We start from the raw sequence: 57,671 nt of genomic DNA on the forward strand, positions 1-57,671 counted from the left end.
TGAACCGCCCTGGAACTGTGCCGGAAGTGTGGAGTCCGCTCCCATATAGATATACCAGTAGACAAACAGGCCGTATAAAAAATAAATCAGGACTGATACAGTAAGCCATTTGCGCATGATGTTGTCCTCCCCCGAACAAGCTCTTTGTACTAGTGTAGTGTGAAAGCGGCAGAGTTAGAACTTATTCGTACGGATTAAAACAATAGCCCGTACACGATAAGGGTAAAAATGGAACTCATGACGACAATGATGACATTCACACCAAAATAGGCCACTGCAAATGCTGCCGCGGCGCCAACTGCCCCAAACCAAATATCCTCCTGGATAAAAAAGACACCGGGCACAATCAGGGCTCCGAGCGTTGCAAACGGAACATTCCGCAATACATTCTGAACAAAAGGCGGCAGATCTATACCGCTTAGCGCAACAAGCGGAATCATTCTTGGGAGATAGGTTACTATAGCCATTCCGAGGATCATCATCATCATATTACTCATCATGCCGCTTGGCCCCCTTTGAATAAGCAAGTTCAACTAAGACAGCGGATAACAGGGTGGACAGGACAATTGACCAGCCTGTTGAAAGAGAGCCTGTCAGATAGAAAACGGAATTAAAAACCGCTGCCGCGCCCGCTAAAAAGACGACCTTCCGCTGCTTTTTCATTGACGGGACGAGCAGGCCGATAAACATCGCATACAGCGCAACAGACATACTTTCCTGCAGGGTTTCCGGAAGATTTGCGCCAATCAGATGACCGACACCGGAAAAAACAACCCAGCTTGAATATGAAATAAAAATAAGTCCGAACATATATCCAGCAGATACTGTTCCCTCTTTAACCGAAGCTACGGAAAAGGTTTCATCTGTAATACCGAAAGAATAGAGCGCCTTTTTCCAAAGACTGTCCCCCTCCACCTTTTCATTCAGGGAGGCTGACATTAAAAAATGCCGGATGTTCACAATGAACGTCGTAAACACAATTTCAAAAGTGCCCGTGCCTGCCGCAAGCAGGCTGAGCGATATGTATTGGGCAGCACCTGCAAACACAAAAATGCTCATCATCACCGTTTCAGAAAGGGTCAGTCCTGTTTCCCCCGCAAGCAGCCCGAATGTCAGCGCCACCGGCATATACCCGACCGCAATGCTGAGCCCCGCTGTCATCCCCTCTGAAAAGTGCGTCTGTTTTCTGATAAACGCTGTTTCTGCCATTGTGTTTCCTCCTCTCTCCCTATGAATAATAGATAAGCAGAAAGCATCTTGAAACTGCTTCTGTCTTATTTTCGTAAACGTGCTCCCGGTTAGCAGTAAATTTGATTGAATCTCCTTTTCCCAGTTCATAGTGATCGTCACCGATTGAGACAAAAAGTTCACCTTCACTGACAAACAAGTACTCTTCCACTCCGCTCAAATGCTGCTGCGAAACATGTCTGCAGCCCGGAAGAAGCTCAAGCAAAAATACTTCAAACTTCTTCTGCTGATCATAAGGAAAATAAGGATACACACGATATTTCTCGTTTACATCCTGCAAAGCGGTCTTTTCCTCTTTGCGGACAATAGAGATTCCGGCGTTTTCTTCTTCAACGAGAGATGAAAAAGAGACTCCAAGACCATTTGCAATTTTCCACAGGGTGTTGACGGTCGGACTTGACTGCCCTTTTTCAATTTGGGCAAGCATCCCCTTGCTCACACCTGTGACGGCTGAAAGCTGATCAAGACTGTACTGGCGCATTTTCCGGATGCTTTTTAAGTTGTAGCCAATCTGCTCCTGCAAGGATTTCATATCTGTCTCCTTTCATTAATGTTTTTTATAGTATACATTTGTATAATATTTTGAACAATAGGAAATATTCAGACACAAGAACAAAAGCGCAAGCGCCTTGGTCAGATCCGATAGGCAGATAAGAATCCGTCGGAAAAGTCCGGGTTTGACTTTTTTGACGGATTTGTTCTGACTGAGGATTTAGGCGCTTACGCTTGCCGATGATAACTTTGTTATGTTATCCACAGCCCTATTCTTCTTTATTATTTGCTGAACAAGAAAAAGCAGCCGGCCGGCTGCTTTTTCTTACTTTCCTTTGAAAACGGGTTTTCTTTTTTCACTGAAGGCTGCTAATGCCTCCAGACGGTCCTCCGTTGGAATAGTCACTTCATATGCTTTGCGTTCAATATGAAGGCCTGTCTGAAGATCTGCATTCATTCCCTGTTTGACGGCAAACTTTGCCTGCTGCAGGGCAATTGGCGCATTTTTAAGAATTTCCTCTGCGAGCTCCTTAGCCGCTTCGAGCGCATTCGGAGCTGTTTTTAAGGCAAGTCCATAGGCTGCTGCCTGCTCGGAAGTGATTTTCCTCGCAGTCAAAATCAGCTCCAGCGCCTTCGCCTCCCCAATAATTCTCGGAAGACGCTGCGTTCCTCCTGCACCCGGAATAATTCCGAGTCCAGTCTCTGTGAGGCCCACTGACGTTCGCTCAGCAATGATTCTGAAATCGCATGAAAGAGCAAGCTCCATGCCGCCCCCGAATGCATAGCCGTTAATGGCGGCAATGGTTGGCTGAGGAAGTGAATCAATTTTCGTGAAAACTTCACCTATTTTAAAGAGGTTCCGTTTCACCTGCTGGTCAGTCAGCGTTTTTCGTTCCTTTAAATCAGCTCCGGCACAAAAGGCTTTATCTCCTGATCCTGTAAAAATAACGGCCCTTACTTCTTCGTTTGTCCGGATATCCTCTACTGCCTCCTCAAGCTGAAGAAGCGTTTCGTAGTTGAAACAGTTGAACACTTCCGGTCTGTTCAGCGTGACGACCGCAAGATTCTTTTCTACCGTATATAGAATAGTTGTCAAAACAGACTTCCCCCCGGCTATTTTTGAAGAACTTGATCCTTAAGCGCTCTGCGCAGGATTTTTCCCGTCGTATTCTTTGGAAGCTCCTCCAGGAATTCAATGGAGCCAGGGACTTTATACTTCGCCAGATGCTCACGGCAGTGCGCTTTCAGGCCTTCTTCTGTCAGCGATTTGTCTTTTACAACAACAAAGCATTTCACCGCTTCTCCCTGATTCGGGTCAGGTACGCCGACAACCGCAGCTTCCACTACACCCGGGTGGCTGTAGAGAACTTCCTCAACTTCACGGGGATAAACATTATAGCCGCCGACGATGACCATATCTTTTTTACGGTCAACAATTGTAAAATAGCCTTCTTCATCCATTGTGGCAAGGTCGCCTGTATAAAGCCAGCCATTGCGGATTGTATGGGCTGTTTCCTCAGACATGTTATAGTAGCCCTTCATGACATTCGGGCCCTTGACGATCAGTTCTCCAACCTGTCCTGGAGGCACTTCCTCTCCAAGCTCATTCACCACTTTATTTTCAACGTTTAAAATGTTTGTCCCGATGGATCCTGCCTTTCTCGGACGGTCCAGCGGATTAAAGCAGGTGACAGGAGAAGCTTCCGATAAACCATAGCCTTCCGACACAACCACATTAAATTTCTGTTCAAAGCCTTTTAAAAGAGCAACCGGCATCGAAGCTCCGCCGGAAATGCACAATCTGAGCGTCCGAAGATCCTCTTTGTCCCCGCCTTCATGCTGAAGAAGGAAATTATACATCGTCGGGACTCCTGCAAAAACAGTTGCTTCATACGTTTTTACAAGCTTAAAGATTTCAGCAGGGCTAAAGCGCGGAACAATCAGCAGTGTTGCACCGCTGATCAGCGGCGCGTTCAGCGAAACCGTCAGACAGAACACGTGGAACATCGGAAGTGTCGCCACGACTTTGTCCCCGTCGTTCATTTTCAAGTAAGAACCTACATCGCGTGCATTGCTGTACAGGTTTTTATGCGTCAGCATAGCACCTTTCGGCTTTCCTGTCGTACCTGATGTATAGAGAATGACAGCCGTGTCATCGTCTTCAAGCGCAACTTCAGCTGGGTTTGCGCCAGCTTGGGCTACAATGCTTGTAAACGATTTCAATTTTGGGCTGATTGACAGCGAAGACGCATCAAATCCGCTCTTTGCTTCTGACGGCGGTGTTTCACATGAGATAATATGCTCGACCTGAGGCAGAACCCCATTCATTTTTTCAAAAAGAGGCAGCAGCACATCCAGTGTGACAACTGTCTTTACATCACCGTTGTTCAATATGTACCCGATTTCATCCGGTGTGTAGATTGGATTGATTGGTATAACCGTAGCCCCCGCACGCATTGCCCCGTAAAGAGAAATCACAAAATACGGAGAATTGCCAAGCACAAGCGCAAGATGATCCCCCTTTTTGACCCCAAGCTGCTGCAGACTGTCAGCAAATTTGCTGATCAGCACATCAAGTTCCCCGTACGACGTTTCTTTCCCTTCAAAAATAAACGCCGGCTTGCCTCCGTACTTCTGTGCAGACAGAGACAGCTGTGATAGTAAATTCATTCTCCCACCCCTTGCGAAAATGAATGAACAGCCATTCATTTTCTAAAAATTTAAAACTATAAATCTATTATATTTTATGACGGAAAAATTCTCAACAAACTGCTTGGCGGATGTGGGAGAAATTTGCTGAATTGTGAACGTATATCACCTGCCCAACAATAAAAAAGCGCCCTAAAAAAGGACGCGCTCCGTAATCAATAGATAAGCTCAATAAATTGTTCTTTTTCAATATTGCCGAAATAATGCTTGATATCTGTGTCCCTCAAAGCTGTTTCAATGGAAGAACGGTCATATTGCAGGCCGGTAAGAAGGTTTTCGATCTCTTCAACTTCACCTACCCCGAAGAAGTCTCCGAAGATTTTGCAGTTTTCGATTTTACCTTTCTTCACTTCCAGGCGGATGTCAATCTGTCCGATCGGAAAGCGGTGTGAATGCTGGAGGTTAAAGGATGGCGATTTGCCGTAGTTCCAGTTCCAGTTCTGATAGCGTTCCTCAGACAAAGCATGGATTTTTTCCCAATCCGCTTCTGTTAAAACGTATTGGGGAATTTCGCCGTCTGTATCGAAGATGTAGCGCAGAATCAGTTCTCTGAATTCCTCAATCGTGATTTTCTCTTCAAGAAATTCGCTGATGTTTGCCACACGGCTGCGAATGGATTTGATTCCTTTTGATTCGATTTTGTCCTTTTTCACTTTCAGTGCGGACACGACATTTTCCATTTCCGAATCAAACAGCAGCGTTCCGTGGCTGAACATTCTGCCCTTTGTAGAAAACTGGGCATTTCCTGAAATCTTTCTGCCTTCAGCAAGAATATCATTGCGGCCGCTAAGCTCCGCATCTACACCAAGACGCTTTAATGCGCGCGTCACGGGTTCAGTGAATTTTTTGAAATTGTGAAAGCTGTTTCCGTCATCTTTTGTAATAAAGCTGAAGTTCAGGTTACCAAGGTCATGATAAACCGCACCCCCGCCTGAAAGCCTCCGCACAACATGAAGACCCTGCTCTTCCACATACTTTGTGTTGATTTCTTCTATTGTATTTTGATTCTTCCCGATGATAATGGAAGGTTCGTTAATATAAAAAAGCAAATACGATTGCTCAGGATCGAGATTTTTCAGGCAATATTCTTCGATTGCCAGATTGATTCTCGGATCTGTGATTCCTTTATTATCAATAAACAGCATGTACTTTTCCTCCTAATTGCCCTTCGTCCATTGCAGGCCAGATGCTGCAAGACGTACGGGACCTTTGTAGATCGTATTAGCCTCACTTACGAGATTTGCCACGGTTCCGAAATGAGGAAGGTGCGTCAGGATCAATTCTTTTACCGAGGCACGCTCAGCAAGTCTACCGGCATCAAGACTGTTCATATGCCCGGCAGACGAGCCGTCCATATCCCCGTAAAAATTGCATTCGCACAGCAGAAGGTCTGCATCTTTTGAAAATGGGACAAATTCTTCCCGGTAACTGGAATCAGCCGTGTAAACAACCTCTGCTTCGCCGTCTGAAATCCTCATCGCATAGCAGTCTACCGGATGCTTTGTTTTCATAAAACGGATGTGAAACGGTCCAATCTGGATTGGTTCTTCCGGATTGTAGGCTTTTCCTGCACTTACTTCTTTGTATGTAAGCCCTGCAAATGCTTCTGCATCAGCTGAATGGCCGTATATAGGCAGCGTCCTGGTGCTTTTATTCATAAAGGATCCAACAAGTCTTGCAAATTGCAGCGGCCCTACATCAGCAATATGATCATGATGATAATGAGACAGAATCACCGCATCAAGTTCTTCCGGTTTTGCGTAATTCTGCAGCTGGGATAAAACCGCGCTTCCGCAGTCAACTAAGAGCCGGAAACCATCTGATTCAAACAGATAGCCTGAAGAAGCTTCATTAACAGCAGGAAATCCTCCCCAAAAACCAACAACCGTTATTTTCATGTGAATCCTCCCTCGCTCATTCCTATCTTACAATATACCCATTTTTCGCTGACAAGCGCAAGCTGAGGCGCCTCTAAACCTGCAGACAGCAGCCCATTTTTTGAAAAGAAGCATATTGTTACAAAACAGATGTTGACATACCTCCATCTGTTATAATACAATGAGTATAATAACAACTTGGAGGGGATACCAATGTTAGTTAAAATGACTGAATTTTTCAAAAACCTGCCGGCAAAAAAATGTCTTGAGTGCGGGGAAAAGATTGAAGAGCAGCACGAGTGCTACGGCAATACATGCGATAAGTGCATGAACGTCGGCAGCCTGTAACCATACCAATCCTATACCTATATTTTTGAGAAAGGACTCATTGTCCTTTCTTTTTTTTTGCGAACATTTACAGCACTTTCCCGATTTTCTATACCCGCGTTTGTGTTCTTAACTGCCTGCAGCTGCACTTTCTTCTTTTCCCATAACCACGTTTGTGTTCTTAATCCCCGCTAACAGCACTTTCTCTTATTCCCATAACCACGTTTGTGTTCTTAACTGCCTTTAGCAGCACTTTCTCCATTTTCTATAACCACGTTTGTGCGCTTAACCGCCTCTAACAGCACTTTCTCTATTTTCCATAACCCCGTTTGTGCGCTTAACCGCCGCTAACAGCACTTTCTTCTTTTCCCATAATCACGTTTGTGTTCTTAACCCCCGCTAACATCACTTTCTCCTTTTCCCATAACCACATTTGTGCGCTTAATCGCCGTTAACAGCACTTTCTCTTATTCCCATAACCACGTTTATGCGCTTAACCGCCTCTAACAGCACTTTCTCTATTTTCCATAACCACGTTTGTGCGCTTAACCGCCTCTAACAGCACTTTCTCTATTTTCCATAACCACGTTTGTGCGCTTAACCGCCGCTAACATCACTTTCTTCTTTTCCCATAATCACGTTTGTGTTCTTAACCCCCTCTAACAGCACTTTCTCCTTTTCCCATAACCGCGTTTGTGCGCTTAAACCACGCTAACAGCACTTTCTAATCTCCCCATGATTAATAAGTGCTGCAATAAAGCTTTACTATAAATAAAAAAAGACACTGAAAATCTCAGTGTCTCTCCTGTCATACTTCCCGGTCCCAATGACGGTGCTCGGCTGCGGCACTGATAAATGCATCAGAGAATACCGCAGGATCTTGTGTTTGTTCTGCTACAATCACGCCGGGACCATTAGCGATTCCCGCTGCTTCAAGTACTTCTGCAGCTTCATAGGCAGCTCCAATTGGCTTAAAGTGACTGAATCCTTCTTTTAGAAATGCTGCGGCGTCTTTTTTGCCGAGCAGAAGCTCTTTGTTCTTCTGCCCGCCCGCTACATAAAAAGCGTCGAACAGAATGGAATCACTTGTGAGGAAGGTATGATCAACCTCAAGCTCTTCGCCGCCCTCACTTTTCAGCGGGCTCAGCGTATGGCTGATGACTTCAGGCATCATGCCTGTTTCTTTCATTTTTCCAATAAAAGCGTTCAGGGAAGCCGAATCGTAGCCGTCTTCGGCAAGCACTGCCACTTTACGCGTATCGGGAACTTTGACCGTTTTCTCCTGGCTCAGTGCAGGTGACTCAAGTGTGACGCCAGACTCCGTTTGCTCATTCGGAACCGAAGCGCCGATCCCCTCTGCCACTTTACCCGCAAGTCTGCTGTCAATGCAGCTGATCATATTAACGACCTGCTGCTGTACGCTCTTGCTTTTTAATTTGCCGAGCTCAAAACGGAAGGCCGTGATCATATGCTGCTTTTCAACTTCTGACATGCTGTTCCAGAACAGCTTTGCCTGTGAGAAATGATCTTTAAAGCTCTCGCTGCGCTGGCGGATCTTCCGTCCATCCACTTTTTCCTGATAGTGGACATATCCGCCTTGCTCGCGCGCGGCAGGACGCGGAGCGTTTTGGGCAAGCGAATTCTGATGATAGGCTGTCTGCCCGCGGTTTATGGTCATGCGGTGCATGCCGTCCCGCTGATTGTTATGAAACGGACAGACAGGACGATTGATTGGAATCTCATGGAAGTTCGGACCGCCAAGTCTTGTAATCTGTGTATCTGTATAGGAAAAGAGTCGTCCCTGCAGCAGCGGATCATTTGTAAAATCGATGCCCGGCACTACGTGTCCCGGATGGAACGCGACCTGCTCAGATTCGGCAAATACATTATCCTGATTGCGGTCGAGCGTCATTTTGCCGATGATTTTGACTGGGACGATTTCCTCCGGCCACAGTTTTGTTGCGTCAAGAAGATCAAAATCAAAGTTAAATTCGTCCTCTTCCTCAATCATCTGAACCCCAAGCTCGTACTCAGGATAGTCGCCGTTCTCAATAGATTCGTAGAGATCTCTTCTGTGAAAATCAGGATCTTTTCCTGCAAGCTTCTGGGCTTCGTCCCATACGAGCGAATGCACGCCGAGCTTCGGTTTCCAGTGGAATTTTACGAAGCGCGCTTTTCCTTCTTCATTAACAAACCTGAAAGTATGTACGCCAAACCCTTCCATCATCCGGTAGCTGCGGGGAATCGCCCGGTCAGACATCGCCCACATCATCATGTGTGCAGATTCCTGATTGTTGGCAATGAAGTCCCAGAACGTGTCATGAGCAGATGAGGCCTGGGGCATTTCGTTATGAGGCTCCGGCTTTACGGCATGGACGAGATCCGGAAATTTAATCGCATCCTGGATGAAAAAGACAGGGATGTTGTTCCCGACGAGATCATAGTTTCCTTCTTCCGTATAAAATTTAACGGCAAATCCCCTGACATCCCTGACCGTATCTGCAGACCCCTTAGAGCCCGCCACCGTTGAAAACCGCACGAATACAGGTGTTTTGACAGAAGGGTCCTGCAAAAATCCCGCCATTGTAAATTCTTTCATCGGCTCGTAAACCTGAAAATACCCGTGTGCTCCGTAGCCCATTGCATGGACAGCCCTCTCCGGAATCCGCTCGTGGTCGAAATGGGTCATCTTTTCCCGGAAATGAAAGTCCTCCATCAGGGTCGGTCCGCGGTCGCCTGCCTTAAGAGAGTGCTCGTCATCTGAAACCTTAAGTCCCTGATTTGTCGTCATGTTCCCGTCTTTATCATCAACCCGGTATGCTTCCAGCTGCTCATCCTTGCTGTTTTTACTCTGCTTGTCCAAATCTCTCATCCCTTCCGTACAGTAATAGTCACCCTTTTGAATTACCACACTTTTCCTTCCAGTAAACATTGAAGGCGTATGCACATAAAAAGGCACCAGCCACAGGCTGGTGCCTTACTCTGTTAAACGTTTGCGAGCTTTTTGCCGGCCGTTGAATCTCTTATAATCAGTTTTAGCGGAAACTGATAGATTTCACGGGCAGCATAAGATTTTCTGTTTATTTTTTCAATCATGATGTCCATGGCTTTTTGGGCCATTTCGCAGACAGGCTGCTGTACGGTTGTAATCATGGGGTCGAGCAGTTCTGTGATGGCCTGATTATCAAAGCCCACAACTGCAAGGTCAGAAGGAATGCTCCAGCCGTTTTTTTTCGCTTCAGAGATGACTCCTGCAGCCACTTCATCTGCTCCGGTAAAAAGAGCGGACGGCCGATTCTCCAAAGCAGCCAGCTCATGAAAAACACGTTTTCCGTCTTCAATATTAAATGCATTCCGGAATGCGGCGTTTTCATCAAACGTTAATCCAGCTTCCTTCAGTGCCTGCCTGAAGCCTCTTTCCCGCTCTTTGGCAACGTTGCTTCTGTGCCCGCCGCAGCAATAGCCGATATGGGTATGCCCCTGTTCAATCAGATGCTTGGTTGCTATGTATCCTCCAAACGTCTGATCAAGCCTGATCATCGGCACAGACGCATCCTCTTCAAACTCATTGCAAAGAACAATCGGACCGTAATCTGTGAATGGCTCGATTTTGCTCCAGTCGTTCTCCAGGGATGCAAGTATCACACCATCCACCTGCTTTGTTTTAAGAAGGTTTAAATAGGTGAGCTCTTTTGTTTTGGAATATTGAGTCTGGCACACAATCAGCTGATAATTCCTGGCTGACGACGCCATTTCAAGTGATTCGATAAACTGGCTGAAAAAAGGATTCAGAACCCGCGGTATAAAAACAGCAATAATTTCAGTTTTTTGATTTCGAAGACTTCTTGCAGATGAATTTGGAACATATCCAAGCTCATCCATTGCTTCTAAGACAACTTTTTTCTTCGAATCGGAAACGTACGGATGATTGTTGATGACCCGGGAAACAGTGGTCCTTGACAGTCCTGCAAGTCTGGCAACATCCTCGATTGTTGACACGTTCACTCCTCCTCATCTTGCGAACGAACAGCGTACCCACGGTGAAATCGTTCTCATTTTTCTATTATATGTTAAAATGTAAGGGCTTTCAATAATAGTTTTATAGATTTTTCCATTGCAAAAAAACACCCGAAGCTTTTTGCTTCGGGTGTTTAAGGTTATGCTGTAGCTTCCTCAGTGAGGCTGTTCTTGTTTTTTCTGATGGCCATGAAGAAGTAGGCAATGGTTCCTGCAATCATCGCTGCGATGAAGATGCCGAGGATACCTGCCTGCTGCCACATGAAGCTGTAATCACCTGATGAGATGACCGCTTTAAAACCTGAGACTGTATAGGTCATCGGCAGCCATGCATTAAAGATCTGCAATGGCTCTGGAATCAATTCCAGAGGGAATGTTCCGGCGCTTGTAGTAAGCTGGAGAATCAGGATAATAATAGCCACAAATCTTCCCGGATCTCCTAGTGATGTCACAAAGAATTGTACCAGTGTTAGGAATGCTATGCTTGTGATGATGCTGAATAAAATAAACAATGGAACACTTTGTACTTCGATATCAAGTCCATAGAGTAAAACGGCATCAGATAGCAAAGCCTGGATGACTCCGACTGCAGCCAGTACACCAAACTTGCTCATGAACCAGCCAATTGCGCTCTTAGGCGTTCCGGCTGCCTGTCTTAACGGGAATACGATGGAAAGCAGCAGGGCTCCAACGAATAATCCGAGTGACAGGAAGTATGGTGCAAAACCGGTTCCGTAGTTTGGAACGGCGTTGATTTTTTCATCTTTTACTTTTACCGGCTCTGAAATCATGTCATAGGTTTCGTCAGAGCCTCCGGCATCTTTTGTTTCCTCTGCTGCGTCACCTAGTTTTGATGACAGCTCGCCTGTCCCTTCAGACAGTTTACCGACGCCCTCGTCTACCTTTCCGGCACCGTCAGCAAGCTTGTTTGTTCCGTCCTGAAGCGCACCTGATCCTTCAGCAAGCTTTGAAATACCGGAGCCAAGTTCACTATTGCCGGCAGCAAGTTCAGCTGATCCGGCTTTTGCTTTTGCAAATTCCTGATTAAAGGTCTTTTGTCCTTCTGTTAATTGTTTTTGCCCATTCAATAGATCGCCTGAGCCCGCATACAGTTTTTCCTGTCCGGCAACAAGCTGATTAATTCCTTCTTCTGCTTTCTTTTGGCCTGCTGCAAGTTCAGAAGACCCTTTTGAAAGCTTTGATGCACCTTCCTGAAGCTTACCGGCTCCCGCTGAAAGTTCTGCACTTTTCTCTGCCAGTGTGGATGCTCCTTGTTGAGCATCGGCAGCGCCCGCAGAAAGCTTGCCCAGACTTGCTTCCAGCTGTTTGCTTCCTTCAGAAAGCTGGCTGACGCCTTTTGCCGCTTCAATCAGTTTTTGTTTCTCAGCTTCCGGAAGAGGAAGCTTCTCGATTTGCGGCAGCATGACTGCCAGCTGGTCATTTAACTGAGTCAGGCCTGCAGAGAGTTCTCCGGCTCCTTTATAGGCAGCCTGATTACCGGCAGAAAGCTTATCGAGACCTGTAGATAATTCACCTGCTCCGGCAGCTAATGCCGTGCTTCCGTCAGAAAGGCGGTTAACTCCTCCGGATAATTCACCTGCTCCGGCACTGATTCCCTCAGCTCCGGCAGTAAGTTTTGGAACATTGCTTTGCAGCTCTTTCATTCCAGCCAGGGAAGTTCCAAGACCTTCGTTCAGCTGGGCAGCTCCTTTTTCAGCGCTCACTGAGCCGCTGTAAAGCTTTCCGCTGCCATCCTGAAGCTGTCCCAGACCGCTGTCAAGCTTTTGAGCTCCGTCAGCCAGTTTAGTTGCTCCGGCAGAAGCGTCATTCAATCCGTCCTTAAACGTGATCGATTTTCCTGCAAGCAACTCTAGCTTTTCTTTCAGTTCAGCTGAACCGCCTTTCAGGTCGATGACACCCTCATCGATCTTGCCCGCTCCCTCACTCGCATCGCCAAGTCCGTCTGCGACCTTGTCAATGTTTTCAAAAATGCTTTCCGCATAGGTTTTCGTAATCGTATTGGAGACTTCTTCTTTAATTTGAGCAACGGCTGTTCCGCCAATTTGCCCTGATAAAAAGTTAAAGCCTTCATTCGGAACATATTTCAGTTCAAGTGACTGAGGATCTTCATCCATCAGTGTTGTCGCGTTTTCCGAAAAATTCTCGGGTATTTCAATCATCATATAGTACTGCTCGTTCTCAAGACCTCTCACAGCCTCATCCTTTGAAACAAACTCCCACTTAAACTCTGGATTTGCTTTCAGATTATCAACAAGCTCAGATCCAATCTGAAGCTCTGTTCCCTCATAATCAGCTCCAGTATCTTCGTTGACTACGGCAACTGGAAGCTGATCAAGCTGTTCATACGGATCCCAAAATGCCCAAAGGAACATCCCTGCATACATGAGCGGGATAAATAAAACAGCAAGGACCGGAATCAGCACTTTTTTGTTGGAAACTAACGCTTTCCACTCTTTAGCCATTAAACTCATTGCATTTCCTCCTAATTTAATACATATTGACCAATATGTTCAATTGGTCACTTTCCCCCCAAAAAGATAGGACCATCTATGTTGATAATCCTTTGAGTAAGTATAATTCAAATAAATGCGCAATTTCTTCTTTCTCAAGCGGTTCATGGTGCTTTTCCCAGTCAAAAATGAGAGAGATATACAATTTCAGCATCACGAATGCTGTTACTTCAGGGTTGCACTCTCGAAGTTCTCCTTTATTTACAGCTGCTTCTATTTTGGCAGCGATAAACTGCAGGATCATCTTTTCAAGCCTCTGAACAACTTCCTGAACGGCAGGTGTGCCGACATCTGTGCTTTCCTGAAAAATCTTTATCGTGAATTGGTGCTTTTTGCGAAATTCAAGCAGATTGTACAGGGCACGGTGAACATTTTCAAAGAATGGAAGATCCTCATCCATCGCCTCTTCAGCAGCAATCCGCATTTCCGTCAGCAAAGATGAGACAATCTCATCAAACAGCTCTTCCTTGTTTTTAAAGAAGGTATAGATCGTTCCTTTTCCCACATTTGCAAGCTTGGCAACAGAATCCATTGTCGTTGCCTTATAGCCATAATGGGTAAATGATCTTGTTGCTGCTTCTAAAATAAGCTGTTTACGGTCCACGCTCAAACCTCTCACCTCCTAAAAATGACCGAATGACACTTTTGGTCATTTAGTACAAATAGAAATATATCATATGAAAAAGAAAGAAGCAACTGCTGTTATAAAGAAATTTGCTGTCATATGTTTGAGAAGTTTACCCGTTCCCTTCCGCTCCGGGCACTTGCTTTCCGCGGGGAGCGCCGGAAGCTTCCTCGCTGCGCTTGCGGGATCTTCAGTGCCCTCTTCATCCCGCAGGAGTCAAGTGCCCTCCGCTGCAGTCCACTGGAATTTTGTGCTTTGCTAAATCTCTGAGAGCCTTGCTTTTCGCAAAACATTTTGAATAAAAGAAGCTTTATTCTCCGTATAAGCCACTCTGTCAAATCGATATTTATTTGCAAGGTACACTTTCAGGTCATGATATTTTCTTGCATCATCAGGATTTTCCCTTAAGTAATCTCTAAACAAAAGCTGATTCTTCCAGTGTTCTCCTTCAAATTCATAAAAATGCAAGTGGTGTGTACCTGCTCTCCACTGGCCTTTTCTAAAAAAACGTCTTTCGGGAAACTCTTTATGATAAACAAATTCATATTCTATTTGTTTTAAAGGTTCTATAAATTTGCTGACTGTCTCCAGATTATTTACTCCGGCAGCAATATCTATGACAGGTTTGGCCCCAAGGCCCTCAACGGCTGTACTTCCAATATGTTCAATGGATTCAACCCTGTCTCTCAGTATTTCCTTTAGCTTTATCTTTTCTTGTTCGAATTGTCTTGCCCAATCTATGTTGTATTCTTCTATGATCATTTCTTTATCCACTTTTTTCTCCTTGATTACGTTACTCCATTGAACAGTACAAACAAAAAAAACAACCCCTTTTAAAGAGTTGCCTTTTTCAAATAATCCAATGCGTACGAGACGGCTGATTTTCCCTGGTCGATGCAGTCGGGGATGCCGACTCCTGCGTAGGAGGCACCGGCCAGGAACATGCCAGGATAGTTGTTCATGATTTTTTCTTTTACTTTATGGACTTCTTCCTGGTGGCCCACGTTGTATTGGGGCATGGCCTGGTTCCATCTTGAAACGACTGTGAATTCAGGTTTTTGATCCAGTTTCATGATTTTATTCAAATCTTCCAGGACGGCTGAAATGATTTCGTGATCCGGCTGTTCTACAATGGCCTGGTCGCCTGCTTTTCCTACATAAGCACGGATAAGCGCTTTTCCTTTTGGGACGGTATGCGGCCACTTGCGGTGGGTCCAGGTGCAGGCAGTGATTGTATAATCGCCGTTTCTGGAAATCACAAATCCCGTTCCGTTTCCTTCAATCGCGACAGCATCCTCAGGGAAAGCCATGGCTACCGTTGCAACAGAAGTAGAAGGCATTTCCTGCATGTACTGAAAGTTTTCCTTGTCCGGAAGCATGCCTGCAGTGTGCTGATGTGGAGTGGTCACAATTAATGTGTCAGCTTCCATCCTCTCCCCGCTGCTAAGCTTTAGGGTATATTGAGCACCTGATTTTTCGATGGCCTCAACTTTGATCCCTTTTAGGATCCGGGTATCTGTCAGCTTGCTTTCAGCAGCGTCGACCAAGCTTTGAAGCCCGCCTTTAACAGTCTGGAAAATGCCTTTTTTTCTGGAAGGCTCATGTTTTTGGTTTGATGCAGGAAGTCCTTTTTTCATTCCCAGTATCAGGCTTCTGTGATCCTGCTCGACTTTATGGAATTGCGGGAAGGTGGACAGGAGGCTCAGCTTGTCGATATCTCCGGCATAGATTCCAGAAAGCAGCGGTTCGATCAGATTCTCAACCACTTCATTTCCAAGGCGCCTTCTGAAAAAATGCCCCAATGACTGGTCGCCCTGCTCTCTGCCTGCAGGCATGATAAAGTCGCCTGCTGCCCGTGCTTTTCCAAGAACGGAAAAAAGGCCTGTTGTGACAAACGGCATAATTTGAGTTGGTATACCCATAACAGCACCGGCCGGGATTGGATGAAGCCGTTCTCCTACAAGTACGTATGATCTTCCGGTTGCGTTGTTGACAAGCTCAGAACCCAGTCCGACGTCTCTTACAAACTGCGGGCCGCTCGTTTTTCGCTCCAGAAAAGAATCAGGTCCGCGCTCGATAATAAAGCCGTCCTTATGAACCGTCTGAATCTTCCCGCCAAGCCGGGGACTTGATTCAATGAGAACCGTTTCAGCCTGCAGGTTTTGTTCGCGTATTTCTTTTTGCATGTAAAATGCCGCGGATAATCCTGTGATTCCCCCGCCAATGATGACAACTTTTTTCTTTTTGCCAGTCATTGTTTATCGCCTTCTTTTTTGTTTACTTTTGTGCATCACATATTTGAGCGGAGCTTCACTTGCTGAAACTCCGCTTCATTTCTACTTTTTCATGCCAAGTTCTTTAAGAACGACAGTTGAAAGACAGTCAATAAACTCTTTCTTCGCATTTGGCATTTCAGGACGGTAATAGTTCGCGCCCAGTTCATCTGTTATGATTTTGCATTCATAATCATTGTCATACAGAACCTCAAGGTGATCTGCTACAAACCCAACCGGAATGTATACAAATGTCCGGTACCCTTTCTGTTCAAAAAGGTCTCTTGTCAGATCCTGAACGTCAGGTCCAAGCCACGGCTCAGGCGTATTGCCCGCACTTTGCCACCCAGTCTCATAGTGCGTGATGCCGGCTGCTTTTGCAATAAGATCTGCCGTTTCCTGCAGCTGTTCAGGGTAAGGATCGCCGGCAGCGATAATCTTTTCAGGAAGGCTGTGGGCAGAGACAATCAGAACAGCCTTTTCGCGTTCATCTTCTGTCATCTTAGCATAGGTTTCTTCTACTTTTTTCGCCCAGTAATCAATAAACTTAGGCTCTTTGTACCAGCTTTCAACAGACGTAATAGCCGGTCCGCCGAGATTTTCGGCTTCCTGCTTAGCACGTCCATTGTAGGACTTGACGCTGAATGTTGAGAAGTGGGGAGCAAGAACGATGCTGACAGCTTCTTCAATTCCGTCTTCTTTCATTTGTTTCACGGCGTCTTCAACGAATGGCTCGATGTGCTTCAGCCCAAGATACATTTTGAATACGACTTCATCCTGAACGGCATTCAAATGCTCTTCCAGTGATTTGGCCTGATCAAGCGTGATTTTGGCGAGCGGCGAAATTCCGCCGATTGCCTCGTAGCGGTCTTTTAAATCCTGCAGCATCTCAGGAGCAGGCGCGCGGCCATGTCTGATATGTGTGTAATAGCGTTCAATGTCTTCTTCTTTATATGGTGTTCCGTATGCCATTACAAGAAGACCCATTGTTTTCTTTGTCATTTTCATACACCTCTTTTGGATTCGTTCTGATTCTTATTTTGCCATTCCTGAGGTCAGGATTCCAAATTAGATGCTCCGCGCACTCTTGGCATTTTTTGTATAGTCATGAATGAAAGCTGTCAGTCTTTTTAAAACGTCAGGATTAACAGACGGGAAAACGCCGTGTCCGAGGTTGAAAATATATCCGTCCTGCTTCATTCCCTGGTCAAGAATATGCTTGGCGCGCTCTTCAATGACGTCCCATGGAGCAAGAAGAATAGCCGGATCAAGGTTCCCCATCAGTGTTTTCGTCAGACCCATTTCTCTTGCCTGATCAACCTGTAGTCTCCAGTCGAGTCCGACAACATCAAGCGGAAGGTCATGCCAGTCGCGTGCAAGATGGCTTGCTCCGACTCCGAACATGATCATTGGCACATTTTCTTCCTTCATTGCGGAAAAAATGCGCTCCATCACAGGTTTTATATAATAACGGTAGTCGGTTTCATTTAAAGCCCCTACCCATGAATCGAAAATTTGAAACGCTTTTGCCCCGGCCTTAATTTGAGCCTTTAAGTAGACAATCGTCATTTCTGCGAGCTTGTCCATCAAAGCAAACCATGCCTTTGGTTCTGCATACATGAATGCTTTTGTCTTATTGTAGCTTTTTGACGGTCCGCCCTCGATCATGTAGCTTGCCATCGTGAAAGGAGCTCCCGCAAATCCGATCAGCGGCACGTTCAGCTGCTCCTGCGTTAAAAGCTTAATGGTATCAAGCACATACGGAATGTCGCTTTCAGGATCAATTTCTCCAAGCTTTTCAACATCTGCGAAAGAGCGGATCGGATTGTCAATGACCGGTCCGATGCCGGACTTGATTTCTACATCTACCCCTATTGATGGAAGCGGTGTCATGATATCCTTATATAAAATTGCTGCATCTACGCCGTACTGCTCTACCGGCAATCTCGTCACATAGGCACACAGCTCAGGCTGATGCGTGATTTCAAACAGACTGTATTTCTCTTTAATCGCACGGTATTCAGGCTGCGAACGGCCTGCCTGTCTCATATACCATACCGGAACGTGATCTGTTTTTTCCCCTCTGCACGCCTTAAGGAATGTATCATTAAACTGCAAATCCGTCATAAATCCTCAAATCCACCTTTCTATGTATGCTGTTCCTCAAATAGAAACAGCGCTGCGCAGACAAACCGCGCCTTCCCTATGTTTTTGCTTCTTACACTATAACTGTTTCACAACTGGTTGTATAGATTTCACATTTAAATGTCAAAAAATTGACGTAATCAAGCAGCATGCGGAATCTGCATGCTGCTCATAGACCGGATGAAAAAAGCTCTGGTTTGACAGGATCTGATCCTTTGCCTTCCTGGTCTGTCTGCTCATTATACGGAACGACTTTGTATTCTGCGTTTGAAAAGAGATTGGAATAAGGAATCTCAAACGAATTCTCACCCTTAACAAACCCTACTAGCTTGTCTTTGCTTCCGCTTGTCTCATAAATTCTGTAGATGACGCGGTCATCGTTCTGCGCATCCCATTTTAAAGTGACGGTGAAAAGGCCAAGTGCTTTAAACGTATACCCTGCCTTTACTTCTCCCAGATTCTTCAGTCTGATCGGCTCTTCAAGATCTTCTACGCCGTCAGGCATCCGGAATGCCGCTTTCCGGCCTTTACCGGACTCATTCAGGATCTCTTTGAAAAGGCGTGTAGGATAGGAGCTTCCCTGCTTAAGATACTGCTTGCTGTCCGTGCGGTCATATCCCATCCAGAGAGCTCCGGAAACAGAAGGGGTATACCCGACAAACCATGCATCCTTCACGGCGCCATCTACACCGGTAAATGAAGTCGTGCCTGTTTTGCCGGCAAGCTCGCCCTCATAAGTTCCAGTCCTTGCTGTCCCTTCATTCACAACCTCTTCAAGCATTCTTGTCATGTTCCAGGCAGTCTGTGCGGAAAAAATCCGTTTCTTTACGCGCTCTGGTGCCGATACTTCTTTAGCATCGCGGTCTGTAATCTTTTGGATAAAATACGGCTCACTGTATACACCGTATTGCGCAAAAGCTCTGTACGCGTTTGCCATCTGAAGAGGTGTTACTCCGTTTTTAAGTCCGCCAAGCGCAATGGAGAGGCCGTTGTCTTCAATGCTCAGGCCGGATTTTTCCAAGTACTTTTTGCTGGTTGAGACACCCATTTCATTTAATGTCCACACAGCCGGAGCATTTTTGGAGGCCGTTATCGCATCGTACATCGTAACCTCTTCATCGTATTGGCGGTCGTTGTTTTTAGGCTGATAGCCATCATATGAGACAGGCTTGTCTTCAAGCAGGGAGTATGGCCCGAATTCTTCTTCCTCCATGGCTGGAGCATAAACGGCAATCGGCTTGAAAGTAGAGCCCGGCTGACGCCTTGTCGTCACGCGGTTGTACCCTTTTTGCACGTAATTCCGGCCGCCGATGGCAGCCTTGATACCGCCGGTCTTGTTGTCAATCAGGACAAATGCTCCTTCTGCGCCTTTTGTCGTTCCTGGGAAATACGCATCTTTCTGGAACAGTTCGTAGGCGGTCTTTTGCATATCTGCATCAAGTGGCACTGTGACTGTATATCCGCCCCGCATCAGTTCTTCATTTGAGAGGCTGTATCTTTCTTCCGCTTCATCCATCACCATGTCGATATAGGAGGTAAGCCATGGAGTCTCAGACTCCTCAGAAATCGAAAGTCCGAGCGTCCTTCCCTGGGATCTGACAACTTCCTCAGCCGTCAGATAGCCCTGATCACCCATTAAAGAAAGGATTGTGTCCCTCCGTTCTTTGCTTTTTTCCGGATGAAGGACAGGAGAATAATTGGAAGGTGCTTTAGGAATTCCTGCAAGCATCGCTCCTTCTTCAACCGTCAGATCCTTTACCTCTTTATTAAAATAATAAAGCGATGCGCTCTGGATCCCGTATGCACCGTGGCCGAAATAAACCTGATTTAAATAAAGCTCAAGCAGTTTGCTTTTGCTGTATTTGTTCTCAAGGCTCATGGCAATGGCGGCTTCCTTGGCTTTCCTGAGCACAGATTTTTCAGTAGTCAAAAATGTGTTTTTTGCAAGCTGCTGGGTGATGGTGCTTCCGCCCTCCACCTTCCCGCCGGCAAGCAAATCCCTGTACAAAGCCCTTGAAATGGCTTTTAAATCGATGCCGTTATGTTCGTAAAACCGTTTATCCTCAACCGCTATAAACGCTTCGCGGACATGACCGGGAATTTCTTTGATCGATACCGGCTCCCGGTTCTGCAAATACAGTTCCGCCACCTTGCTGCCTGAAGGATCTACAAGCGTTGTCGTAGAATCCATCACAAGCTTTTTTTCATCAATGGAATAATCCCCAATGACAAGGATGAGGAGGTAAACTGCCAGGGCAATAATAGCTGTCAGCAGAGCTGCCAGAGCCGAAAGAATGACTTTTTTTCGCATGCTGTCACCTGCGTTCCGTAGATTTATACATGTTTAGTATTGTTAAAAAAAGGGTTGAATATGTAAGCAGAGGCTCATAATAGCCTTCTTTGTCCAGTCATTGTTATAATGAAACAAAAAGAGGTGTATGTAAAATGAACTTTTATGTCACATTTGGAACTCCGGAATACCTGGCAAAAACCGCCGCAGAACACGCAGATGAAAACATGCTGCTGATGCAGAATGAAGATAAGGGCATCCTTCTTCATGAAAGCGAATCCGCTTCCCTTTTTAAAGAGCCTAAAAAATATGAAGTGCTTGATGGAGTGGGGGATTTCAAGACTGGCAGCTACGCCGTTTTGAACAATATACCTGTCACAGACGAAGGCAGACCGCTATTTGAACAGCGCTTCAAAGAGCGTGCCCGCATGATCGAAAACGAACCGGGATTTGCGGCAATCCGCGTCCTGAGACCTGTTCATGATGACACATACGTCATCTTAACACTTTGGGATAAAGAAGAATCATTTAAAAACTGGCAGCAGTCACAGTCCTACGCAAAAGCCCATAAAAAACGCGGAACAAGCGAGGGCATGGATCAAAAGCCGATTTTCCCGAGACCTTCTTACGTAACGACCTATCAGGCTGTGAAAGAATACTAAAAGAACCGCTCCTCCGCCCATAGTGCGGAGGAGTTTTTCACATCTAAATTGCGACACTATTTCCTTGGAAATGACACAAATCCCTCCAGTTTCTTTACCCGTCTTTCATTTTCCGCTAACACTCACACCCGCTGATTCAATACATAACCTGTATAAAAAACACCAGGCATTTATACAGGAGTGATTTCCATGGGAGTTGAGTTAACACTCATTCACTGGGTTTATGTTTTATTTATTATCAGCATCGTTGGATTTATGCTCTTCAGACGCGATACAACGATGATCAGCATTATTGGCATCATTGTCATTTCTTTTGCTGCGAGTCAATCTGTGAGCCATTCCATAACAAGCGTGTTTAATAGCTTCATATTTGCCATAACCGAGCTGCTTCCTACCATATTGGTCATCTCAATTATTGTGTCGATGAGCAGAATTTTAGAGATTACAGGAATTAATGAATCGATGGTTTCCCCGTTCACAAAGTTCATCCGAAATCCAACTCTTGCCTACTGGACCATCGGGCTGCTGATGATGGCGATATCTTGGTTTTTCTGGCCGTCTCCCGCAGTTGCGCTGATTGGAGCCGTTCTTCTTCCGGTGGCGGTTAAAGCCGGTCTTCCGGCGCTCGGTGTTGCGATGGCCATGAATTTGTTCGGTCATGGCATAGCCCTGTCCGGAGATTTTGTCATTCAGGCAGCCCCAAAACTCACCTCTGATGCGGCCGGTCTTCCGATAGGAGACGTGATTCAGGCATCCATTCCTCTCGTGATTGTCATGGGAGCTGTAACAACTATTACGGCTTACGTGTTCCTTATGAGAGACCTGAAACGCGGCAAGCCATTTCCTGCATTAACGATGCCTGTGCTGGAAGAGAAAAAAACACAGCTTCTGTCAGGCAAAATGAAACTTTTTATGGCCCTGCTGATACCTGTGCTGTTTGTCATTGACATCGTGTTAATGGCAAAGTTGAATCTTCAGGGGGGCAGCGCAACGGCCTTAATAGGAGGCACAGCTCTAGTTATATTAATGGCTGTCTGCGTGCTCGCCCATAAAAATGCCAGTCTGGAAAAAACTACGGGATATATGATTGAAGGTTTTCAATTCGGTTTCAAGGTTTTCGGGCCTGTCATTCCAATTGCCGCTTTCTTCTACCTTGGAGACGCAGGCTTTATCAAAATAGTAGGAGATTATCTTCCAAAGGCCTCACAGGGAATTGTCAACGACCTGGGGGTTGCACTCGCCTCTGTCGTCCCGCTCACAAAAGAGATCGGCGCCATCACCCTGACAGGCGTGGGCGTCCTGACAGGACTTGACGGCTCAGGCTTCTCAGGCATTTCCCTTGCAGGTTCCATTGCCAATCTTTTCTCTGCTGCCATTGGAACAGGTGCTGCAACGCTGACCGCTCTTGGACAGATCACCGCCATTTGGGTAGGAGGCGGAACCCTTATCCCCTGGGCTTTAATCCCTGCAGCAGCCATATGCGGAGTTGATCCGTTTGAACTTGCCAGAAGAAACTTGCTCCCCGTGACAATCGGGCTTGCAGTGACTACTATTGTGGCGATGTTCTTAATTTAAATGAGTAAAAGAATAATAAAAGGACAAAAACAGGCACTCTCATCAAGAGAATGCCTGTTTTTTAAGCAGAAACGCCGCCTTTTTTCCTTTTTGCAGCAGCAAGCAGATTCTTTGCCCATTCATAAATAAGAATGGTCCCAAGAAGAAAAACGAGGCCGATGAAGTACCCGCCAATCACATCTGTGGCATAATGCGAATTGGTGATGACGCGGCTGATCCCAATCAAGGCCATTAACAGAACAACCGCTGCCCAGATCCCTTTTTTAAGAACAGGAGACTTGATTTTTTCAATAATCATATAGGCAAAAAGACCATAAAAGATGACGCCTACCATGGCATGACCGCTCGGAAAGCTGAACCCCTCTTCAAAATGAAGCGGCTCCGGCGGACGTTCTCTTGCCGTCACGCTTTTAAGAAATTTGTTTAAAACATCTCCAAGATACACCGCCAAACCAATCATCAGCGGCTGAAGATAATGCCTGAATAACAGAATGAGCACAACAATGGCTAATGCAAGCAGACTGATGATGCCAGGTTTTGAAGCAAGATAGCCTATTCCCTCAAAAAACGCAAGCATGCCCTCTGACTGCTGGATGATTTGGACAAGTTGCGACACTCCATCATCTGCAGGCTTTACTAAAGCCGTGCGGATGAGAACGTACAGAATGAGAACTGCCAGAAGACATCCTCCCATAATAGAAATCTTTTTCACCTTTTCACACCTTCCAGATTTTATTCTTGTAATTTTCAAACAACTTCCCTAAAATTGACATAATATCAGAATTTAGTTTATCTTATGAATCATTTGGCGAATATATATTTTTTAAAAAGGAAGGATGAAGTGATTTGTTTCAGGAGATTTGTTCAGAACTCGATGCAGCCTATGAGGAAATGGTAGAAATCAGACGCTACCTTCATATGCATCCAGAGGTTTCATTTATGGAATTCAAGACAGCAGCCTACATAGCAGAATATTATCAAAAGCTCGGCATTGAGCCCAGGACCGGAGTGGGAGGAAATGGCGTTGTAGCGGTGGTAAAAGGCGGACTGCCCGGGAAATCAATTGCCCTTCGCGCAGACTTTGATGCCCTGCCGATTCAAGACGAAAAGGATGTACCTTACAAGTCAACCGTTCCCGGTGTCACCCACGCTTGCGGACATGACGGCCATACAGCTACACTGCTCGTTTTGGCAAAAGTGCTGCATAAGCACAAAGAGAATCTTGAAGGAAATGTTGTGTTTATTCACCAGCATGCAGAGGAGTATGCTCCAGGCGGTGCAAAAGCGATGATTGAGGACGGATGCCTTGATGGCGTCGATGTCATTTTCGGCACCCATCTATGGGCAAGCGAGCCGGCAGGCAAAATTCAGTACCGGACCGGACCGATTATGGCAGCTGCCGACCGGTTCCAGATTAAGGTACAGGGAAAAGGCGGACACGGAGCACAGCCGCAAAAAACGAAGGATGCTGTTGTCATTGGCTCCCAGCTTGTGCTGAACCTCCAGCAGATCGTCAGCCGGAAAGTCGATCCTGTTGAATCAGCCGTTGTATCTGTCGGATCATTCATCGCAGAAAACCCGTTTAACGTTATTGCCGATTCGGCCGAATTAATCGGAACCGTAAGAACTTTCAATGAAGAAATCCGCACTCAAATTGAGCAGGAAATCGAGCGTACGGTGAAAGCTTCCTGCGACCTTTACGATGCATCCTATGAGTATACGTTTGACAGAGGCTATCCGGCCGTTGTTAACCACCGCGAGGAGACAGAATTCCTGGCAAACCTTGCAGGAAACGTCCCTGGCGTGGGGGTTGTAGAAGAAAGCCCGATGCAAATGGGCGGCGAAGACTTTGCCTACTTCCTTCAGCACGTAAAAGGAACCTTCTTCTTCACAGGTGCAAAGCCGACCTATTCAGACACAACCTATCCGCATCACCATCCTAAATTTGATATCGACGAAAAAGCGATGCTGATCGCAGCCAAAACCTTCAGCCTCGCCATTCTTCAATATCAGGCAGAACATGCTGCTGTGGCGGCTGGGAAATAAGTAATTGAAACGGTGCTTCGGCGCCGTTTTTTTTTGAGCAAGGTCAGAAAAACACTATTTTTCCAGGAGGAAATCACAATGGATTTGGTAAACAATTTTTTAAAGGACTTGAAAGCAGCTTTACCAAAAGATGAACTAGAGGCTCTAAATACAGCCTTCGGTGCTGCAAAAAAGGATATTGCGGCAATTCGGTCAGAATACCCAAATTGTCCTGAATCACTAATCTCTTTACTGGAATCAATTGATGGGACCTATTGGAGGAATTACGGAGATAAAGAAATTGCGGTATGTATACTTGGCTCAGATGTAGAAGAAGGCAAATATCCGTATTATTTATTGTCAGCGCAACAGATGCTCGAAAGTTCAAGAGAAGAAGAAGACATCTCGTATCTTCTAGAATACGAAGAAGATGAGGGTGCTGTTGATGCTAAGATACATTCTGAGGGACTTCTTCCAGGTAAGTACATTCATTTTTCTGACTGTATGAACAATGGAGGAACATCAAGACTTTATATTGATTTCAATCCTTCTGATAAAGGTACATGCGGTCAAATCGTTCGCTTTTTACACGACCCTGATCAATATGCAGTTATTGCAGGGAGCTTTGATGAATATTTACAGAAGCTTATTGACGGTGGTTTTGCATTTTTGGAGGAAGAAGATTAAAGACAGGAGCATTGAACACCCATAATCGTTGTCCCGGGTAGAAGGTATTCGCTGATTAGGAGCAGGCTGAACATTTTCAAGTAAACTGATATCAAGGCAAGTAAACAGATCTTTTTTCTAAAAAAAAGAAGGATTTCGGCAAGTGAATCAGAAATGCAGGCAAATAAGTGAACGCTCCCCGCAAAAAAAGCACAATCCATTAGATTGTGCCGAGCCTTCTCAGTCTGTAGCAATTCATGGCAGTCTCCCCGAGGTGCCTGACAAGATGATAATTGGCAACGCCTCCGACTACCGCTCCGATTCCGGGCATGACCTGCAGCAGTTTGACAAGATCGATGTGATCTCTGTATTCCTGCTGGAAGGTTTGCCAGTCGATGTCCTTAACCGTTTCCTTCCGCTCTTCCCAGTTCTCAATCAGATCGAATGTTTTTCTGCGGTGATCATCGCTTGAATAGGCAAGCTGGAAAACATAAAGCAGAAAGATCCTCTCTTCAACCTGCTTTGGGTCATATCCATAAAGTGTGGCAATTTCAAACAGACACTTCATTTTAATCCCCAGCAGCAAAGGAAAATCAGCTGCAGAAGCAAGCAGTCCGCCGGCACCTGTCCCGGCACCCTCAACAGCCGCCGCCTTCTGAAAGGCAGAGATGGTTTGCCGCACCTTATTTTCCCGCTCTTCAAGCGAGATGCCTTCAAGCTTTTTTTCTGTCGTTGTCAAATTCGATCCGGCAAGCGTTGCTCCGACCATTTTTTTAATGCTTTCTGTAATGATCGTGTGTATTTTTGCAGGAATATGCGCGTTGATTTTGGTTTGTGTTTTTTTCGAAAGTCGTTCAAACCGGGAGGACTTTCTCAGCAATTTCTTTTTCCATTGAAAAAGATCCTCTTCAAGCTGCTGCTCATAAAGCATGTGTATCAGCTGCCTTTACTCTAATATACGCTGGCATCCATTTTAGCCAGCCTTTGTTTTACATACAGGTAAACAAATAAATAAGCAAACACGATGCCGGTTCCTAAAAGGATAATGGAAGGCATCCATTTTCCGGAAACAAGTGATACCACCGTCAGAATGAGATGCTGGAACAGAACGATACTGAAGAGCAAGTTCAGGAACTTCCCTTTTTTATGCTGTCTGTGAACGGGATACAGATCGGGCAGTGACAGCATATCAAAATGCTTATACAAACCGAGAATCTGGATGCCTGTCAAATACAGGACTAAAATAGCAATCGCAAGGACGCTGAACTGATTCGTCGGAATGATAAACAGAACGATGCTTCCGATGACGGTCAGCCTCAAAAAGATGCCGAGAAAGTCTCCGGACCGGAAAAAGGCGCGTGTGTAAAGGTAGGCGTACATATTTTCCTGTTTGTATTTAATCAGCGTAAGCAAACCGTCAAGCATCTTTCTCCGCTTGGCCTTTTTCTTCAGCTTCGGTACATCTGTAAAGAGATTGGCAATCCGGTAAAAGGACTGCTTTTTCTCAAGTTCGCGATCAATGAGCGCTTCCCATTTGATGCCCTTTGCTGCTGTTGCTTTTTTAAAATACAGATATAGAACTGCCATGACCGCAAAGACAACGATCGCATATAAATAAGCTTTGGATAGTACGAAAAAGACGGCCGCTGCATTTAAAGCAAAACGAACGGCAAGATCCGCTGCTTTGGCAGACTGTTCAGTATAAAAAGATATTCTGAAACTCATCAGCAAATTCCATGCTTTTGCAAGAAGAATAAGCAGACACATGAACAGGTAGTCTGTTCCTGTAAAATTTTCAGCCCGGAAAATCATCGGAGCGAATACAATCGCTGCAATAAAAAAGATGTACAGCTGGCTGAAAAAGCTGTAGACCATTGCTTTTCGGAAGTAGTCCGCCATTTTGACTTCAAGCGGCAGCAAAAAGACAAGATCGGCTTCTTTCAAAAGTGTCCGCACACTCGAAGCTGTGATAATCAGCGCAAACACAACGGTCAAAATCAGCAGAGCCGGAAAATCTTCAGGCATGGTTTTTAGCCATTCCTGGTAGGACAGCGCCCCTCCTGCACCTAAAAAAACAAGTACAAAAATGAGATGGTCATTGAACATATATTTTGTATAGGACTGCACTTCTTTTACATGAGCTTCAAGCCGTGTTTTCCATATCTGGTCGAGATTTTTCATTGCTGATCTTCCTTTGTCAGCTGAATATATAAGTCATCAAGCGATGCACCCTTCATCCCGAATTCATCCTGAAGCTCTGAAAGGGTGCCTTTTGCACGGATTTTGCCGTTATGTAAAATGATGAAGGAATCACAGTATCTTTCTGCTGTGGCCAGGATGTGCGTTGACATCAGAATGCCGGCCCCTTCCTGTTTCGCCTTGTTCATCATTTCAAGAAGCGCATTGATGGCAAGAGGATCAAGGCCGACAAACGGTTCGTCAATGATGTACAGTTCAGGCTCAACTAAAAAAGCGCACATAATCATGACTTTTTGCTTCATGCCTTTTGAAAAGTGGCTTGGAAACCATTTCAGCCTTTTTTCCATTCTGAATTCCTTAAGCAGCGGATCCAAACGGTTTTTGAATGTCTCGCGGCTTAAACCATATGCCATGGCCGTCAGTTCCAGATGCTCGTAAAGAGTTAATTCTTCGTACAGAATCGGTGTTTCAGGAATAAAAGAGAACTGGCTGCGGTAAGCCTCAGGCTCATCCTGAAACGAAATGCCATTGATTGAGATCTCCCCTTTATGCGGTTCCATCAGCCCGATCACATGACGGATTGTCGTGCTCTTTCCGGCACCATTTAACCCAATCAGCCCCACAATGGAATGCTTGTCAATTTCAAACGAAATATCTTTTAAAACGGGGTTTCGCGTGTAGCCTCCCGTAAGCTGGTTTACTTGTAATAAGCTCATCGTTTCGTCCCTTCGCCGTTTTCTTTTATCTTACCAAATCCGCCTGTCATTTTGCTAATTTCGCATGCATAATTGTCATTTACCTGGACATCATAATGGATGTAGAGGTGAGGAGCTGTCACAGACATTCATTCAAATGAGGTGTTTGTTAAAGACAGTTTAGTGAAGGAATCCATGAGCTAGTTAACATCATGAATATTTCCATTTCGAGATGAGGTGTTTGCGGGCCGTTACTTTCAGTAATAGATGCTCTGTATAAATTCATTTTCTGAATGAGGTGTTCGTCAAAGACAGTTATTGATTAGTTAAGACTCATTAGAGATACTCTTAACTGGGAGATGGTTGCTTTGAACCATGTTTAACAAATTCACTCTTTTTTTCCTTCATTTCCAAGCAAATGAGGGAGATGACAAAGAGATTTGCGAGCCTAGCCATTAAGCTGCGCCGGCTCTTCCTCCTCTGCAGAGCAGGGTGATCATTATGATCATCCTGTTTCTTTTTTTTGCGGGTTTCTTTTTGCGTTTGTGGTGCAGTAATGTTTTTTAGAACACTTTCCCCTATTCTCCAATCGGAGTTTGTGTTGTTAAACATTTATAGCAACACTTTCATTTCTTCTCGAGCTGGCGTTTGTGTTGCTAAATCCTTTTTAGAACACTTTCCTCCCTTCTCCAACTAGGGTTTGTGCGGCTAAACCCTTTTTAGAACACTTTCCACTCCTCTTCAACCAGAGTTTGTGCTGCTAAACCCTTTTTAGAACACTTTCCACTCTTCCCCATTTTGAGTTTGTGCTGCAGCAAATAAGAAACCCCTCCCAACTTTTGAATCCACTCAGCCAGCTATGGTACTATATGGATAAGCAAACCGTACCCACGAAAGGATGAATTGAATGAGCGGATGTATTTTCTGCAAGATCGTAAACGGGGAGATCCCAAGTGCAAAAGTTTTTGAAAATGAACATGTTGTTGCGTTTCTTGACATCAGCCAGGTCACAAAAGGCCATACTCTGGTCATTCCAAAAGTACATAAGGAAAATATTTATGAATTAACACCAGATATTGCCCGCAATGTTTTTGAAACGGTACCTAAAATTGCAAATGCCATTAAAGAACAGTTTCAGCCTGTTGGCATGAACATCCTGAACAACAACGTAGAAAAAGCCGGCCAGTCCGTTTTTCACTACCATATTCACCTGATTCCCCGCTACGGAAAAGGCGACGGATTTGGTGCGGTCTGGAAAACCCATACGGAGGAATATACTCTCGATGATTTGAAGCAAATCGCTTCATCCATTCAGGAAGGCCTTCTATAACACCCGCTTACACAGCGGGTTTTTTCATTCGCTGAAATATTTTTTAAAAATTCCGACTCGTCTTTCTCATTTCATGTTAGGATATAAAAATAGAAATTTTAATCAATCACAGCGACAGAGTGAGGAGTGTTATTTTTCATGAAACGTACGCACAATTTTAATGCCGGACCTGCTGCCATCCCGCTTGCAGTTCTGGAAAAAGCACAAAGCGAACTTATTGATTTTAAAGGTACAGGCATGTCGGTCATGGAACTCAGCCACAGGAGCAAACCATATGAAGATGTACATAACAAAGCTTCCGAACTGATGCGGGAGCTGATGGGCATTCCTGAAGAATATGAAGTTCTGTTCCTGCAGGGCGGAGCGAGCCTGCAATTTGCAATGATTCCGATGAATTTTCTCAAAAGCGGTTCACCGGCTCACTTTGTGATGAGCGGCGTCTGGTCTGAAAAAGCACTGGCAGAAGCGGAAAAGCTGGGAGAAACAGCTGTTATCGTTTCTTCAAAAGATCATCAATACACCTTTGTGCCTGAAGAATTTGAAGATCCTTCTGAAGGAAGCTATGTCCATTTGACATCCAATAATACAATCTACGGCACACAGTGGAAGAACTTTCCGAAAACAAAACTTCCTTTAATAGCGGATATGTCAAGCGACATTATAAGCAGGAAAATCGATGTCAGCCAATTTTCCCTCATTTACGCCGGAGCGCAGAAAAACCTCGGTCCTTCAGGAGTCACAGTTGTGATCGTCAAAAAAGAGTTGCTTGAGAATGCCAATCAGGACATCCCTTCCATTTTGAAATATGCGACTCACTCGAAACAGAATTCGCTTTATAATACACCGCCTACTTTTGCCATTTACATGCTTTCTTTAGTGCTTGAGTGGATCAAAGAACAGGGCGGGCTTTCAGCTATTGAAGAGCTGAACGAGCGGAAAGCACAGATCATTTATTCATGCATTGACGAAAGCGGCGGATTTTATAGGGGTCATGCGAAAAAAGAAAGCCGCTCGAACATGAACATTACGTTTATCTTTGGAGAATGAAGAATTAACAAAAGCGTTTCTTAAGGAATCAAAAGAAAGAGGATTTTCGGGCTTAAACGGACACCGTTCTATTGGAGGATGCCGTGCTTCCGCATACAACGCCGTACCTCTTGAAGCCTGCGAGGCGCTTGCAGCATTCATGTCGGAATTCCAGAGAAAACACAGATAATCTTTTTTACAAGGGAAGAAATACCTGTTATACTGTTTTTAAGTTCTCCCGCAATAAGACAGAGGTCATTATTGGGGAGGCCAAAAAAAGAGCTTAGACTGAGGAGAGTTGAGAAATGAATACAAGAGTACTAGTGGTGTTATCTTTGTTTGTCGCAATGGGTTTGGCGCTTCACGGCATTATTCCGCCGATCTTCGGAGGCATGAAGCCTGATATGATGCTGACGATGATGTTTTTAGGCATTCTGCTTTTCCCGCACATCCGCAACGTTTTCCTGCTTGGAGCAGTTACAGGTGTCCTTTCAGGCCTGACAACAAGCTTCCCCGGAGGATTGCTGCCGAATGTGATTGACAAGATTGTAACAGCCTTTGTTTTCTACTTGCTTGTACTGATGATTAAGAAATATGCTTCAACTGTAGCAGGAGCGGGCATCTTGACAGCTGTCGGCACACTCGTATCAGGAACGGTATTCCTGACAGCAGCCTTTTTTATCGTAGGCCTGCCTGGCGGAGCCGGATTTACAGCATTATTTCTCGCAGTTGTTCTTCCTGCTGTTGCTATGAACACTGTGGCAATGGTCTTTATATACCCGATTGTGCAGACAATCCTTAAACGTTCGAAAATTGCACTTAATTAAACGAAAACCCGATCCTAAACGGTCGGGTTTTTTTAAAACTTATATGGTATAAAATAAGATCCCAATTAGAAGTGCAATGGCTCCTCCGCCTGCAAGGACTGCTGCTTTTTGATGAACAATATGCTTAGGCGGATAGGAAGCGGACTGCTGAGCCAATCTCAAATAGTGAAACGATCCGGTAAACAGAAGTACGCTGAGTGAAAAAAACAGAAATATAACTCCGGCCACTCTTCCCCCTCCCCTTTCATGTCCTTACTCATACCTATGCAAAAACGGCATATGCTATGAGTAAAACAAGCGTTTATCTCCCTTAACAGAGGGTATTTAATAAGGAAAGACTTCCTTAGAGTCTATATGTACATAACAAAAAACTGGAGTGATACTTATGGCAAATGGAAAATCTTTAATGACAGGCCTGCTTGTAGGAGGCGTAATAGGAGGACTTGCGACCATCCTGACAGCACCTTCTTCTGGCAGGGACCTGCGGACTCAGTTAAAGCAGAACAAACAAAAACTCGAATCCATCCTCATACAGCTGAAAGATGACAGCATCTCCCTGAAAGACTCGGTTGTGAAGACAGCTCAAGAAAGCGCTGTCGTACTAAAGGATGTAACCGCTGATCTGCAGAAATCAATCCAGACCTGGCAGGAGGAAATTGAACCGCATAAAGCAGAGCTTCAAAAAGAAATCAGCCAGATTGAAGAAAAAATAAAAGAGCTTGAGCAAACACTGAACAAATAGATTGTTTTTGTAGACAAACCAATATTGAAAAAAGAGCGGCAGATTTTCTCACAGGCCGTTCTTTTTTTTATGTGAGTAAAACAACGCTTTTCCGGCCTTTTTTACAATTTATTTAAAAATTTTGTAAATTTAATCTTTATTAATCTTTATTTTATTGGCATAATAGAATATAAGAGTAAAAGAGAAAAAGTAGGTGACTGGGGATGAAACGAAACGAACAGGATTATTCCATTAAAGAAGCCTTGTTATTCAGCCAGAGAATCGCTCAGCTGAGCAAAGCTTTGTGGAAATCCATCGAAAAAGACTGGCAGCAATGGATAAAGCCCTATGACTTAAACATAAATGAGCACCATATTTTATGGATTGCCTATCATTTAAAGGGCGCTTCAATCTCCGAGATTGCCAAATTCGGGGTCATGCATGTTTCAACAGCCTTTAACTTTTCAAAAAAGCTTGAAGAAAGAGGCTATCTTGAGTTTTCGAAAAAGCAGAATGACAAACGGAATACGTACATTCAGCTGACAGAGCAGGGAGAAGAAATTCTTCTGAAGCTGCTTGAAGATTATGATCCAAGCAGAAATGCCGTTTTTAAAGGAGCCCTGCCCCTTCAAAACTTATACGGAAAATTCCCTGAGATTATGGAAATGATGTGCATCATTCGAAATATTTACGGGGACGATTTTATGGAGATCTTCGAGCATTCCTTTACGAACATCGAAAAGGAATTTGTTGAGGAAAACCGGAAGCTGAAAAAGCTTGCAGACCCAGAAGCTGAAACGGTTCCAGCTATTTCCGAATAATGTTTCTGAATTCACCCATCAGCGGCTCATAAAGCCCTTGTTTATGCAGGTGAATAATGGTGTCATCGACAGAGAGCTTATAATTCAGCTGACCCGCAAAAAGAGTAAGAAGGCTTTCGTAATTCAGAAGCCCTTGCTCTTTTTGTTCTGCAAGCATATCTTCGAGTTCCCTGCATATACGATGGATCTCTTCGATTTCCTCTGCTGAAAGACCCGCCTTCATAACCGATACATAAAAGGGATATTTTTCAGCATCAGCCATCTTAATCAGCATCTTTTGATAATACTCCAAATTGGCCATGCGTTTTTCAAACGATTCCACTCCGTTCACTTCTTTCCTTCTGATTCGTTTCTATATTTTAAATCATTCCGACTCATTTAGGTAGGCTCATCTTTTGTAAAAGATTCCTATTTTTTATTTTAACCGTTTTCATCCGAAATTTCATATTGCAATTTCTGTTCAGGCATCGTAAAGTATGTAACGGAGCCGGACTGAGCTCCTATGTTTCAATACCAATTATGTCACAGACATGATTTTCGGACGGTGATTTTAATGAACTGCTGGAAAACCATTAATCTTTCAAAAGATTATGGATTCCATAAATTGTCTATATTAGCTGCATTCATCATGATGACTACGTTTATCGGCATCTATCTGCCATTAATGGTCGTTTTTCCATACATCCATCTTAAAGCAGATCACTTTCTCCTGCTGCTTTTGTTTGCATTCTGCGTCGTGCCCTGCCACAAACTGCTGCATGCCCTGCCGCTGTGGATGGCCGGATACCGCGTCTCACTGAAGTGCAGGCTTCAATCCTATTTACCGGTTATCTATTTAAAAACAAACTGCAATGTATCAAAACCGATGATGCTGCTGTCTCTTGCAGCGCCAATTGTGCTTGTGAACTCATCTCTTGCTGCCGGCTTGATTGCTTTTCCATCTTACCTGCATTATTTCAGTTTGGGAATCGCCTTTCATACCGGGATTTGTATAACAGACTTTATTTACATGAATCATCTTTTAAAGGCTCCCAAGGCCTGCTACATTGAAGAAGCGGACGAGAGCTTTGAAATCCTCTTCCAAAAATAAGAGCATAACGTGGAGCACTGCCGAATAGGATAGGCTTGACTCCGGTTAAGAAAAGCAGCTCACTACTGAGATGCTTTTCTTTTGCTATTTATTAGGAGTCATTGCTATCTTTTTCATTGGATTTTTGGTAATGTTATATGTATCAGTGAGGAGAGGGGGAATCTCATATGATAGCTTTTTTCATTTTGTTTGCAGTGTTCATCTTATTCTATATCAATAAATTAACCAGCGCACTCTGCCTGGTAAGAGAGATTCCTGAAGACCGACAAACAAAAGTATTCCGGACAATCAATGTCCTGATCACCATCTTATTAGTTTCATCTTACATAGAAATCTTATTTACTTAGATTTCAATTAGAAAAGCGTAAGCGCCCGTTTAGCTCCGAGAGACAGATAAGAAATCACGCGAAAAGTCCGATGTTTGACTTTTTGGGGGATTTTGTTCTGGCAGAGGAGTTGGGCGGTGAAGCTAGACAACAAAGTGCAAAATGATATACATCCTTAACACTTAAAAAGCTGTATGCAAACACCCGCATACAGCTTATACAATGATAGCTGACAGATAATCTGTCAGCTATTTTAGTTTTGGCTTACAGCCAAGCAGCACCAACAATGATCAACAAGATGAACAAAACTACGATTAACGCGAAGCCACCTCCAGCGTATCCTCCCATAATGACACCTCCTTTATACGTCGGTAAGATATACTATGCATGATCACTTTACAGCGAATAGGCGACTGTCTTTTGTTTGAAAATTTTTAGCCCTTCGCTTCCTAGTAAATATAAGAAGCACCAATAATGATCAATAAAATGAACAGAACCACCAGCAATGCAAAACCGTTTGAATATCCATATCCCATAATGAAAACCTCCCTTATCGGTGTTCCATACATCATATGGACGTTTTGACGATTTGACCTAGACGAATGCCCTGATTACCCTGGTCCTATTGCAAAACTTTTTAGTTCATGGCACAATGTGGTATAGTGTTCCAATTATTAGGCAGTCCGCTGCCTTGAGGATATTCCGCCCCTGCCTTTTTGCATGTACATACTTGTTTTCACACATAAACCCGCAGAAAAGGCGAAACATCCTTACTAAAAACAGAATCAGGAGTTGTATCAGATGAAAAGATTTGCTCTCGCACTAGCAGCAGCATCCAGTGTTTTAGCACTTGGCGCATGCAGTAACAATGATGGCGGTTCAGAAGTCATCGCTGAAACAAAAGCAGGCAACGTAACGAAGGATGAATTTTACGAAGCAATGAAAGACCGCTTTGGAAAAGATGTTCTGACAGAGCTTGTCCACGAAAAAGTATTAAGCGAAGACTACAAAGTAACGGACAAAGAAGTAGATCAGGAAATCGACAACTTAAAACAGCAATATGGCCCTCAATTTGAAGCAGTCATTCAGCAGCAAGGCGAAAAGACTGTTAAAGATATGGTAAAAGTGGACCTGCTCCGCAAAAAAGCAGCTGAAAAAGAAGTAAAAGTAACAGACGAAGACACAAAGCAATACTACGAAACACTTAAAGGCAAAGTAAAAGCAAGCCACATCCTTGTTGAAGACGAAAAAACAGCAACAGAAATCAAATCCCGTCTTGATAAAGGCGAAAAGTTTGAAGATCTTGCAAAAGAAGCATCTAAAGATCCTTCAGGTCAAAACGGCGGCGACTTAGGCTGGTTTGGCGAAGGACAAATGGTTCCTGAGTTCGAAAAAGCAGCTTTCGCTCTTAAAGAAGGAGAAGTAAGCGCGCCGGTCAAATCTGAATTCGGCTACCACATCATCAAAGTAACCGAAACAGTAAAACCTTACGAAGAAATGAAAAAACAGCTTGAAGCTGACGTGAAAAAACAAAAAGTAAGCCAGCCAGATGCTGTTCAGGGAGCTCTTGACAAAGCCCTGAAAGAAGCTGATGTAAAAGTGAAAGACAAAGATCTAGAAGATACATTCAAAGCTCCTGAAGCTGCTCCGGCTGAAGGACAATAATAAAGGATTGTTACAAGCCCCGAAGTGAATGCTTCGGGGTATTTTTGTTTGATTGGCGGATGATCTCATACGCTGGGTTTGTCATCAATCTTTCGGATGAAGCTTTTGATGGTTCTATTCCGGCCGATCAGTACCATCAATCTTTCGGATAAAGCTTTTGATGGTTCTATTCCGGCCGATTAGTGCCATCAATCCTTCTTGTAAAGCTTTTGATGGTTCTAATCCGGTCAATCAGTACCATCAATCTTTCAGATAAAGATTTTGATGGTTCTATTCCGGCCGATTAGTGCCATCAATCCTTCTTGTAAAGCTTTTGATGGTTCTAATCCGGTCAATCAGTACCATCAATCTTTCAGATAAAGATTTTGATGGTTCTATTCCGGCCGATCAGTACCATCAATCTTTCGGATAAAGCTTTTGATGGTTATATCCTGGTCAATCAGTGCCATTAACATCTGTTCTCAAACTTTTGATGGTTCTATTCCTTTTATACCAATCCGTATAAACACTTACCCAAATATAAAAACAGCCGGGAACATACTCCCAGCTGCTCTCTCACCATCTTCAGTTCTCTTCATCCTCATTCTTTTTCCGCGATTCGCGTTCTTTCATCATCCGTTCGATGTACACGTTGCCCTCTTTTTCTATATAGGCTTCTTCAACGATTCTTTCTTTTCTCGTTGTTGAAAAAGCCATGTAGCCGCTGTATAAAATCCCAAGTACGCAGAGGTATACCCACCATGGCAGCAAGATCATGCCCTTTTTCCCCCTTTTCTTTGACAAGCCTCTTACTGCACTATATGTGAGAGCCTGGCCGATTATCCCTACATCTGAAAAAATTAAAAGCCCTCCTCTTTAAAAAGAGAAAGGGCTTTATCATTATTTATGAAAGGAAGGTTTATAGAACGAGCGGTTATCAAGAGCAAAAACCCGCTCCGTGTATTCGCCTGGTTTTACCCGTTCAAGCGCGCGGTCAAGCATGTTCATTTTTGCATCGAGGTTATCGATGTAATGAAGAATTTCAGCTTCTTTGATCAGCGGCGGTTTAGGGCTTCCCCACTCCGCTTTTCCGTGATGGCTGAGGACCAGATGCTGAAGAATAACAACCTCTTCCCCTTCGATGCCAAGGTGCTCTGCTGCTTTTGCGATTTCATTGACCATGATGGAAATATGTCCGATCAGGTTTCCTTCCACCGTATAGGTCGTTCCGATCGGGCCGGAAAGCTCTGTAACCTTGCCGAGGTCGTGAAGAATGACACCTGCATACAGCAGATCTTTGTCCAGGCTCGGATAAAGATCCGCGATTGATTTCGCCAAATCCAGCATGGACACAACATGGTAGGCAAGACCTGATACAAATTCGTGATGGTTTTTCGTTGCAGCCGGATATTCAAGAAATTCGTTCTGATGCTTTTTCATTAAATATCTTGTGATGCGCTGGATATTCGGATTTTTCATTTCAAAAATGTACTGTGTGACTTTTTCCATCATTTCTTCCTGTCCGACCGGGGCCGTTTCAAGAAAATCCGATATTTTCACGTTATCAGCAGCGGATGCTGTGCGGATGTTGCGGATCTTCAGCTGATTGCGCCCGCGGTAATGATGAATGTCTCCATATATTTTAACAATGCTTTGCGAACTGTATGATGTTTCATCCTCAGGACCTGCATCCCAGAGCTTTGCTTCGATCTCTCCGGATTGATCCTGCAGAATAAGCGTTAAAAACGGTTTCCCGTTGCTTGCAATGCCTTTAGTGGATGTTTTAACAAGCAAAAATACGTCTGCCTGCTCTCCTACCCCGTAATGATTTATGCCTTTTGGCGTCATAATGCGGTCCCTCCCATAGTGACTCAGTATTCTGAGTATAGCATAATCAGTCTGTTTTATCTGCTGTAAACCGTGCGTCAGGAATGAGGAGACAGGCCCGCAGCCCTCTTCTTCTTTTCCAGGTCCAGAATATCGCTTTCATGAAACAGCTTTAACAAATGTTCCTGACAGGTGAAAAAGAGAATTTGATGGTGTTCAGACAGCTCTCTGAGCAGTTCCATCACCCTGCCTGTTCGTTCCCTGTCAAAATTCACAAACCCATCATCAATCAGCAGCGGCATGGCTTCAGATGTACTGATATGGCATGCCAGTGCCAGCCGGATCGCGATATAAAGCTGCTCTGCTGTTGCCTGGGAAAGTTCGTGCGCTGCAAACCGGGTTCCATCTTTTCGTTCAACTGTCATGGTTTGTTCATTTTCAGGAAGAAAAACTCTCACATACCGTTCATTCGTCAGCCTGCTGAAGAAAGATTCGGCTTGCTGAAGCAAGCTTGGCAGCCTGACAGATCTGCTGTACTCTACCGTCTGGTTCAGCATATGTCTCGCAGCAGCAAGAACCGCCCATTGACGGGCAAGCTGCTTCACTTCTTCTTTTTGGAGCGCAGCCTTTTGTTTTAAGTCCGAATACAGCCCGGATTCTTCCATGTTTTTAATGTGTACTGTCAGCTCAGCAAGCTTCTTTTTAAGCTGGTTCTCTGTGTCTGCTGCAGCAATAAGCTCCTGCTCACATCTAGCCTTTTCTGCTGGATAGTCCTTTGAAAAATCGAGAGGTTCATGTGCCAGCAGGTGCTGCTTTGTCTTCAGCTGCTGCTGGATCCAGGAAGCCTTCTGTTTGACAGCTGCCAAATGCTCGGCCTGTTTCCCCTTTTCCCAAAACTCTTCTGTATCATCGGCGTCAGCAAGTGATAAAAGTTCTTTCTTTTTCTCGTCGAGCAGACTGAGCTCGGCCTCAATCTTCTTAAGCTTATCTTCCGCTTCTGCTCTTTTTGCAGCAGCCGTTTCCCTCAGCCGCTTATTTTCTTCAGAATCTTTCAAAGCTTTAAAAAGGCCGTCAAGAAGGCTGCTGCAAGCCGTACCGCCGATATCAAAGGACTGTGCCAAGGAAGCAATCTTTTTTTCATAAGCCGTAAGTTCAGCTGAAAGCTCCGCTGCTTTTTTTTCTGCCTGTCTGAATGCCAGAATATCGTTCTGCAGATTTACAGCCGCCTGCAGGAGGTCAGGGAGGACGAGAGGCGAAAAGGAGCTGTCCATTTTCAAGGTTTCAAACACGCGCCGTGCCTGCTGATCAGCTGTATAGTATTCCTTTTCCCATTCATCAAAACTGGACACTGTCCGGTCATAAGCCCGCTCACACTGCTTAAAAACCACTTCTTCCAGTTCGTATGAGCGTCTGATTTGTTCATCCTTCCACAGCATTCCCTTTGCCGTTTCCATATCTGCGGTGTTTTCAGAGGTATGGTCCGCCGCATCCAGCTGCTTTTTTAATACCTTTTCTTTGTTCTGAAGATGCTCTATGAAAGACGTATCGGTTGTTCTGCTTTTCATTAAAATGAAGAAACCTGCCATGCCTAGACTCAGAAGCGCAGCCCCAATAAGCCACAGCCCCTCTGCAAACAGCCAGCCCGTGCAAAGAAGGATGATAAGAGCAAAAAACACGCCCAGCCCTTTCAGCCGGCTGTTCTTTTTTTTCACAGCATCTTTTTGCTTCTTAATTTCCGTCTGAACCTCGCGATGCTCTTCCCGAAGTTTATTCTTGTCCAAATTGGCCCGCTGCACCTCTTCAAGATTGCGGACCCGTTCCTCAAGCTGCCTTCTTTCTTCTTCCTCAAGCATTCCTTCGGCATAATCAGACAGTCTGCTTTCACTTTCTTCAAGGTTTTCCTTCACCCGTTCAAACTGCTGATCAAGAAGGTGTTTCTTCTGCTGCAGGTGCTGATGTTTTCCTACAATTTCTCTAATTTCTTCTCTCACAGCTGCACCTGTGTTCAAATCAAGAATGATGCTGCTGTCGATTTCATGGGAAAACAGCCGTTTTTTCTCCTCATGAATTCTGCTTTCAGCTTGTTCTTGTTTCGTTTTGGTCTGGCTGTACTGAGCCCGTTTCATTTCCCAGGCAGAATACTCTCCGCGCAGCCGTTCGATTTCTTCTTTATACTCGAGAATACGTTCATCAGCCTGCACTTGTTGAATAGCCTCTGTTTGTTCGCGGATAATGGTTTTCAGTGCCATATATTCAGACCTGAGAGGAGACTCTCTTCCTTCAAGCTCTTCCATTCGCTTCAGGCCATTGGACGGAAAATGCCTCCTCGCTTTGTCGAGTTCATTTTTAAGGGCAGCTTCTTCATGAAAGAGAGGAAGGGCTTCAACGATTTCACCAATTCTTTTCGCTTCTGCTTCAAGCTCCCTTTTTTTCTCCGTGATCTCCCTTAATGACTGTTCTGCTGCTTCTTTTTCATTTATAAAGTCATTGTAAGGTTCGAGCTGCTGCTTTGCCTTCATCACTTCGGTGTGGATATCTTTAAGGGCAGCAAGCGCTGCATTGATTTCAGGTTTTTTCCCGTTTGGCTTAAACAGCTGCTCCTGCTTTTTTGAAAGGCTCAGTTCTGTCTGCAAAACAGCGTCCGTACCAAGCAGTCCTGATGATAATAAAAATTTGCCCAAGTCGTCAGCACCGACTTTGCTTACCTGCTGAATACCATGAATATCAAAGGAGTAAATGGACTGATACACCGTTTTATCAAAATAGGACAGCAGCTGCTGAAGAACATCTGCGCCACCCGTTTCGCCATTTTCAAAATAAACCGTGACACCGCTGCCTGCTTTTCCAGGCAGCCTCTCAATTTTCACCCGCCCGTGCTGGACCGTCTCTGCCACAAGCGATCCCCCATATGCATTGACGTGCTTTGGCTCATATCTCTTTTCCTGCTGCAGTTTTTGGGGAAAGCCAAATAAAATGCTCTGTATAAAGGACATGATGGTTGATTTCCCCGCTTCATTTTCACCGTAGATGACTTGAAAAGACGGAGAATCAAGCATGATTTCAGTGTGATGAAATTGTCCGTATCCGTATATGTTCAGTTGGATGATTTTCAATTGCTCCTCCGCCTCACAATCTTCTATGTTTGAAAAGTTCCTGAAAAATCAGGGTTTCTGCTTCTTTTTTGATCTGCTCTTTTTCCTCTTCCCCGAAATCCTGCATGTGTTTTCTATAAACCGGGTGATGTCTGAGCGGCTGCAGGGCATCATCAAATTGATCAAATTCCCGGATCATCTCTGTCAGGTCTTTCAGAAAATGAGAATCAAGCTGCAGGGTATCTGCGCTTGAAATTGGCATCGTTTCGTTGATAACAGACGAAATCCATACAAAATTTTCTCTGTCGCTCTCTTCCTCGTTCCACTGTTCAAGCATGTCAGATAGGACCGGTTCCTCTTTAAGGGCATGATAGAAATCAGTTGTACCGGTTAACCGGACCGTGACAACGACAGGTTCCATGCTGCTTCTCATGTCATCCAGTCCCTGATGAAGGCGGTTCAGCATCTCCTGAAAGCTGCCGTCTGCTGAAAGCTGAAGTTCCTCCCACCTCACATCGTGAAGCGGCACAAATGAATAAGAAGTTTCCGCTTCCGTCATGGAAACAAGATAACAGCCCTTTTCACCTGTCTCCTTTCGGTTCCTGCCCTGTACATTCCCTGAATAAAGAATGGGAGGATCCTGTTCCCGAAGAGACATGCGCTTGTGTATATGCCCGAGCGCCCAGTAGTCGAATTCTTTCTGGAGCAGATCTCCTGCTGTAAACGGCGCATACGCATCATGCTCCGTATTTCCGCTGACAGAGCCATGCAGCAGGCCAATATGGAAATCTGCGCCTTTTTGTTTTTCAAAAGCTGCAGTGATGTTTTCATAGACGGCTCTCTCCGGATAGCTGCGCCCGTACAAATGAACGATCGTTCCATTCTTTTCAAACACCTTGCATTCAGCCTGCTTTTCCGAAAAAACATGTACATTTGCAGGCCAGCTTATATCCAGCCATTTTCCGCTTAAATGATCATGATTTCCGTGAATGACGTAAACGGGAATGCCGTTTTCATCCAGCTTCTCAAACGCCTTCTTCAGCCTCAGCTGCGCTTTCAGGCTGCGGTCCTCCCCGTCGTACAAATCACCGGCAATCAGCATAAAATCCACTTTTTCATCAATTGCAAGCACCGTCAAACGGTCCAAAGCAGCAAACGTACTCTCTTTAAGCCTCTCAAAAATCGGACCTGCAAGCTGCTGCATCCCCAAAAAAGGACTGTCCACATGCAAATCAGCCGCATGAATAAATCGAATCCCCTTCATCTCGAACCTTCCTTTACTTTTCTCTTATTCTATATTGTACCATCAAGAAAAGGCGAATGCACGTTCTGCACCGAAAAGCGGAGCCGACTGTTCAGCCCTGACAGGCAGAAAAGAAATCACCCGAAAAGTCCGGGCTTGACTTTTTGGGGGACTTTGTTGTGACGGAAGGGCTGGGAGGCGCAGCTGGACACCACGAAAAGCGGAATCGACTGTTCAGGCCTGGCAGTCAGATAAGAAATCACCGGAAAAGTCCGGGTTTGACTTTTTCGGGGATTTTGTTCTGACAGAAGGACTAGGAGGCGCAGCTAGACACCACGAAAAGCGGAATCGCTCGTTTAGCTCCGGGAGTCAGTCTTGACTTGATGATTCTTACAAGCCCAATAAGTGCCACCAATCTCCAAGTTTTTTGGATTGATGATTCTTACAAGCCCAATAAGTGCCACCAATCTCCAAGTTTTTTGGATTGATGGTTCTTATAAGCCCAATAAGTGCCACCAACCTCCTAGTTTTTTGGATTGATGGTTCTTATATGTTCGATAAGTACCACCAAACCCTCAGTTTCTTGACTTGATGGTTCTTATCTCTCCAATAAGTACCACCAATCTCCAAGTTTTATGGATTGATGGTTCTTATCATCCCGATAAGTGCCACCAACCTCCTAGCTTATTGGATTGATGGTTCTTATAAGCTCGATAAGAACCACCAAACCCTGAGTTTCTTGACTTGATGGTTCTTACAAGCCCAATAAGTGCCACCAACCTCCAAGTTTTTTGAATTGATGGTTCTTATAAGCCCGATAAGTGCCACCAAACCCTGAGTTTCTTGACTTGATGGTTCTTACAAGCCCAATATGTACCACCAATCTCTAAGTTTTTTGGATTGATGGTTCTTATCATCCCGATAAGCGCCACCAACCTCTGAGTTTCTTGACTTGATGGTTCTTATCTATCCAATAAGTACCACCAACCTCTGACTTTCTTGACTTGATGGTTCTTATCAGCCCAATAAGTGCCACCAACCTCCTAGTTTTTTGCATTGATTGTTCTTATAAGCCCGATAAGCGCCACCAACCTTTAAGTTTTTGGACCTGCCCACAAAAAAAACCAGAGCCCAAACGGCTCTGATTTCTTTTGCTTACTGATCCTTCGCGATATCCATTGCTTTTTTAATATCCTTGAAGGAGGATGACTTTCCGTACATCAGCACTCCGCCTTTATACACTCTTGCACCAATGACGGCAAGAGCTGTGATTGTGGCAATCAGCAGTCCGATCGACAGCGCCACTTCCCAGACAGGGACTGAAAGCATGCCGACTCTGAGGAACATGATCATCGGTGAGAAAAGAGGGATAAAGGAAGTAACTGTAATGAATGTTGCCTCCGGATTGCCAAGTCCGAACATGGCGATGAAAAAGGCTGCCATAATGATGAACGTCAGCGGCGAAATCATTTGCTGCACATCTTCGATTCTCGTAACGAGTGATCCGAGAAACGCAGCAAGGGTGGCAAAAAGAAAATAGCCGAGCAGGAAGAAAACCACTGCGTATACAAGGGTCCCAGCCGGTATATCCGAGAAGCTTAAGAAGCCTCCCCCCGCAAGTCCGCCGCTTTCAAGACTTTCTCTCATCGAATAGTAGCCGACCAGAATGATTAATCCAAACTGAGTCAGGCTGAGCAGCCCGATTCCAAGAAGCTTTGCAAACATCTGCTTGACCGGAGAGACGCTGCTGATCAGTATTTCCATTACTCTCGACGATTTTTCAACCGCAACCTCCATGGCAATCATGCTCGCATACAGGATGACGGCGAAATAAATAATGAAGAGAAGAACATAGACAAGCCCTCTTGCCTGATTTAATTCTTCCTCTGATTTCGCGTTATCAAGAAGCGCTGTGCTTTTTACCTCCACAGGTGAAAATAACTGGTTCAGTTCCTCCTGCTCAAGGCCAAGGTTTGCCGTGCCCGCTGCAAGCTTCGTCTGCTGCAGGGCCTGTTCAAACGTGCCCGCAATACTTGAGTCCGCTATGCTTCTGGCAAAATAGGAACCTTGCGGAAAATCGTCTCCGTCAAGAGTCAGAATGAAGTAGCCTTCCATCTTTTCATCAAGTACGGCTTTTTTCAGCTCATCCTCAGGCTGATCCGTTTTTTCGAGTTCCAAATTTTTATCAAGGGCAGCCGTATTCTGTTCAAAAATGCCATATAGCTGATCGCTCTCAGTCTGATCAATCACTGCTATTCTTTCAGCTTCTTGGTCTTCTTTATTAAAAAACTCAATAACAGTTTGCACGTTTGAGAGTCCGACAATCAGCAGGAGAATAATCCCTGTTGTGATTAAAAAAGATTTTGTCTTTAACTTGCTGACATACGTATGAAAAAGAATAATCCAGAACTTATTCATAGACTGCACCCGCCTTTTCAATGAAGATATCATTCAGGGACGGTTCTGCCAGTTCAAATTTCCGCACAAAGCCTCTTCCTGATAGGGATGCAAAGATTTCCTGCGAGATTTCCTCTCCTGTAACCTGAAGCTCTGCACCTGATGATGTCTGTCTGAACTTCGTCACGCCTTTCATATGCTGCAGGTCATCCATCTCAAAATCCCCGTGAATGATGACATTCTTTTTGCCGAATGATCGTTTGATCTCCTTTAAATTGCCGTGAACAACGGGCTTTCCTCTGTGAAGAATGCACAGATGCTGACACAGTTCTTCCACATGCTCCATTCTGTGGCTTGAGAAAACGATGGAGGTACCCTGTTTTTTCAGATCAAGCACAGCTTCTTTCAGCAGCTCCACATTAACAGGGTCCAGACCGCTGAACGGTTCATCAAGGATCAATAGCTTTGGCCTGTGAAGAACAGCCGTTATAAATTGGATTTTCTGCTGGTTGCCCTTTGACAGGTCTTCAACCTTTTTGCCTGCATATTCAGGTACCCTGAATCGATCGAGCCATTTTTCCATTTCGGAAAGAGCTTCCTGTTTTTTCATCCCTTTTAGCCGTCCAAGGTAAATCAGCTGATCCCGCACTTTCACTTTTGGATAGAGTCCCCGTTCTTCAGGCAGATAGCCGATCGAATCGCTCGCATGATAGCCTATTGGTTTTCCGTCCCATGAAATCTGCCCCTCTGATGGATTTAAAAGTCCAAGTATCATCCTGAACGTCGTTGTTTTGCCTGCGCCGTTTGCTCCGAGCAGACCGAACATTTCACTTTCCGGAATGGCAAGCGACAAATCGTTTACAGCTGTATGAGTCCCGAACCTTTTAGTAATGCCTTCTAGTTTTAACGTCATCCTGATTCCTCCTGTCCGTTTATGTACGTATCGCGTCATACAAATGTTTCATCTATTGCAGGAAAAAAAGAAAAAAGTGAGAATATCTTAAGAGAAGCCTGATCAATCACAAGCAAAGGGGGCCATCATATGGGCTTGTATTACTTAACGGCATTTGGCAAAGACGGGGAAAAATTATTGGATGAAAGCTTTGAAGCAGCCACTGATCATGAAGCAAAGCAAATTGGCACACAAAAGCTTGAAGAAAAGGATGCACTGAAAAAAACGCACCGCTGCACGACGGCAGGCGGACAATTAATCCTTTTTGAAAGATAATATAAAAAATCGCTCAAATTGTGAGCGATTTTTTATTTGTGTCCGAAAATCAAGCTGAGGCCTTTTACTTCCCTGTAAACTGTGGTTTTCTTTTTTCCAGGAAGGCTTTGATGCCTTCTTTGTGATCTTCAGACTGGCGCATGTTGTACTGCGTTTCTTTTTCAAGTGTAAGAATTTGCTGAAGCTCCTCTTTGCCTGCGGCTGAATAGATGTTTTTAGAAGCGATCATTGCTTTGACCGGTCTTTGGAGCATGCCGCCGACAAGCGTCTTTACTGTATCAAGCAGATCTGCATCTGTGACCTGGTCAACAAGGCCAAGATTGAGGGCAGCGTCTGCCGTCAGCTTTTCGCCGCTCCAGATTAAGTGTTTGGCTTTTGTTTCTCCAAGACGTTTCTTCATAAAATAATGGCCGCCGCCGTCAGGAACAAGGCCGATGCCGATGAAATTCATGGCAAGGACCGCGCTTGAATGTGCAACGACGTAATCTGCTGCAAGGGCAAGGCTGAAGCCGAGTCCTGCTGCCGGCCCGTGAATGGCGCTTATAGTCACTTTAGGCATCGTATGAAAAGTGGTGACTACCTCTGAAATCAGATCCATGACCTGTGAAAATCCTTCGTTATCCATTGAATTCAGCATCGTTTTAATGTCTCCGCCGGCAGAAAAGCCTCTTCCGCTTCCGGAGAGAATGACGACATCCGCTTCACTTTCTGCCGCCTGTTTAAAGGCCTGCAGCAATCCTTCAAGCATTTGCCCGTTCATCGCGTTTAGGACTTCCGGTCTGTTCATTTCGATTGTTGCATATCTTCCGTGCACCCCGTATGTAACTGTTTCCATGTTCATCCCCCTTGCTGATATTTAAACCCACCTAGTTTATTATAGCTCGTTTCAAACTGAATTGATATTATTTTCAGATAACTTTACATTCGCTCGATAATCGTTGCGGTTGCCATTCCGTGACCGATGCAGATCGTCAGCAGACCGTACCTTGCTTCTCTTCTGTCAAGCTCCTGAATCAGAGACGTCATCAGCTTGGCGCCCGTTGCGCCAAGAGGGTGTCCGAGTGCGATGGCACCGCCGTTTACGTTCACTTTATCAAGATCCGCTCCAATTTCCTTTTGCCATGCAAGTACAACAGGTGCGAACGCTTCATTGATTTCAAAAAGGTCGATATCGTTCACAGTTAATCCGCTTTTTTGCAGCACTTTTTGCGTAGCCGGGATCACTCCTTCAAGCATGTAGGTCGGATCAGATCCGACAACTGCCTGAGCGACAATCCTTGCTTTTGCTTTGAGGCCAAGCTCTTTCGCTTTTTCAGCCTCCATAAGCAAAACAGCCGCTGCCCCGTCACTCATCTGGCTTGCGTTTCCGGCCGTCACCGCACCATCCTCTTTAAACACCGTTTTCAAGCCTGCAAGTGCTTCAAGTGATGTATCCGCCCGCGGTCCTTCATCCTGAACGAAGTCTATCTCTTCCCCGTCTTTATTCAGGCCCTTTAAAGGAACGATTTCAGATTGAAAGAGTCCTTTTTCTATCGCGGCGAGCGCCCGCTGATGGCTTCTTAATGCGTATTCATCAAGTTCTCTCCGGGAAATCCCATGTTTCTCTGCGATCATTTCGGCGGAGATTCCCTGATGGACAAAATGATATTTTTGATGGAGGCTCTCAGGAATGGTCTGGTCATTTCCGTCGCTTAGGATCGGCACCTTTGTCATGCTTTCCACACCTCCTGCAATGACGATGTCCATATCGCCAGAACGGATTTCCTGGCATGCAAAGTGGATGGCCTGCTGGCCGGATCCGCACATCCGGTTAATTTGAACGGCCGGCACACTGACAGGGAATCCCGCATCAAGGAGAGCGAGCCTGCCAATGTTGAATCCCTGTTCAGCAATTGGGGAGACACAGCCCATTACGATATCCTCAATCAGATCTTTTGAAACGCCGGCTCTTTTCACCACTTCATCAAGCACGGCTGCGGCAAGATGAACAGGGTGAGTCTCGCGCAGAGCCCCTTTTCTTTTTCCCACTGCGGTTCTTACGGCTTCAACGATGACTACGTCCCTGGTCATTTTTTCTCCCCTCCGTATGTGTAGAATCCTTTTCCGGTTTTGCGCCCGTAATGCCCCGCCTCAACAAGTTTTCTGAGCAGCTGCGGCGGAAGAAACCTGTCGCCGTAAGCATCTGCCATGCCGTTGCTTACAAACAGCATCGTATCAAGGCCGACCAGATCGGCAAGCTCAAGGGGTCCCATCGGATAATTCAGCCCGAGTCTGACTGCTTTATCAATGTCCTCAGCACTTGCAATTCCTTCCTCATAAATGCGGATGCACTCGAGCATATGGGCAGAGAGAGCCCTTGTCGTGACAAACCCCTGAGCGTCCTTAACAAGCACCGTTTCTTTCCCCGTTTCTTCAGAAAGCTCTCTGATGATTTCAATTGTTTCATCTGACGTATCCACGCCTCTTACAATTTCAATCAGTTTCATGACAGGAGCCGGATTGAACCAGTGCATGCCAATGACTTTGTCCGGCCTCTTCGTTGCGGCAGCGATTGCTGTGACGCTGAGCTCAGACGTATTTGTTGCCAGAATGACATTTGGGGCGGTACATCCATCAAGCTCGGCAAAAACGTTCTTTTTCAGCTCGAGATTTTCAGGAACAGCTTCTACAACAAGCTCTGCCTGTTTTATGGCATCTGCAAGCACCGTATACGTTTCAATGTTTGCCAGAGCCTGTGATTTCCCTTCATCCGTCAGATGTCCTGCTTTCACAAAACGGGAGAGACTCTTTTCAATGCCGGCAAGTGCTTTTCCCAGCACTTGCTCTGAAAGATCGTACAAATAAACGGTTTTCCCGGCTGCTGCAAATGCCTGGGCAATCCCGCTTCCCATCAGCCCCGAGCCGATGACGGCAATTTTTTGTATGCTCATGGAAGCTTCCTCCTCTGCCTTTTAAGCAAGATCCATATTTTTAACGATAATGGTTTTCATGATTTCATTTGTTCCTGCATAGATGGCGGAAACAGGTATGTCCCTGTACCTTCTTGCAATCTCGTACTCTTCCATGTAGCCGTAGCCCCCGTGAAGCTGCATCACTTCAGCGGCTGTCTTTTTAGCCATGTCGGTAATCCAGTACTTGGCCATGGAAACGCGCGTGACTGCATTCTTGCCTGCAAGATGATCTTCAATCACCGAATCAAGAAATGTCCGGCCGATTTCAATTTCAGTTGCCATTTCAGCGAGCCTGAACTGAACGGTCTGAAAATCGCTGATTGATTTGCCGAACGCTTTTCTTTGCTTTGTATAGTCTTTTGCGATGCTGAGCATTCTTTCTGCAGAAGTCTGCGCACCGATCGCCACAAGCAGCCGTTCCTGCTGCAGCTTTTCCATTAAGTAGTAAAAGCCCATTCCTTCCTCACCCAATAGATTCGCAGCAGGCACTTTGCAGTCTTCAAAAATAAGTTCAGCTGTGTCCTGGGCATGAAGCCCGACTTTTTCAAGCTTTCTCCCTCTTTTAAAGCCAGGAGTGTCCCTCTCCACTACAATCAGGCTGATGCCTTTATGCGCGGGCACTGCCTTTGGATCTGTCTTGCAGACCACAATCACCAGGTCAGATGAAATCCCGTTAGTAATAAAGGTCTTTTCTCCGTTTAAAAGATAATAGTCTCCGTGTTTTATAGCGGTTGTTTTTACCGCAGACAGATCAGATCCCGCTCCCGGCTCTGTCATGGCGATGGCTGTGATCGTCTCTCCAGTCACGCACGTTGGCATGAACCTGTCTTTAAGCTCTTCTGAGCCGTAAGACTCGAAATACGGCACGGTAATGTCATTGTGAAGGCTGATTCCGATGAAACTTGACCCCACTTTTTCAAGCTCTTCGTTAATAATGACGGAATAGGAAAAATCAACGCCTGACCCGCCGTATTTTTCATCTGCCCATGGACACAGGAACCCCTGCTCACCCATTTTGATCCATAGTTCTCTCGGGATCATCCCGGCTTTTTCCCACTCATCATAGTACGGGACTGCTTCTTTCTGTAAAAACTTTCTCAGCGATTCCCTGAAAATATGGTGTTCTTTCTGCAAATACGAAGCTGCCATTTCTTCCATCCCCCTGTTTTATGCGCTTGGCTGTTCAGCAAGTTTTTCCCTCAATAAAAATTTCTGGATTTTTCCGCTTGCGTTTCTCGGCAATGCATCAACAAAATGATACTTCCGCGGCCTTTTATATGGCGCGAGCTTATCGCTTGTTCTGCAGAACTCATCAAGGTCCTCTTCTGTTAATCCTGCTTCTTTTCTGACAATGAAGGCCGTCACGCACTCGCCCCATTTTTCGTGCGGTTCACCGAGAACGGCTGCATCGAGCACTCCTTTATGTTCGAACAGAACATCCTCCACTTCCCGCGGATACACATTTTCTCCGCCGCTGATGATCATGTCATCCACCCTGTCGGCTACAAAAAGAAAACCGTCCCCATCAAGGAATCCAAGGTCCCCCGAATGATACCAGCCTTTGTAAAGTGCTTTTTCGGTCGCCTCAGGCATATTAAAATACCCCGCCATCACACACGGTCCTTTGACGATAATTTCACCGACCTCGCCTGGAGGCAGAACATCATCAGGTTCTGACGGGCCGGATTCATTTGGTTTTACAATCCTGAGCTCGTGGCCAAAGCACACTTTGCCGGCAGATCCGACCTTTGTCAGCTGCTCATCCTCTGAAAGGAATGTGACAGCAGGTCCCATTTCCGTCATGCCGTAAGCCTGAATGAGATCTGTTCCAAGCTTCTCCTTGCAGAGTTTAACAAGAGCGGGAGCCATCGGGGCTGCACCGTAAAGCCCAAGTCTCAGTGAAGACAAGTCATAGTTTTCAATTTTCTCCTGCAGCATCATATTCCACATTGTCGGCGCACCGAAGAAAACAGTGATTTTCTCCTCTTCCATCAGCTGCAGCACAAGCTCCGGTTCAAAATGGTGCAGAATCACGTTGCTTCCGCCAACCTGGACCCTCGGAAGAAAACAGCAATGCAGCTCAGCACAGTGAAACATCGGGGCTGCAACAAGACCTCTGTCATCCTTTGTCAGTCTTTTGGCGGCAATGCACACATGGTTCTGCTCAATCATGTCCCGGTGTCTGTGAAGTACTCCTTTTGGACGGCCGGTCGTCCCGCTTGTGTACATGATCGCATACAGATCATTTTCAGTAATTTGCATGTCTTCAAGCCGGCTGTCTCCGTGTTTCACCTGTTCGTGATAACTTACCGCGTAGGTTGGTGCTTCATTGTCGATAAACCAGAAGGAGATTTCGCTGAACTGCGAATGAATCTCGTCAATCTGCGGCTGAAGCGCACGCTCAAACAGGACAATGGCAGGCTTGGCATCATTCAGGATATAGGCGACTTCCTGTGACTTCAGCCTGAAGTTGATCGGATTGATAACAGCTCCAATTTTTGCGCTGGCAAAATAAGCCGTGGCAAGCTCGATTGTATTGAATAAATAGGTTGAAATTCTGTCCCCTTTTTTCACGCCAGCATCAAGGAATGCATTGGCAAGCTTGTTTACTTCCTTCTGCCATTCTGAATAGCTCCATCTGATGCCTCTGCGGACATCGTAAATGGCTTCCTTTGCAGGGTATTTTTCAGCAGTTAAATCAAACACTCGGCCAATTGTTGAATACATGGAAACTCCTCCTTATAATAGAAAGCGTTTTCAAAATAAGTGTGACTTCTATGTATGCCCTTTAATAACATTCCTCTCTTTTCTGAAAATTCCTTCAATGTAATCATAAGTTTTGAGAAACTCATCTTCTGAAGCTTCTGTTTTTCCTTACTATTTGAAAAAGCACCTCGTACCCGTTCCCTTTCGCTCCAGGAACTTGCTTTCCGCGGGGAGGGCGGGGAGCCTCCTCGTCCAGCCTGCGGGGTCTCCCCTTTCCTCTAAATCCCGCAGGAGTCAAGTTCCTTCCACTGCAGTCCACTGGTGATTTATGCGTTTCTATTAAATCAGCGGAAAAACAATTATATTCGCATTAAAAATGGTCAGTGGCTGATGTGCCTCTGACCATTTTTTAATGACAATTCTTCAATTAAAGCAACCGTTTGTTGAATAATCAATGTTTGCTTCATAAACATGAAAATCATATTTGATAGGAAATCTTATTGTCTGCTATCCCTTTTTTTACTTAGATCATATTCAACTTTTAAAAGCAGCTTATGAGAAGAATGTGCTCTACCAATTAATTAAGGAATTTTTGTTATATAAAACATGACGTTTTTCTTTAAAGATATATTGACAGGAATTCATTTATATCATAAATTATACATACAATAACTATGCATAGATTTACTATGCATTAGGGAGGATGATTCTTTATGAAGATAAGCAAAGAATTGTTAAAGGGTAGTACCACTACTCTTATTTTGAGTTTGCTTAATTCTAAACCAATGTACGGCTATGAAATCATTAAAGAACTGGAATTGAAGTCTAATGGAATTTTTAATTTAAAGGAAGGCACAATCTATCCCATCCTTCACAGCCTTGAGGAAAAAGAATTAATTGTATCTTACTGGGGCGAAGGGACTGGAAAAAGAAAGAGAAAATATTACAAGATTAATAACCAGGGCAAAGAATTGATTCAAGAAAAAAAAGAAGAGTGGTCCGTTTTCAAGAATGCTGTGGACGAAGTTTTAAGCGGGGAGAAAATCGTATGGGACTAGATACTAAGTTTGAAATCTATATTAGAGAGCTGTGTAAACGGATAAAAAATAAGGATGTACATGCCCATATAAAACTGGAAATTAACGATCACCTTCATACACTCAAAGAGGAGGCCATAAGTACAGGACTTTCAGAAGAAGAAGCTATAGATCAAGCATTGGCACGTATGGGAGATGCAGAAGTTTTGGGAAAGCAGCTTAACAAAACACACAAAGCCCCAATGGATGTGAAAACCTTGCTGCCAGTGCTGACAGCTTCTCTATTTGGACTGCTGGTTATGTATTATTTGCAATTCCATTCGGCTTTTACAGATCTTCAAGAACTGAAAGTTTTCAATAAAAGTCTTGGCTTCTACTTGTTGGGTGTCGTGCTCATGCTAAGCATCTTTATGTTTGACTACAGAAGATTGATGAAATACTCCAAGCACTTCTATGCGGCAACAATCGTCATACTTTTATTGACCGTTCTTATTGGTGTTAGAGTTGATAATGTACCATTTTTAAATGTAGGCTTTGCCACTATTAATTTCACCGAAATTACTCCATTCCTTCTAGTCATTGCCTTTGCTGGAATCTTTCATTCCTGGGATTGGAATGATAACCGAAAGTCTTGGCTTGGAATAGGTATGATGTCAATACCAATCTCATTAATGGCGACTACAGGAGCCTTCGCAGCTACTATTATAAGCATCATTGTATGCGCTGCAATCATGCGTACGTCAAGGTCCAGCCTTAAGCAAACGATAACATTCACAGTTGTTGCTTCTATTTGGCCCATCTGGAATCTGCTGTCTCTTTCTCAGATAAACCCCATGGTAAGCTCCTATTCAGATTTTAAAGTAGGTGAGGCTTATTTTATAGGACGTGCCCTTCAGGTGACCCCAAGTTTCATTTCTGAGGTCCATACAGATTTTATCTTGGCGTACATCATCTATTCGTTTGGGTGGCTAGCCGCAATCACGGCTATAACCCTGGTTATATTTTTTATTTATAGAATATCGATTACCGCCAAAAGTGTGAATTCACCTTATGGAAAATTGCTTATTACAGGATTGGCAGCAGTCTTTTCAGCTCAGTTTATACTAAGCCTACTGACGAATCTCGGTTTATCTCCACTCACTGGTGTTTCGGTGCCATTCATGAGTTATGGAGGTTCACATTTATTGCTGGAGATGATATCCGCAGGACTAATTCTAAGCATATATAGAAGGCGAAAAGCCAAAGAGACAGTTTCCTTGATTCATGATCCGCAAAGTAATTAGAAACAAACCATAATGGATTCAATGCTGCAAAAGGCCATTATTAAAAATCTCAGGCTTTTGCCAGTCTGAGATTTTTTAATGGACTACTTTATATATAATAAAAATAGTGTCAAATTCTTTATAATCAAACCGTCTTTCTTCCACGAACCTGCTCCATTTTTTAATAAATTCATTGAAAAATGAGTTTATTCTTTTTGAATTAACGCCCCCGTTAGTGTAAGTGAACCAATTCACAATTCGCTACAACCCTCGATGCTTTCTTTACCGAAACTTGTTACGAAAAAACCCTTGATATCAAGGGTTTCACTTATCTAAAGAGACATCACCATAAATAAACTCTTTAATCCTTCGGTAAAGTAAGTAGTTTTTTTGAATTTATTCTGCAAAGTAATCAATAAGATAGAGAAGTAAATTCAAATATATATAAACTTGCCTTTGTGTTATAATAATTTGGAAAAATGATCCTATTATTGTAGGGATTACATATGCATAAAAGAGTTAATAAGGAGGATATGTATGGCACAAGGATTATTTGGTGGAATGAGTAACTATGAGGATCAATCTATCGGTGACATAATAGATGATATAAATAAATGGATTCTTTATACTGAACAAACCAAAAATTATATTGAAGAGGGAATTACTACCTTAAAAAGAAAAGAATATTGGATCAAAGTTCCATTTAATTTTCAGATGACTTTGATTTCAAGTGTTAGATGTCAAAAAACTTTTATTGAAGACTTATCTATAATATTAAAAGCTATAAAGAGGGACCAATTAACTCAAAGAGAAGTTAATTTAATGAAGAAGATAGGACATAATGCAATTGAGTATAACACTGAGTATGGTAAGACTTATAAGGAAGAATATGAATGGAAAGATTATGGTAATGAAAATTTTAAAATTGCTGAAAATATGTACGCCAAAGGTAGAGACTTTTTTGTTACTTTGCAAGATGCCTCCAATGTCTCTGTCAGATTAAATGATTATATAAATACACTTCCCTCCGTAGTAAATAACAATATTACACAATCAGTAACGGGAAGCGGTAATGTAGTAGCTGGTATTAATAGTGGACAAATTAATAATACGCATATTATCATTACTGATTTTATTAATGATCTTGACTCTGCCATACAGAAGCTGAAAGACAGTAATGATTTAGATAAACCTCAAAAAGATTTTCTAGAAGAAATTTTAGAGGAATCAAGAGACGCTGTAACTAATGGAGACTTAAGTGCTCAGGCAACAACTAAATCCAAAATGAAGAGTTTTTTAATCGGTGCTGGTTCCAAAGCTCTTCCCATAATAAATCTCTTGGGGACGTATTCAAGTATCGCTTCTTATTATGGCTTCTAAATTACATCAAACAAAAAACGACTCGCTAATAGTAAGAAGTTCCGATACTGTGGAGAAAATCTAAAATTAACAGATGAAATAACATACGAAAACACATTATATTTAGCACATAACACTATAAACAACATACAAAAACGCTTGGATTTTATTATCCAAGCGATTTGTTTGTAAAATTGTCTTGTTCAACTAAAGCCCCCGATTGCTTAATAAATCGCCTAACAGAAATTTAAATGGAGCCAGCATAAAAGAATAGTATGACTATTGGAAATAGAGAAATGACAATTAAGGATAATATCGCTATTTTAATTACCTTTTTCGCTGATATGGTCCAAATAAGGTTAAGAGACCAGCAAATTAAAACTGATCCAATAAATAATCCTAACAGAGTGGGAACTGGTTCAGAAATACCTAGATATGTATGACCAATTGACATTCCCCTATCACCAATAGGTGTGGTGAAGTTTATTACTGACACGCCCATAAGCACTAAGCCTGCTAATATACTTGCATACCCTAGCTTCCTATTCATTTTTAGATAACCGCCCCACTTTGTTCAGCATTCAAAATAGCAAATAGAACCTTTAACTAGTCACTTATTACAATACTGTATGAAATATTAATCTTATCCCAAACCCAAGCCTGGAATAATTTATCAATTTCTATTTTCAAATTTTCATCTTTTAATTCTTCGTCAATTCCTAATTCTTTAAGATTAAATGTTTCTGTCGCTTCTATACCTACATAATTTGAACTAGCGAAAGAAAAGGTAACTGTTCTATCCAACGGTCATCCTCCTACCTTTTAAATCTTTGCTTACTTCTTAAAGAGTTCAATAAAAGAAGCGATTATTCCTTCTTGGATAATCGCCCCCGATTGTTGAATAATAAGAAATCAAATCTAAGCTGCATTTCTGTAATCTGAATAGTAAATTGTACCCCAAAATAGAATGAAAACACTTACTAGAATAACAAGGCTTATAATTGCCTCTTTAACGGTATAATATGGTTTTTTCTTTAATAAAAGCTGATCAGTGATTAAAAAGATTCCTGCTGCTAATAAACTAATCCAGCCTAAGATTAACCCAAACAGAAAATGAAAGATACTTGAAATAAGTAAACTTATATATTTTAAATTAGAATATCTTTTTGATAGTTCACCAATTTTATCACTGAGAATCGATGTAATTATTCCATAAAAAAATATAGCTGGCACTACATAAATCATATAAATTGAAAGGGAAGAAATGACAGAATAAAAAATAGAGCCATTAGAACCAAATCGATAAAAGAATATACTTAATAAAATTGCGTATAGAGTACTTGAAATAGAAGCAGATATTATTTTACGTGAAATCATATTTGTCAGTTAACTCCTTAACTTATTTAAACGGTTTTTTTGTAAAAGTTTTATAAAAATTTACTCTTAAACAATTTTAATAAACCAAAGAGAATGACATATATAATTAGTACATTCAACAGAAGTCCCCATATTTCTAGACTAAATTGACCATCCCCATAGTAACCTAGCCATTGAGCAGGTATCCCATAGAACGTATAAGAACCTTCACTCCAGTATCCTATGTTAGGAATAAAAGCTATTAAAACCGTAAGAATTAGTGCAATGAGCAAAAGAAGTTTTTTATTAATTGACCTCAAAACAGAATCACCTCTATATATTTAAAGTGTCAATTTCTTTTGAACTAAGCCCAGCATTTTAATAAGGGTACTGCCCAATATCTTTATACCAATTATTTCAAATAGAAGTCGTATTAACAACAAAAAAATGCATATTAAAAGGACTTATCTTATTCCGGATAAGCCCCCTATTGTTGAAGAAGAAATATGTGACACTATAAGCAGAGCGTCTCATCCAATTTCTGAATCTCGGAATGGGAAATTAAAAAAACATTACCTAAAATGTCGATTTTGTCTCCCTTTACACGTACAGCACAATCTTTGTTAGAAGCATAAATGTTTATTTCCTCCGATAGGAGAGATAGTTCGCTTTGGACCAACGTAATGTTATTTTCGAGATCAAAATGAGAAAGGACAGAAAATTTGTCAAGACCAATTCCTTCGTAAACAGAGTTCATTTCAACTTTATATCCAAAGTTTTTCGAGCATAACCACTTTGCGGACATATTGATTGCACCAGCACTTGCTCCAATCACAACGCCGCTGCTTTTTTTAATCGAATCCGATAACTCATATTCCATCAAAAAACTATTTTGTTTAAGAGTGTTCCCCCCCAATAAGAAAATGACTGAAGCATTTTGAATTATCGTTTGGGCATCTTCCTTCTGTACGTGATAATTAATTAGATGATATTCATCAAATATAATGCCAGCCTGGTCAAGCCACGATCGTTCAGTAGCACCATTATCTTCATAAATAGATGGATTTGAGCT

General features: G+C 43.9%; 55 protein-coding genes and 1 pseudogene (2 of these 56 only partly in view). 17 read left to right on the plus strand and 39 right to left on the minus strand.

The window, feature by feature from the left end; translation table 11 throughout:
• From RKD52_RS17200 to RKD52_RS17235, 8 genes are all read right to left on the minus strand, one after another.
• Positions 1-117: the start of a M48 family metallopeptidase gene (locus RKD52_RS17200; protein ID WP_454100666.1), read on the minus strand. The gene continues 1,149 nt to the left of window position 1, outside the view; the window shows 117 of its 1,266 coding nt (coding positions 1-117); it begins with the start codon at positions 115-117; the stop codon falls past the left edge of the window.
• 77 nt (positions 118-194) lie between these two features.
• Positions 195-500 (minus strand): AzlD domain-containing protein, encoded by a 306-nt coding sequence (locus tag RKD52_RS17205; RefSeq protein ID WP_454100667.1) that lies wholly within the window; start codon positions 498-500, stop codon positions 195-197.
• Positions 490-1,209 (minus strand): AzlC family ABC transporter permease, encoded by a 720-nt coding sequence (locus RKD52_RS17210; RefSeq protein ID WP_454100668.1) that lies wholly within the window; start codon positions 1,207-1,209, stop codon positions 490-492. Before RKD52_RS17210 ends, RKD52_RS17205 begins: the two co-directional genes overlap by 11 nt.
• Positions 1,210-1,228: 19 nt before the next feature.
• Positions 1,229-1,780: a helix-turn-helix domain-containing protein gene (locus RKD52_RS17215; RefSeq protein WP_454100669.1), complete on the minus strand. Its 552-nt coding sequence runs from the start codon at positions 1,778-1,780 to the stop codon at positions 1,229-1,231.
• Positions 1,781-2,065: 285 nt separating this feature from the next.
• Positions 2,066-2,836, minus strand: coding sequence for an enoyl-CoA hydratase-related protein (locus RKD52_RS17220; protein WP_454100670.1), 771 nt, complete (start codon positions 2,834-2,836; stop codon positions 2,066-2,068).
• Positions 2,837-2,853: 17 nt separating this feature from the next.
• Positions 2,854-4,410 (minus strand): fatty acid--CoA ligase family protein, encoded by a 1,557-nt coding sequence (locus tag RKD52_RS17225; protein WP_454100671.1) that lies wholly within the window; start codon positions 4,408-4,410, stop codon positions 2,854-2,856.
• 194 nt (positions 4,411-4,604) lie between these two features.
• Complete coding sequence (locus RKD52_RS17230; protein ID WP_454100672.1) at positions 4,605-5,594, minus strand: lipoate--protein ligase; 990 nt, start codon at positions 5,592-5,594, stop codon at positions 4,605-4,607.
• A gap of 12 nt (positions 5,595-5,606) precedes the next feature.
• Positions 5,607-6,347 (minus strand): MBL fold metallo-hydrolase, encoded by a 741-nt coding sequence (locus RKD52_RS17235; protein ID WP_454100673.1) that lies wholly within the window; start codon positions 6,345-6,347, stop codon positions 5,607-5,609.
• Between the two features lie 192 nt (positions 6,348-6,539).
• Between RKD52_RS17235 and yhfH the strand changes: the two genes are divergently transcribed.
• Positions 6,540-6,674: a protein YhfH gene (yhfH, locus tag RKD52_RS17240; RefSeq protein WP_081870260.1), complete on the plus strand. Its 135-nt coding sequence runs from the start codon at positions 6,540-6,542 to the stop codon at positions 6,672-6,674.
• 787 nt (positions 6,675-7,461) lie between these two features.
• Here yhfH and RKD52_RS17245 read toward each other — a convergent pair.
• The 9 genes from RKD52_RS17245 to RKD52_RS17285 all read right to left on the minus strand — a co-directional run bounded on the left by RKD52_RS17245 (position 7,462) and on the right by RKD52_RS17285 (position 20,555).
• On the minus strand, positions 7,462-9,525 hold the full coding sequence (locus tag RKD52_RS17245; protein WP_454101258.1) for a catalase: 2,064 nt from the start codon (positions 9,523-9,525) through the stop codon (positions 7,462-7,464).
• Positions 9,526-9,638: 113 nt separating this feature from the next.
• A complete protein-coding gene (locus tag RKD52_RS17250; RefSeq protein ID WP_369732121.1) occupies positions 9,639-10,652 on the minus strand; it encodes a LacI family DNA-binding transcriptional regulator in 1,014 nt (337 codons plus the stop codon).
• Positions 10,653-10,810: 158 nt separating this feature from the next.
• Positions 10,811-13,162: a YhgE/Pip family protein gene (locus RKD52_RS17255; protein WP_454100674.1), complete on the minus strand. Its 2,352-nt coding sequence runs from the start codon at positions 13,160-13,162 to the stop codon at positions 10,811-10,813.
• 76 nt (positions 13,163-13,238) lie between these two features.
• Positions 13,239-13,811 carry a TetR/AcrR family transcriptional regulator gene (locus tag RKD52_RS17260; RefSeq protein ID WP_454100675.1) on the minus strand — a complete coding sequence of 191 codons (573 nt, stop codon included), beginning with the start codon at positions 13,809-13,811 and terminating at the stop codon, positions 13,239-13,241.
• Between the two features lie 273 nt (positions 13,812-14,084).
• A complete protein-coding gene (locus RKD52_RS17265) occupies positions 14,085-14,600 on the minus strand; it encodes a GrpB family protein (RefSeq protein ID WP_454100676.1) in 516 nt (171 codons plus the stop codon).
• Positions 14,601-14,659: 59 nt separating this feature from the next.
• Positions 14,660-16,081: a protoporphyrinogen oxidase gene (hemY, locus tag RKD52_RS17270; protein ID WP_454100677.1), complete on the minus strand. Its 1,422-nt coding sequence runs from the start codon at positions 16,079-16,081 to the stop codon at positions 14,660-14,662.
• Between the two features lie 81 nt (positions 16,082-16,162).
• On the minus strand, positions 16,163-17,101 hold the full coding sequence (gene hemH / locus RKD52_RS17275; RefSeq protein ID WP_454100678.1) for a ferrochelatase: 939 nt from the start codon (positions 17,099-17,101) through the stop codon (positions 16,163-16,165).
• 66 nt (positions 17,102-17,167) lie between these two features.
• Complete coding sequence (gene hemE, locus RKD52_RS17280; protein ID WP_454100679.1) at positions 17,168-18,226, minus strand: uroporphyrinogen decarboxylase; 1,059 nt, start codon at positions 18,224-18,226, stop codon at positions 17,168-17,170.
• Positions 18,227-18,413: 187 nt separating this feature from the next.
• Positions 18,414-20,555, minus strand: coding sequence for a transglycosylase domain-containing protein (locus tag RKD52_RS17285; RefSeq protein ID WP_454100680.1), 2,142 nt, complete (start codon positions 20,553-20,555; stop codon positions 18,414-18,416).
• A 134-nt stretch (positions 20,556-20,689) separates the two neighbouring features.
• Here RKD52_RS17285 and RKD52_RS17290 point away from each other — a divergent pair, with 134 nt between their 5' ends.
• Both RKD52_RS17290 and RKD52_RS17295 read left to right on the plus strand, forming a co-directional pair.
• A complete protein-coding gene (locus RKD52_RS17290) occupies positions 20,690-21,196 on the plus strand; it encodes an antibiotic biosynthesis monooxygenase family protein (protein WP_454100681.1) in 507 nt (168 codons plus the stop codon).
• 189 nt (positions 21,197-21,385) lie between these two features.
• Positions 21,386-22,771, plus strand: a complete 1,386-nt coding sequence (locus RKD52_RS17295; protein WP_454100682.1) for a hypothetical protein — start codon at positions 21,386-21,388, stop codon at positions 22,769-22,771.
• 61 nt (positions 22,772-22,832) lie between these two features.
• Here RKD52_RS17295 and RKD52_RS17300 read toward each other — a convergent pair whose 3' ends face one another.
• Complete coding sequence (locus tag RKD52_RS17300; protein ID WP_454100683.1) at positions 22,833-23,483, minus strand: phosphatase PAP2 family protein; 651 nt, start codon at positions 23,481-23,483, stop codon at positions 22,833-22,835.
• A 134-nt stretch (positions 23,484-23,617) separates the two neighbouring features.
• Here RKD52_RS17300 and RKD52_RS17305 point away from each other — a divergent pair, with 134 nt between their 5' ends.
• Positions 23,618-24,817 (plus strand): M20 family metallopeptidase, encoded by a 1,200-nt coding sequence (locus tag RKD52_RS17305; protein ID WP_454100684.1) that lies wholly within the window; start codon positions 23,618-23,620, stop codon positions 24,815-24,817.
• A 78-nt stretch (positions 24,818-24,895) separates the two neighbouring features.
• Positions 24,896-25,483 (plus strand): SMI1/KNR4 family protein, encoded by a 588-nt coding sequence (locus RKD52_RS17310; protein ID WP_454100685.1) that lies wholly within the window; start codon positions 24,896-24,898, stop codon positions 25,481-25,483.
• 199 nt (positions 25,484-25,682) lie between these two features.
• On the opposite strand, the gene RKD52_RS17315 is transcribed toward RKD52_RS17310, so the two are convergent.
• Genes RKD52_RS17315 through RKD52_RS17325 form a run of 3 tightly spaced genes read right to left on the minus strand, consistent with a single transcriptional unit; the run spans position 25,683 to position 28,377 of the window.
• Positions 25,683-26,393 carry an EcsC family protein gene (locus tag RKD52_RS17315; RefSeq protein WP_203289684.1) on the minus strand — a complete coding sequence of 237 codons (711 nt, stop codon included), beginning with the start codon at positions 26,391-26,393 and terminating at the stop codon, positions 25,683-25,685.
• 20 nt (positions 26,394-26,413) lie between these two features.
• Positions 26,414-27,643, minus strand: a complete 1,230-nt coding sequence (locus RKD52_RS17320) for an ABC transporter permease (protein ID WP_454100686.1) — start codon at positions 27,641-27,643, stop codon at positions 26,414-26,416.
• Entirely contained in the window at positions 27,640-28,377 is a 738-nt protein-coding gene (locus tag RKD52_RS17325) for an ABC transporter ATP-binding protein (RefSeq protein WP_454100687.1), read from the minus strand. Before RKD52_RS17325 ends, RKD52_RS17320 begins: the two co-directional genes overlap by 4 nt.
• A gap of 886 nt (positions 28,378-29,263) precedes the next feature.
• Between RKD52_RS17325 and RKD52_RS17330 the strand changes: the two genes are divergently transcribed.
• The 3 genes and pseudogenes from RKD52_RS17330 to RKD52_RS17340 all read left to right on the plus strand — a co-directional run bounded on the left by RKD52_RS17330 (position 29,264) and on the right by RKD52_RS17340 (position 31,539).
• Positions 29,264-29,686: an HIT family protein gene (locus RKD52_RS17330; RefSeq protein ID WP_454100688.1), complete on the plus strand. Its 423-nt coding sequence runs from the start codon at positions 29,264-29,266 to the stop codon at positions 29,684-29,686.
• A 138-nt stretch (positions 29,687-29,824) separates the two neighbouring features.
• A pseudogene (gene serC, locus RKD52_RS17335) lies at positions 29,825-30,902 on the plus strand (3-phosphoserine/phosphohydroxythreonine transaminase).
• A 115-nt stretch (positions 30,903-31,017) separates the two neighbouring features.
• Positions 31,018-31,539, plus strand: coding sequence for a tryptophan transporter (locus tag RKD52_RS17340; RefSeq protein ID WP_454100689.1), 522 nt, complete (start codon positions 31,018-31,020; stop codon positions 31,537-31,539).
• A gap of 39 nt (positions 31,540-31,578) precedes the next feature.
• Here the strand turns inward: RKD52_RS17340 and RKD52_RS17345 are convergent, their stop codons facing one another.
• Positions 31,579-31,767: a hypothetical protein gene (locus tag RKD52_RS17345; protein WP_454100690.1), complete on the minus strand. Its 189-nt coding sequence runs from the start codon at positions 31,765-31,767 to the stop codon at positions 31,579-31,581.
• Between the two features lie 157 nt (positions 31,768-31,924).
• Here RKD52_RS17345 and RKD52_RS17350 point away from each other — a divergent pair, with 157 nt between their 5' ends.
• Both RKD52_RS17350 and RKD52_RS17355 read left to right on the plus strand, forming a co-directional pair.
• Complete coding sequence (locus tag RKD52_RS17350; RefSeq protein ID WP_369736113.1) at positions 31,925-32,281, plus strand: YtxH domain-containing protein; 357 nt, start codon at positions 31,925-31,927, stop codon at positions 32,279-32,281.
• Positions 32,282-32,484: 203 nt separating this feature from the next.
• Positions 32,485-33,081, plus strand: coding sequence for an HTH-type transcriptional regulator Hpr (locus RKD52_RS17355; protein ID WP_029283689.1), 597 nt, complete (start codon positions 32,485-32,487; stop codon positions 33,079-33,081).
• On the opposite strand, the gene RKD52_RS17360 is transcribed toward RKD52_RS17355, so the two are convergent.
• Positions 33,068-33,412, minus strand: coding sequence for a DUF1878 family protein (locus RKD52_RS17360; RefSeq protein WP_369736114.1), 345 nt, complete (start codon positions 33,410-33,412; stop codon positions 33,068-33,070). The two genes, RKD52_RS17355 and RKD52_RS17360, sit on opposite strands and share 14 nt — an antisense overlap.
• A 222-nt stretch (positions 33,413-33,634) precedes the next feature.
• On the opposite strand from RKD52_RS17360, the gene RKD52_RS17365 reads away from it, so the two are divergent.
• Positions 33,635-34,171 carry a DUF3267 domain-containing protein gene (locus RKD52_RS17365; RefSeq protein WP_454100691.1) on the plus strand — a complete coding sequence of 179 codons (537 nt, stop codon included), beginning with the start codon at positions 33,635-33,637 and terminating at the stop codon, positions 34,169-34,171.
• A gap of 167 nt (positions 34,172-34,338) precedes the next feature.
• Positions 34,339-34,518: a hypothetical protein gene (locus RKD52_RS17370; RefSeq protein ID WP_029283683.1), complete on the plus strand. Its 180-nt coding sequence runs from the start codon at positions 34,339-34,341 to the stop codon at positions 34,516-34,518.
• A 243-nt stretch (positions 34,519-34,761) separates the two neighbouring features.
• Here the strand turns inward: RKD52_RS17370 and RKD52_RS17375 are convergent, their stop codons facing one another.
• Both RKD52_RS17375 and RKD52_RS17380 read right to left on the minus strand, forming a co-directional pair.
• Positions 34,762-34,845, minus strand: a complete 84-nt coding sequence (locus RKD52_RS17375) for a YjcZ family sporulation protein (RefSeq protein ID WP_035319514.1) — start codon at positions 34,843-34,845, stop codon at positions 34,762-34,764.
• Positions 34,846-34,946: 101 nt separating this feature from the next.
• On the minus strand, positions 34,947-35,033 hold the full coding sequence (locus RKD52_RS17380; RefSeq protein ID WP_369736145.1) for a YjcZ family sporulation protein: 87 nt from the start codon (positions 35,031-35,033) through the stop codon (positions 34,947-34,949).
• Between the two features lie 265 nt (positions 35,034-35,298).
• On the opposite strand from RKD52_RS17380, the gene RKD52_RS17385 reads away from it, so the two are divergent.
• Entirely contained in the window at positions 35,299-36,162 is an 864-nt protein-coding gene (locus RKD52_RS17385; RefSeq protein WP_454100692.1) for a peptidylprolyl isomerase, read from the plus strand.
• Positions 36,163-36,726: 564 nt separating this feature from the next.
• Here the strand turns inward: RKD52_RS17385 and RKD52_RS17390 are convergent.
• The 6 genes from RKD52_RS17390 to RKD52_RS17415 all read right to left on the minus strand — a co-directional run bounded on the left by RKD52_RS17390 (position 36,727) and on the right by RKD52_RS17415 (position 45,613).
• Complete coding sequence (locus RKD52_RS17390) at positions 36,727-36,918, minus strand: sporulation YhaL family protein (protein ID WP_029283679.1); 192 nt, start codon at positions 36,916-36,918, stop codon at positions 36,727-36,729.
• 123 nt (positions 36,919-37,041) lie between these two features.
• Positions 37,042-37,989 carry a 3'-5' exoribonuclease YhaM gene (gene yhaM, locus RKD52_RS17395; protein WP_454100693.1) on the minus strand — a complete coding sequence of 316 codons (948 nt, stop codon included), beginning with the start codon at positions 37,987-37,989 and terminating at the stop codon, positions 37,042-37,044.
• A gap of 77 nt (positions 37,990-38,066) precedes the next feature.
• Positions 38,067-41,081, minus strand: coding sequence for an AAA family ATPase (locus RKD52_RS17400; RefSeq protein WP_454100694.1), 3,015 nt, complete (start codon positions 41,079-41,081; stop codon positions 38,067-38,069).
• A gap of 13 nt (positions 41,082-41,094) precedes the next feature.
• Positions 41,095-42,324, minus strand: coding sequence for a metallophosphoesterase family protein (locus tag RKD52_RS17405; protein ID WP_454100695.1), 1,230 nt, complete (start codon positions 42,322-42,324; stop codon positions 41,095-41,097).
• A 1,134-nt stretch (positions 42,325-43,458) separates the two neighbouring features.
• Positions 43,459-44,721, minus strand: a complete 1,263-nt coding sequence (locus RKD52_RS17410; RefSeq protein ID WP_454100696.1) for an ABC transporter permease — start codon at positions 44,719-44,721, stop codon at positions 43,459-43,461.
• The gene (locus RKD52_RS17415; protein WP_454100697.1) at positions 44,714-45,613 is read right to left on the minus strand and encodes an ABC transporter ATP-binding protein; all 900 of its coding nucleotides are present in this window, start codon (positions 45,611-45,613) and stop codon (positions 44,714-44,716) included. Before RKD52_RS17415 ends, RKD52_RS17410 begins: the two co-directional genes overlap by 8 nt.
• Before the next feature lie 129 nt (positions 45,614-45,742).
• Here RKD52_RS17415 and RKD52_RS17420 point away from each other — a divergent pair, with 129 nt between their 5' ends.
• Positions 45,743-45,928 (plus strand): YhzD family protein, encoded by a 186-nt coding sequence (locus tag RKD52_RS17420; RefSeq protein WP_454100698.1) that lies wholly within the window; start codon positions 45,743-45,745, stop codon positions 45,926-45,928.
• A 64-nt stretch (positions 45,929-45,992) separates the two neighbouring features.
• On the opposite strand, the gene RKD52_RS17425 is transcribed toward RKD52_RS17420, so the two are convergent.
• The 5 genes from RKD52_RS17425 to RKD52_RS17445 all read right to left on the minus strand — a co-directional run bounded on the left by RKD52_RS17425 (position 45,993) and on the right by RKD52_RS17445 (position 51,606).
• Positions 45,993-46,763 carry an enoyl-CoA hydratase gene (locus RKD52_RS17425; RefSeq protein WP_454100699.1) on the minus strand — a complete coding sequence of 257 codons (771 nt, stop codon included), beginning with the start codon at positions 46,761-46,763 and terminating at the stop codon, positions 45,993-45,995.
• An 83-nt stretch (positions 46,764-46,846) separates the two neighbouring features.
• A complete protein-coding gene (locus RKD52_RS17430) occupies positions 46,847-47,998 on the minus strand; it encodes a thiolase family protein (RefSeq protein WP_454100700.1) in 1,152 nt (383 codons plus the stop codon).
• On the minus strand, positions 47,995-48,858 hold the full coding sequence (locus RKD52_RS17435) for a 3-hydroxyacyl-CoA dehydrogenase family protein (protein ID WP_454100701.1): 864 nt from the start codon (positions 48,856-48,858) through the stop codon (positions 47,995-47,997). The genes RKD52_RS17430 and RKD52_RS17435 overlap by 4 nt, the downstream gene beginning before the upstream one ends.
• Positions 48,859-48,879: 21 nt before the next feature.
• Positions 48,880-50,028, minus strand: a complete 1,149-nt coding sequence (locus RKD52_RS17440) for an acyl-CoA dehydrogenase family protein (RefSeq protein WP_454100702.1) — start codon at positions 50,026-50,028, stop codon at positions 48,880-48,882.
• A gap of 18 nt (positions 50,029-50,046) precedes the next feature.
• Positions 50,047-51,606 (minus strand): fatty acid--CoA ligase, encoded by a 1,560-nt coding sequence (locus RKD52_RS17445; RefSeq protein ID WP_454100703.1) that lies wholly within the window; start codon positions 51,604-51,606, stop codon positions 50,047-50,049.
• A gap of 692 nt (positions 51,607-52,298) precedes the next feature.
• On the opposite strand from RKD52_RS17445, the gene RKD52_RS17450 reads away from it, so the two are divergent.
• From RKD52_RS17450 to RKD52_RS17460, 3 genes are all read left to right on the plus strand, one after another.
• Entirely contained in the window at positions 52,299-52,643 is a 345-nt protein-coding gene (locus RKD52_RS17450) for a PadR family transcriptional regulator (RefSeq protein WP_454100704.1), read from the plus strand.
• Positions 52,634-53,905, plus strand: a complete 1,272-nt coding sequence (locus tag RKD52_RS17455; protein ID WP_454100705.1) for an FtsW/RodA/SpoVE family cell cycle protein — start codon at positions 52,634-52,636, stop codon at positions 53,903-53,905. The genes RKD52_RS17450 and RKD52_RS17455 overlap by 10 nt, the downstream gene beginning before the upstream one ends.
• Positions 53,906-54,421: 516 nt before the next feature.
• Positions 54,422-55,264 (plus strand): hypothetical protein, encoded by an 843-nt coding sequence (locus RKD52_RS17460; protein WP_454100706.1) that lies wholly within the window; start codon positions 54,422-54,424, stop codon positions 55,262-55,264.
• 585 nt (positions 55,265-55,849) lie between these two features.
• Here the strand turns inward: RKD52_RS17460 and RKD52_RS17465 are convergent.
• From RKD52_RS17465 to RKD52_RS17475, 3 genes are all read right to left on the minus strand, one after another.
• Positions 55,850-56,047: a hypothetical protein gene (locus RKD52_RS17465; protein WP_454100707.1), complete on the minus strand. Its 198-nt coding sequence runs from the start codon at positions 56,045-56,047 to the stop codon at positions 55,850-55,852.
• A 114-nt stretch (positions 56,048-56,161) separates the two neighbouring features.
• Positions 56,162-56,620, minus strand: coding sequence for a hypothetical protein (locus RKD52_RS17470; RefSeq protein WP_454100708.1), 459 nt, complete (start codon positions 56,618-56,620; stop codon positions 56,162-56,164).
• A 493-nt stretch (positions 56,621-57,113) separates the two neighbouring features.
• Positions 57,114-57,671 carry the 3' portion of a Type 1 glutamine amidotransferase-like domain-containing protein gene (locus tag RKD52_RS17475; RefSeq protein WP_454100709.1) on the minus strand. 105 nt of this gene lie beyond the right edge of the window, so the window shows 558 of its 663 coding nt (coding positions 106-663); the start codon falls outside the window, past its right edge; its stop codon occupies positions 57,114-57,116.

It is taken from the genome of Metabacillus sp. SLBN-84 (assembly GCF_053629595.1).

Bases quoted from the DNA above. Each gene is read 5' to 3' on its own strand.
- RKD52_RS17210 (WP_454100668.1), bottom strand. From the start codon at position 1,209: ATGGCAGAAACAGCGTTTATCAGAAAACAGACGCACTTTTCAGAGGGG.
- RKD52_RS17295 (WP_454100682.1), top strand. From the start codon at position 21,386: ATGGGAGTTGAGTTAACACTCATTCACTGGGTTTATGTTTTATTTATT.
- yhfH (WP_081870260.1), top strand. From the start codon at position 6,540: ATGTTAGTTAAAATGACTGAATTTTTCAAAAACCTGCCGGCAAAAAAA.
- RKD52_RS17255 (WP_454100674.1), bottom strand. From the start codon at position 13,162: ATGAGTTTAATGGCTAAAGAGTGGAAAGCGTTAGTTTCCAACAAAAAA.
- RKD52_RS17290 (WP_454100681.1), top strand. From the start codon at position 20,690: ATGAACTTTTATGTCACATTTGGAACTCCGGAATACCTGGCAAAAACC.
- RKD52_RS17410 (WP_454100696.1), bottom strand. From the start codon at position 44,721: ATGAATAAGTTCTGGATTATTCTTTTTCATACGTATGTCAGCAAGTTA.
- RKD52_RS17420 (WP_454100698.1), top strand. From the start codon at position 45,743: ATGGGCTTGTATTACTTAACGGCATTTGGCAAAGACGGGGAAAAATTA.
- RKD52_RS17380 (WP_369736145.1), bottom strand. From the start codon at position 35,033: ATGGGATATGGATATTCAAACGGTTTTGCATTGCTGGTGGTTCTGTTC.
- hemH (WP_454100678.1), bottom strand. From the start codon at position 17,101: ATGACAAAGAAAACAATGGGTCTTCTTGTAATGGCATACGGAACACCA.
- hemE (WP_454100679.1), bottom strand. From the start codon at position 18,226: ATGACGGATTTGCAGTTTAATGATACATTCCTTAAGGCGTGCAGAGGG.
- RKD52_RS17325 (WP_454100687.1), bottom strand. From the start codon at position 28,377: ATGAGCTTATTACAAGTAAACCAGCTTACGGGAGGCTACACGCGAAAC.
- RKD52_RS17375 (WP_035319514.1), bottom strand. From the start codon at position 34,845: ATGGGAGGATACGCTGGAGGTGGCTTCGCGTTAATCGTAGTTTTGTTC.
- RKD52_RS17430 (WP_454100700.1), bottom strand. From the start codon at position 47,998: ATGACCAGGGACGTAGTCATCGTTGAAGCCGTAAGAACCGCAGTGGGA.
- RKD52_RS17235 (WP_454100673.1), bottom strand. From the start codon at position 6,347: ATGAAAATAACGGTTGTTGGTTTTTGGGGAGGATTTCCTGCTGTTAAT.
- RKD52_RS17330 (WP_454100688.1), top strand. From the start codon at position 29,264: ATGAGCGGATGTATTTTCTGCAAGATCGTAAACGGGGAGATCCCAAGT.
- RKD52_RS17445 (WP_454100703.1), bottom strand. From the start codon at position 51,606: ATGTATTCAACAATTGGCCGAGTGTTTGATTTAACTGCTGAAAAATAC.
- RKD52_RS17415 (WP_454100697.1), bottom strand. From the start codon at position 45,613: ATGACGTTAAAACTAGAAGGCATTACTAAAAGGTTCGGGACTCATACA.
- RKD52_RS17440 (WP_454100702.1), bottom strand. From the start codon at position 50,028: ATGGCAGCTTCGTATTTGCAGAAAGAACACCATATTTTCAGGGAATCG.
- RKD52_RS17245 (WP_454101258.1), bottom strand. From the start codon at position 9,525: ATGAGAGATTTGGACAAGCAGAGTAAAAACAGCAAGGATGAGCAGCTG.
- RKD52_RS17320 (WP_454100686.1), bottom strand. From the start codon at position 27,643: ATGAAAAATCTCGACCAGATATGGAAAACACGGCTTGAAGCTCATGTA.
- RKD52_RS17370 (WP_029283683.1), top strand. From the start codon at position 34,339: ATGATAGCTTTTTTCATTTTGTTTGCAGTGTTCATCTTATTCTATATC.
- RKD52_RS17230 (WP_454100672.1), bottom strand. From the start codon at position 5,594: ATGCTGTTTATTGATAATAAAGGAATCACAGATCCGAGAATCAATCTG.
- RKD52_RS17385 (WP_454100692.1), top strand. From the start codon at position 35,299: ATGAAAAGATTTGCTCTCGCACTAGCAGCAGCATCCAGTGTTTTAGCA.
- RKD52_RS17460 (WP_454100706.1), top strand. From the start codon at position 54,422: ATGGCACAAGGATTATTTGGTGGAATGAGTAACTATGAGGATCAATCT.
- RKD52_RS17435 (WP_454100701.1), bottom strand. From the start codon at position 48,858: ATGAGCATACAAAAAATTGCCGTCATCGGCTCGGGGCTGATGGGAAGC.
- hemY (WP_454100677.1), bottom strand. From the start codon at position 16,081: ATGACTGGCAAAAAGAAAAAAGTTGTCATCATTGGCGGGGGAATCACA.
- RKD52_RS17405 (WP_454100695.1), bottom strand. From the start codon at position 42,324: ATGAAGGGGATTCGATTTATTCATGCGGCTGATTTGCATGTGGACAGT.
- RKD52_RS17455 (WP_454100705.1), top strand. From the start codon at position 52,634: ATGGGACTAGATACTAAGTTTGAAATCTATATTAGAGAGCTGTGTAAA.
- RKD52_RS17340 (WP_454100689.1), top strand. From the start codon at position 31,018: ATGAATACAAGAGTACTAGTGGTGTTATCTTTGTTTGTCGCAATGGGT.
- RKD52_RS17450 (WP_454100704.1), top strand. From the start codon at position 52,299: ATGAAGATAAGCAAAGAATTGTTAAAGGGTAGTACCACTACTCTTATT.
- RKD52_RS17215 (WP_454100669.1), bottom strand. From the start codon at position 1,780: ATGAAATCCTTGCAGGAGCAGATTGGCTACAACTTAAAAAGCATCCGG.
- RKD52_RS17355 (WP_029283689.1), top strand. From the start codon at position 32,485: ATGAAACGAAACGAACAGGATTATTCCATTAAAGAAGCCTTGTTATTC.
- RKD52_RS17315 (WP_203289684.1), bottom strand. From the start codon at position 26,393: ATGCTTTATGAGCAGCAGCTTGAAGAGGATCTTTTTCAATGGAAAAAG.
- yhaM (WP_454100693.1), bottom strand. From the start codon at position 37,989: ATGACGCCAAAAGGCATAAATCATTACGGGGTAGGAGAGCAGGCAGAC.
- RKD52_RS17310 (WP_454100685.1), top strand. From the start codon at position 24,896: ATGGATTTGGTAAACAATTTTTTAAAGGACTTGAAAGCAGCTTTACCA.
- RKD52_RS17205 (WP_454100667.1), bottom strand. From the start codon at position 500: ATGATGAGTAATATGATGATGATGATCCTCGGAATGGCTATAGTAACC.
- RKD52_RS17425 (WP_454100699.1), bottom strand. From the start codon at position 46,763: ATGGAAACAGTTACATACGGGGTGCACGGAAGATATGCAACAATCGAA.
- RKD52_RS17225 (WP_454100671.1), bottom strand. From the start codon at position 4,410: ATGAATTTACTATCACAGCTGTCTCTGTCTGCACAGAAGTACGGAGGC.
- RKD52_RS17470 (WP_454100708.1), bottom strand. From the start codon at position 56,620: ATGATTTCACGTAAAATAATATCTGCTTCTATTTCAAGTACTCTATAC.
- RKD52_RS17365 (WP_454100691.1), top strand. From the start codon at position 33,635: ATGAACTGCTGGAAAACCATTAATCTTTCAAAAGATTATGGATTCCAT.
- RKD52_RS17350 (WP_369736113.1), top strand. From the start codon at position 31,925: ATGGCAAATGGAAAATCTTTAATGACAGGCCTGCTTGTAGGAGGCGTA.
- RKD52_RS17285 (WP_454100680.1), bottom strand. From the start codon at position 20,555: ATGCGAAAAAAAGTCATTCTTTCGGCTCTGGCAGCTCTGCTGACAGCT.
- RKD52_RS17390 (WP_029283679.1), bottom strand. From the start codon at position 36,918: ATGATCTTGCTGCCATGGTGGGTATACCTCTGCGTACTTGGGATTTTA.